The organism is uncultured Shewanella sp. (assembly GCF_947495455.1).
GTDB lineage: Bacteria > Pseudomonadota > Gammaproteobacteria > Enterobacterales > Shewanellaceae > Shewanella.
Genome location: NZ_CANLZC010000002.1, coordinates 57,672 through 115,342 on the forward strand (window position 1 = coordinate 57,672; position 57,671 = coordinate 115,342).

A 57,671-nucleotide genomic window follows, 5' to 3' on the forward strand; every position below is an offset into this window, starting at 1 on the left:
ATCAATACAATCGTTGCAGTAGAGCGACATCGTAAAGTCAAAAATAAAACAACTATTGACACCAAGTTTTATATTTCATCCCATGAAGTTGTTCCCAAATTTATGTCAACAGCAGTCCGTGGTCACTGGCAAATAGAGAATAACTTACATTGGATATTAGATGTTGTTTTTAAAGAGGATAACTGTCGTATTCATGAAGCAAACAGTGTTGAGTCACTGCTTATTTTTGGTCATGTTAAAGGACAATAACAAAGTATGCTCTTGCCCTAACTTCACAATAAGTATTCATTGTTTATGAGCCAGAAAAGTGGGGAGCCCTCAGTCATGGGTATATATTGTTTCAGCCTAACTGACGTCAATTAAACAGAATACTCACTGGCATACCTTCTACCCAAGTATCCACTGCAGGTTCTTCTACAAAAGACATGGTCACTTTAAGCAATGCTGGCTGCCCTTCAAAAGGCTTGGCTAATTGAGTCGGTAGCTTACTGGCTAACACCGTCGGCAATGCGATTTTAGCACTGTATTTTTTTCCATTTGGAAAAATAATCGTCACAGAATTCCCTAACTTCACTCTATCAACATATTCAGACTTTAAATAACCAATAATTTGAGGAATATCATTTTTTGCTATTTTAATAATGGGTTCACCTTGTAGAACTCGATGCTCTTCCAATACTAATGTCTCAATGACCAGTCCATCAAATGGGCTAGTAATATTTAAATTATTTAAATGACTATTCTTAAGCGCGAGCTCCTTTTCAAAATCGAGTACTAATTTTGCAAAGGATCCCGATATTTTATTTTCTTGATAATCAACCAATGCCTGATTGTACCTTATTTTTTCGTTAAATAATAAGATTTCAGATGAATACACTAAGTTAACTATATTAATATAATCTAATTCTGATACTAGGCTATTATTCCTATATTTATCATAGTCTGATTTAATCTTTGATATCCCTCCCATATTGTCTTTAGCATTAGAAATAGCTTTTTCGTAAAAGGAAAAATCAACCTGAGTGGTGCTTGAATGCTCTTTCTTCAAATTGGATAATGATTTTTTAATAAATTCTATCTCAGCAGTTAATGAACTATTACTCATTCTAACTAAATGTTGACCCGATGATATTTTTTGACCATTTATGACATTTATTTTATTAACTATTGCATCCTCTGAAGCCCTGATCACAATAGGGTTTACTGTTAATATACCAGGTGCCACAATTAAAATATAATTATAATAAATAAAGTATAAGACTATAAAAACAGGGCTTAAAACAATAAACAATAATAAATACCACCTTAGTTTATAACCGTTTCTCTTTGAAGAACCATAGGATACTTTTTTATCATTTAAAGGGTGACTTGTTTTTTCATGAGGAAATTGTACTTCCATAATTAAAACCGCTTACCCCGTTTTATCACCCACCAAGGTGCCATATTAGACTCTTCATGGCTACGTCTAAAAATCTCATTAGACATTGCAAATGCAGAGAGTAACTTCATAATAAATTGATAAATTGGAAATAAAGGTAACCATAAACACAAATATATATCAATATTTTTCTTTTCTGAAACTAATAACAAATAGGTACAAAAGTATATACTGCATGTAAATAGATAAATAAGATATAAAAATAGCGTCAAAGATAAAACAACAACAAATGGATATGTTACTAGTAAAAATAACAGATAAAAAATAATCATAAATGGTAAAGCAACATTTTGAAAAATACCATATATATATAGAAAAATCAGGTTACCCCATCCTAATAGTTTTACTGTTAACCCTATTTTATGCTTTCTTAAATATAGAAATAATAAATCACCATCCCATCGTAGCCTCTGCTTTATTAAACTCATCACAGTATCAGGTACATCTGTGTGACCAATTGAGTTCGAAGAAAAACACAATTTATAGAATGGATATCGCCTTTTATATTGTTTTAACCTTACCGTTAAATCTAAATCTTCAGCTGTATGTGTATCCCATCCTCCAATGGTTTTAAGCATTTCTCTACGAAAAGCACCAAATGCCCCTGAAATATTATTTATCACCCCCCATTCTGACATTCCTATTTTTCCAAGCCTCATAGATAACATATACTCTATAGACTGTAATTTAGTTAGAAAATTCTTATTTTCATTTCTAACTCTCAATGCACCACCCGAAGCAATGACATTCTGATCACTAAATGCCAAAGCCATTTCATAAGCCATATTATTATCAAAGGAAGTATCAGCATCGACATTAATAACGAGTTGATTTTTAGCCTCAAACAATCCAGCATTTAAAGCTGAAACTCTTCCTCCTCGATACCATTTAGGTAACACTTTAATCTTCCTCATACTTCTATTCTTATATTTTTTCTTATAAAATAATGCTGTTTTATAAGTTTCTATGTTTTGTTTTACTCCATCAATCACCAATATAATTTCAATATCATTAGGGTAATATTGCTCAACAAGGGTATCGATTGTCGTTCTGATTGCATCACCTTCAGAATAACAAGTCACAATCACACTGATCGTTGGAAAGTCATCGCCATCGTTTTTATGACTCAACTTAAACCACTTTAATACTCCAATAAAAATCAATATCAAAAAAGGTAATTCAATGAGAATAAATAAAGGGAAAGCCATAACTAATAATTCAAAATTATTCACAGGCACATAAATCCACATTGAAATAAAATAGTAAATATCATTCATAATGTTCACTTGACAATTTACAATCTAACCAGATATCAGTATTGATTAAACTAGGATCAGGCAGGCTAAAATAGTAAACCTCAATAAAAAAACTATCCTCCTTTATTTTTTCTGATAGTGTTTTCACCTTGTTTTCAATTAACTGCATATCGTCCTTAATCGGCATATTAATAAAAACTAAAATTAAATCAGTTCGATAATGACAACAGATATCCGTATCCTTAATCATACGACAAACATTTTTTGATAACTCTTCTACCAATATCATCAATGTACCATTAGATTCCTCTATCGGATTTTCCTTCACCGAATTAAGCTGTAATGCCATGACATAATGTTCTTGTTTATGCTGAATTGCGATCTTATTTAACCAAGGTAAAATACTTGAAAAATAATGAGGAGCAATTATCTCATCAAAATCTAATGAGGGAGCCAAAATAACACTCTCATTACGTAAATAATATTCAGATAAATAACCTAATTTATAAGTAAATATCTTGTTTACTAACAAACTCGAAATTGAAGATAAACTATCACAATTAAAACATCTCACCATAGTATTCGCTTCAATAAATGTAGAGTCACAAGCATTACAAAAAAAAGTTTCTAATGGCCTATCATAATCCACACCAATATGCCTCATTTGTGTAAAGCATTTAGGGCATTCTAATTTACCTTTTCGAGTAAACAGCGACTCATTTTCGACGTATCCACAAGTAAAACAATGTAGCGACACTCTTTCTATGACATCAATACTGTGACAATGTGGACAGGTTTCAATATAATTGAGTAAACTGCTTTGACATGTAGAACATAAACGTATTTTATCAAGCAGTTTATCTTTATCTAATAAGGCTTTTTTTTCTAACTCGTGAAAAAAAGGCTGAGGATCATCAATGTGCTGATGATAACACTCTAAAACAGGATAAGTGTAAATACTTTGATTATTCAAACGCTTGATTGGGCTTACTCGACGATGAGGCGCGAGCCACAACCATTCCATAAAACGGTTTTTCCCCGTTAACGGAAATCCAGTTTTACGTTTTAAGAAAGCCTCTTGCATTGACTGCCATGTTGACAACGCCCAAATACCATCAGTTAGAACCTCTGATAAAAAACTCGATTGAATGACAAATAAAAGCCATCCACAATAATTTGGATGACGATGGATTGCCATTAAAAGTACATCTTGTTCAACGGGCGCGAAATCAATAATACAACACCCTAAAAAGTCTTTAGGTAATTCATCAATATGTGAGATCTGCTTCACAACAACACCTTTTACTGATGGTTGCGAATGCTGTCCAATGTATACAAGTTCAACACTGATATTCACACTCCCCAATAAAGAAACAATTAAAAACAAAATCACAAGATGAACAAATTATAGCCTAAATGACTGACTTCAACCTGCTCATAGCCCAAACGAATTAAAACTTATACGTATTTTTTATTTATATAAATCTAATACCAATCTAAGTGAATATTTCGGCATTAGCTTGTCAAGGCGATATACAAACTCAATGACAAAAGATAAGTAAACCCGATAAAAACATGACAAAGTGATGGTTTCACACATTCAACATATACAGTAACTTTGTATGCAACCTTGTATGCAAAAGACAAGATTTGGTGTTTTCTGTCAAAATCAGATAAAGTAACCAACTTAAAACAAAAAAAACACATCATCACTCAAACGTTAACACTTATTCAATCACAGCCTGTTATCAGGCCGAAAGAGTGAACCCGTTTTGAGATAATTTGGGGTAAGACAGCATGAGTCAAAGTATTTCCCACTCAGGTAATGATCTGCGTGAAGTAAAACAACTGGGCATGTGGGCGTCCATTGCCAGTTTAAGCTATATATTTTGGATGGTCGGCGGCATGGAGCTCATTGAGCGTATCGCATATTACGGCGTGAAAGCCAGTGCCGGCCTGTATGCCCAATCACCCAGCTCTGCAGGCGGTCTTGGGATCAGTTTAAGTGATTATGGTGTGATCATATCAATCTGGGCCTTAATGCAAACCTTTATCCCTGTTTTCACGGGTGGCATATCCGATAGAGTCGGCTATAAAGAAACCATTTTTATCTCTACTTTGGTAAAAATTGCAGGGTATTTGGTCATGGCCTTTTTCCCCAGTTTTTGGGGGTTTTTAATCGGTGCCATGTTACTTGCAGGGGGAACCGGCATTTTTAAGCCCGGCATTCAGGGCACTCTTGTTCTCTCCACGAACCGAAATAACTCCTCCATGGCTTGGGGAATTTTTTACCAAGTAGTGAACATAGGTGGCTTTTTAGGCCCCTTAGTGGCCGTGCACATGCGCCAATTGTCATGGGAAAATGTCTTTTTTGCTTGTGCGGCCATCATTTCATGTAACCTTTTATTATTACTGGCTTATAAAGAACCTGGTAAGGCCGAGCGACTCGCCCGCAACGCCAAAATTAAATCTGGCGAAATCAAGCAAGAAGTACTCTGGAAAGATGCATTGCATGAGCTCAAAAAACCTGTGGTGATTTACTACATGTTAGTATTTGCTGGTTTTTGGTTTATGTTTAATGCCTTATTTGATGTGCTTCCCATTCACATTGCTGAATGGGTGGATACCAGTGTGATTGTCACTAGCTTGTTTGGCGAAGCGGGCACCAGTAATGGCATGCTTCAGTTTTGGTTAGGCCTGAATAATGCTGGTACCAAAGTGATGCCCGAGGGCATGCTCAATCTCAATGCTGGCATGATCATGACCAGCTGTTTTCTCATTGCTGCCTTAACGGCGAAGTATCGTATCACCAGCGCCATGTTAATGGGCTGTTTATTCAGTATTCTCGCCTTTGTCTTTATTGGTGCGACCAATGCTGCGTGGATGATAGTACTCGCCATCGCTTTATTTTCCATTGGCGAAATGATGATAAGCCCAAAGAAAAACGAATTCATGGGCAATATTGCACCAGAAGGTAAAAAAGCCATGTACTTAGGCTTTGTCATGTTACCCCAAGGTATTGGCTGGGGATTAGAAGGTTATTTTGGCCCTAAACTGTACGAGCATTTTGCCTCAAAAGAGCGTTTTTCAAGGGAGCTGTTAGCCGAGCGAGGAATGAGTGAAAGTGCCATTACCGCCATTCCACAAGGTGAAGCCTTTGATACCTTAGTGGCCTATACAGGTGAAAGCGCTAAGCAATTAACTCAGTTACTTTATCATACTCATGATATCGGTATGGCTTGGTACATCATCGGCGCTATTGGAGCCATTTCCGCCGTTGGGATCTTCTTATACGGTCAATGGTTGTATCGTTTACAAAAACAACAAGCCTAATTCAAAATCAGTCTAAAGCTAGCGCTCCTTATTCCGGGAGCGCAATTTCTGTGTTTGTCAGGCTTCGATAATACCCCGTAGGTAAGTCGCTATCTAAAACGATTTTTCCAACGGATATTCTGTGTAATGCAACCACAGGATTGCGAAAGCGACCAAACATCCGCTTAATTTGATGATAGCGTCCTTCCATTAACGTCACTATCGCCACATATTCACTGAGGATCTCAAGCTTTACGGGTAAAGTAGTAATATCTTCATAGGCAAAATACATACCCGCGGCAAACGCATCGATATAATCTGACGTTAAAGGATTTTGTAGTGTCACTCGATAGACTTTTTCAACTTTATTTTTGGGTGACATCAAGGCGCTAGACCAACGACCATCATTAGTTAACAATAATAAGCCTGAGGTGTTGAGATCTAATCGCCCCACAATATGAAGATCGGTAATATTTATATTATTTGTGATTAACTCAGAAGCCGTTAAACAATCAATCACAGTCCTATGTTGCCTATCCCGTGTTGCACTCACCACGCCAACGGGCTTATGTAACATGATATAGCTCGGCAAATTCTGTTGCAGGGCGCATCCATCCACACAAATATGAGAAAATTCATCAATGGGTAAATCCCTCGCGGTAACCACTTGACCGTCGACCCAAACCCGCTTTTTAGCCAACATAACCTGAACTTGTTTGATGCTAATTTGTAGCATTTTACCAAGAAACCTGTCTAAGCGACCCCGTTTTGATTGCATAATAACCTCGCCTTCCTAAAGAGGCACAATCTTATAAGCACAGCGCCTCGCGCCTTCAATAATATGTTCTTCTCGGCTCACGATAGCACAAGCTTCAAATAAGCGTTGAAAAAGCTGTAATTCAGAACGACAAAAGTTTAAACATTGGCTCGCCGCAGCACATATAGGGCAATGGTTTTCTAACAACCATAAAATATCCCCTTCTTGTTCAATGCTAGCCATATAGCCTTCATCAGTCCTCAACTGTTTAAGCACCTGTAATTTTTCAATCAATTCTGTTTTACCACTCATGGCGTTCAGGTACAAATCCAAGGACGTAGATTCTCTATGCTCAATCAATTGATTAAGCCCCTGATCACCAAAAACGGTTTTAACCGAATCAATTAATTGCACCGTCAACTCACTGTGACGATCGGTAAAGTGGCTATTGCTTTGGCTCGTCAATGACCAAAAACGTGTCGGCCGCCCTCTTGCCGCTTTTTTGTCTTCGAAAATCACATCACCACTGTCTTCTAACCCCTGTAAATGCTGACGCACTCCCATGGTCGTTAATGCTAAGGCTTCTGCTAATACTTTTGCTGTTAACGGTCCTTGGGTTTTTAACATTTGTATTATTTTCTCACTGGTTTTCACTTCCCCCTCCTTTATCACTTTGTCCATCAACAGCCCTTATTAAAAAGATCCCGCTATTATTACTGATCTGCCAATTAAGTAAACTTTTTTCTTTACTTTATTATATAAAGCATTTACTTTATATAATAGAAACCCATTAAAGGAATAACGAAAAATGAAATTACTCATTGTCAGTAGCAGCCAAAGGGAAGGCTCACAAAGTGCCAAAGTTGCGCAATACTTATATGATAATAATAAAGACTTCAATGAAGTTAATCACTTAGAACTGTGCCGTTATGCACTCCCTTTTTGGAATGGCGATAGCCATACAAAGTCACAAGATAGCAGTACTTGGCCTTTCATTAGCCAGCAAGTTAAACAAGCCGATGCTCTGATTTTAATTACACCAGAATGGGGCGGTATGGCATCACCACTGCTGAAAAACTTTCTCCTCATGTGTGACAACCAAGATACTGCACATAAGCCGGCTTTATTAATGTCGGTAGTGAGTGGAATAAGTGGTGCCTACCCTATTGCAGAGCTGCGCATGAACGCATTAAAAAACAACAAACTGGTGGCCACACCTGATCACTTAATCATTCGCAACGTCACTGAGGTGTTAAATACTCAGGCAATCGCAAGCGAAAGAGATAAATCAATAAAAGAAAGAATCGATTACAGTACGCATATGCTACACCAATATGCCAAAGCGCTGTTCTCAATTAGGCAACAACACAGCGCGACACCTTATCCTAAACAGCAAGAATATGCCTACGGTATGTGAGACACATTTAACCAACTATATCAATTAGTAAAATAGATTTTAAGGAGAAAATCATGATCCAACTTGAACACATTAATCTTGTCGTTAAAGACATTTCAAGATCACTGCACTTTTATCAAGCCATTTTTCCACATTGGCGTATACGTGGCGGTGATAAAGGCAGTTGGTATGGTAAACCAAGGAATTGGGTCCACTTTGGCGATGATTATCAATATTTAAGCCTCAATGATAGTGGTGAAGGTGAAAACCGTGACCTCAGTGGACATCAAGTAGGCCTTGCTCACTTTGCATTTGTCACTCACGATTTACAAGGGATCATCAATCGGTTAAAAGCCATTGGTTATGATGTCGATAAAGAAGGGGCTGACAGCCGTCATAGAGAAAACGTTTATTACATAGATCCCGATGGCTATGAAGTGGAATTTGTGCAATATAAAAGTGATGTGCCTAGTGAACGAAACTTATATGACTAATACATCACTAGCCGTATCCATCTTCGTTGAGCCTAAAGCCAACTAACACAGTATCTTTGCTAATTGAGCCCCCCTAGGATGAATACCTGTACCATTAGAGAATGGCGATCACCCAGAAAGGACAATAATACCCATTCAAATATATAAGTGATCACCTGAAATGAGAACAGGTGATCGGCACCCATGGGAATATATAAGAATATTACATGGATGTATGGTGATGAGATCACTTACCTAACGTGGCTCCGCCATCAATCACAATGTCTTGCAATGTTATATGACTAGCTTGTGAGGAGCTTAAGAAAACCACTGTGTTGGCGATATCTTCTGGGGAGGCTAATTTTCCTAATGGAATACCTGGTTTAAATTGTTCAGGAAATCCTTCAATGGTTTTTTCTTCCCCGTTTTTATCTTGCCAAAGAGACCATTGCATAGGGGTTTGTGTTGAGCCAGGAGAAACAATATTGCAACGAATGCCGTACTTCGCCAATTCGAGTCCAGCAACTAAAGACAGGTTAGTCAGTGCTGATTTAGAGGCACTGTATGCCGCCATAGACATACGAGGCATATGATTAGCATTTGAAGAGACACTGATTATTGCCCCACCTTGGTTTGCTTTCATTAAAGGGATAACTTGGCGCATAAGGTGAAAAGCACCTGAAACATTAACATTAAATGACGACATCCATTGTTCGGTTGTCAGCTCCATGATGCTGCCCATATGCAGTATGCCTGCAATATTAATTAACGCATCTACAGTGCCATGCTCTTCAATAACTTGCTTACATGTATTTATTACGTCATTTTCATTACTAATATCTAAAACAACTTGAGTAATATTGTTGTCGGATCCCGTAAAATTTAGGTCAAAGCCAATGACATTGGCACCTAACTGTTGAAATTTTTTAGCCGTAGCAGCTCCAATACCTTGGTTGGCACCTGTTACCCAAATGGTTTTATTTGCCCATTCTTCCTCATTATTTAATGTCGAGTTCATTCTAATCACTCTATTTATAATGCATTAGCTTGTGACACTGTGTGCCAAAAACCATTGATAGTCGGTGCCTTTGCTAGTTCAACAAATGTTACATTGAGACCTTGTTTTTGCCATAAAGAAAGTAAAGTCATGACTGCTACCGAATCTAAGCCAAAATCCATTAAATTATCATCATCATCCAGTTCATCGGCATCTTCAATTAACGGAAGGATCTGGGCCCTCATTTCGCTTTTTGATAACTTGTTAGCCTGATTTTTAGCATCAAGAGTGACAATATCGTCTACACAGACCACTCTGCCAGCATTGTTTGCAATGTAATTCAATGCAGTGAGGTGATCTTTTAATGTGAAATCAGCAATAGCATCAGCCACTAAAAAGGGCTTAATATCATGCATAAAAGCATCTACGGCTGTTTGCATTACACCTATATGGGCATAGATCCCACAAATAATCAGTTGATCCTTAGCTTGAGATGTCATTTGCTCTTTTAATGAAGAACGATAAAAAGCACTATATCGCCATTTTGTGAATACAATATCATCTTCATCTGGCGTTAATTCACTTATTATTGGCTTTTTTTCAGGGTGTTGGGGTAAACCTTTCCCCCACATATCGTTAAGTAGCGCTCGATCCTCATCGGATTGTTCCTGAGGCTGAGCGGTATAGTAAACGGGTATGCCTTGAGCCTTACAAAATGCTTTAAGTGCCGCAATATGACTTATAACTTGTTTAATCAAGTCATTATTTTCACCGTAAAAATCGACAAAATATTCTTGCATGTCATGAATAAGCAACGCAGCTCTACTCGGATCAAACTGCCAAGACACCTTATTTTTAGGGATGTCAACTGATGATGGCAATGTATAAGCGGCTAATGATTTGATAGACATAATAATCCTATTTACAAGTAAATTCTGGCGTGTTTTTTTTGTTCATGTTTGTGGTCAATGATCTACGCAAGTAGCGTTTGTCTGTTTTACCCACAGCCGTTTTCGGTAAATCATCCACAAAGACCACGTGATCGGGTATCTTATAGCTCGAAACACCTTGCTCTCTTAAATAACGACGAATATCTCGCGCTTTTATTTCAGTATTCTTTACAACAACAGCGCAACTCGATTCACCTAAAATGTCATCCGCTAATGCGACGAGTGCAATATCTGTTATAGCGGGTATATGAAGCAAGAGCTCTTCAATTTCCAGCGCATCAATTTTTTCACCACCCCGATTAATTTGGTCTTTGTTCCTCCCCATGACAATAAGATGCCCTGAAGGGGTGAGTTTGACTAAATCCCCCGTGCAATAAAAGCCATGGTGATCGAAGGCTAGTTTGTTGATAGCCGGAGACTTATAATACCCCCTAAATGTATAGGGTCCTCTTGTCCATAATTCGCCAACCTCGCCAATGGCTACCGGCAAGCCTGCTTCATTCAATACTTTTATCTCATCACAAGGAGACATTGGCTTACCTTGCGTATTGTTGATATGCCATTGACTATCAGAATAGAGAGTGTAATTGACTAAACCTTCTGCCATTCCAAAGACTTGTTGTAACTGGCAATTGAGAACATTGTTGACTTGTTCCGCAATGACACAACTCAGTTTCGCCCCCCCCACCTGTATGGTTTTAAGAGAACAGAGTAATGACTTCACTGTACAGTTTGTATCAACATTGTTACTTTGATTGGCTTCTTTAAGCCAAAGATGTAATGCAGGAGGGACTAATGCAGTAAATGTAACACCATGTTGCTTAATTAATGGAAAACATGTAGTAGGACTCGGATCTGAAGCCGTTACAACTGTTCCTCCCGCATAGAATACCCCTAGGGCACCCGGTGAACTAAGGGTAAAGTTGTGGGGTGCAGGTAATGCACATAAATAAACGGTATTATGTGAAAGCTCACAGATCAGGGCGCTTTGCCTAATACTGTAATAATAATCATTATGGGTTCTAGGAATAAGCTTAGGTGTGCCCGTACTGCCACCGGATAATTGAAAAAAAGCCACTTGTTCAGCAGCGGTTTCACAATTAACTATGTCGACACTGTCGCTATCGTTAAATGATAATTTGGAAGGATTATTGATCCAATACATAGGGGCTAATTCCTTGCTTCCCTCTATTGTACCGCCGACAATAAGAGTATTGTCTAAATTGATGCAATGTGGGCCAAGTTTTGTTAATAACTGAGCGGTCACATAGTCATTATTTACCAATGTATGTTGTGTAGACAAAATAACCAAGGCGGGTTTTATTTGTTTACTAAAGGCGATGAGTTCATGTGAACTGTGGCTAAATAATGCATTTACCGGTGTAATGCCACATTTTAATAAGGCAAAAAACACAATGTAAAATTCTGCGCTATTGGGCAGATGTACAAGAGCCGTTGCATCATCTGGAAGTTTTCGCGCTAATAAATGAGATGCAAGTTGATTACTTAACGAATCAATATCACGATAAGTAAAGGTTCTTCCCTGACAAATTAATGCAAGTTTATTCCCGTTATTCTGCAGTTGATTATGAATAATATGGGTTAGAGGTTCGTTGCTCCAATAACCCTTGTTAATATAATCAGTGGCGATGTCTTCAGGCCAGGGAGTAAATTGAATACTCATATTGTTGCTACCGATTGACGAGTCTGAATGGGCGTTGACGGAAACTGTAATCCAAGTGCTGTAAGCATGGTATTGAGCTTTGCTTCTGTTTCGTTAAATTCTGCAATGGGATCTGAACCTTTAACAATACCCGCTCCAGCATAAAGACGAATACTCTTTTGTTTTATGATCCCACATCGAATTGTAACGACCCATTCACCATTTCCTTCTGCATCCATCCAACCAACAGCCCCACAAAATTGTGCTCTGTCGTAACCTTCTAAGTGTTGAATCGTTACTTTGGCTAATGCTGACGGTGTACCACAAATAGCGGGGGTAGGATGTAAAGCATAGGCAAGATCTAAAGCCGATGTGCTTTTAGAGGCGAGTTTCCCTTCAATTTTAGTTGATAGATGTAGCATTGTTGAGGTTTCAATGATCGAAGGGGTATCAGGTGCATTCAATGTATTACAAAAAGGGCTGAGGTGGTTAGAGACGGCATCAGCAACCAATTTGTGTTCGTATCTATCTTTTTCACATTGCCATAACTCATCAGATATTTGTTGATTATCTGTTATTGAATTTGTCCGTTTTCTTGAGCCTGCCAGTGGGTTACTAATAACATGATCGTCTTGTTTACTCACTAATAATTCAGGACTAGCGCCAATCAAAGTTGTTCCATTAGATTGAGGAATTGAAAAAATAAACGCGCTGGGATTTTGTTGATATAAAGTGCTGGCCATGTCATTGGCATTCAGTCTAGTCGTCGTCTCTACATCAACGGCTCTAGATAATACCACTTTGTCTAAATGCGTATGTTCTGACAACAAAAGCGCTTTATTGACTGCAGCTTTAAAATGGTTTTCATCTGTTACTTGAGAGAGTGATGCACACTGAGCAGTCTTATTATGCCTGACATGATTTGTTACTAGTGTTTCAGAAAACGTGCTGGATTCTGGAATAATGAATTCTGTTTCTGCTGAGGTATCAAATGGAATGGCTCCAATGACGATAGGTTTTTTTTCTCCATCGGCTTTTAGTTTATTTAATTGTAATTTTATTGCTTCAATAAATTCATCTTGATTAAGACCTTTATTCGATATTCGACAAGCAATACCTGAGGCAACTAACGAGCGATATTGAGAAGTAAAAATAAACTGTGGATTTAGCTCTGTTTCAGTATCTTCAAATTGAAGATCGTTTTTGACGTTGCTAAAACGTTCCATTTGACGTTCCTTTTGTAAATTGAAGCCCCGTTTATTCACTATTTATTATGTAAAAAACAATAACGAATACTTGGCTAGCCGTAACTAATAAGTCGCTGAGCGTGCTCACAATGAAACGTTCAATCTTGATAAGTCAAAGTGAGTGGCGGGATGTTCGCATGTCAATGACACTCCTGTCAACGCTATTACGAATGACAATGATTATCATTCGTAATTGTGTTAAATTAATGTATACAATGACTCAATTGTGTTTCAAAATGTCCTTATCTGTCTCTTATTTATTTTTTCATTAACATCTAAGGACAAGCATATGAACTTGCCAGAAAAGCATGCTCTACACCAAATAACCTCTTAATCAGACTATAATTTTTAATCAATATAATATCTCTTGGTGGTTTTATGATGGTCGTTCCGTTAGGCCCAGACTTGACTAAAAGCATTGTGTTTAATCCCGCACGCATTGGTTACTTGATTGATGGAACAATGCTGGCTTCAGCAGTAATGACATAGCTACTGGCTGGTTATCTTGATAGATTCGATCGAAAATTAGGGCCTGTGGATTAGCAACCTCACTTCGTTTAGAGATTGAAGCTAAAATAAAAACAAAACGACACATAATGATGAGTCGTTTTTTATATTTAGAATCATTGTTAAATAATAAGGTTACGTTTTTAACAAGTTAATTATCCTGAAATGACTTTATCCTCGCTGTCATCCAACTTTACTTGGATCTTTTTGGAAGCTAATCTGACCTGATAACTCTGAAATGACCAAACACTATCGGGTGCGCCATTTAATGCACGAAACTTGGCTTTTTGTGCTAATAGTAACATGATGACCCCCGCTATCAGAGCTGTCATATCCACACCTAATGTTGCCATTGATTGTGATGACCATATGGGGAAGATATCAAACCAAGCGATCACAGAGGTGACAGGAATAGCAAAAGCAGCAATGGCCGTTAGATAAAGTAATTCTATCGCTGAACGCGCTGCACCACGCCAAAATGCCCAACACACTAAACTGATAAAAATACTGTAATACAAGGGGTAATAATAGTGATTAATGTTGGAAACATGAAGATATAACCATTTTCCAATCACCATAGTGAATAACACCGCAGCTATTGAGCCTATGCATATACCGACGGTTGCGCTGGCAATGCTATAACAACTGGCTGACTGTGGTTGTGCTGGCCTGTCTTTTTTCAATTTAACTCGTCGTTTTTCTAGCCATAATAAGTTACCAGAATAAAATAGAAACGCGCCCCCAAGTCCGAGGAAAAAATACAACCAACGCACTAAATCTCCGCCATAGCTGCCAAAATGTAAGGCAAAAAAGGAGGCTACAATCCTATTCCAAATGCCTTCTGAACCCGGCTGCAATGTGCTGTTGAGTAATATGCCACTATATGGATTAAAAAAGAGGTAATCGGTTATCGGGCCACGCATAATATGCTCTGGATTGTAAACACCTAACCGCACAGAAGGCCACTGACCTTGTAAGTTAGAAAATACCATATTGGTAACAGTAAACTCTGGCGCAATTGCTTTTGCTTTTTCAAGTAACTCTTCAACTGTTAATAAGTTATCAATAGTAGCCGGGGCCGATAGTGTGGACTCTGGGCGAGTAAAAAGGGGCTTATCATCGTATACTATTGCTTGTAATCCTCCATAAAGGACATCATGAAAAGCAAACACTACAACAGTCACACTGATCACAATATGAAAAGGTAAGCTGGTTAATCCAAGAATATTATGTGAATCCAGCCAGAAACGACTGGTTGATTTCCCTTTTCTCAAGGCTAAAAATGTTTTCGTTAAGGTAGGCAATAAGAATATAATGCCTGATACTAGCGCAATAAAATACAATACAGCAGCAACACCTAGCACTAACACTCCCACCTGCTCATGCCCTGCCATTCCAGGTATTCCAGCCGTGCGGTGTAACATATCAATTAATTCTGCTAGTGCTGATGGGGTCACTTGCTGTGTCACTAATTTATCTTGTTCATTCAGTGTCGCATGCCATTGTGTGGTATTTAAAGACAGCTCCCTATCTTGAGGTTTGTCGTACCAGATCAGTGGGGATTGATTGAGCTCTTTAGCATTTAAAAAGAGCGTGAAACCTTGTTGAGAGGTCGGCATATTATGTAAAACAGTATCAACTAATTGCTGTGTTTTATCTTGTGAGATAGGCGCTAGGACTTGATTTGGCGGGGCTATCCAGCGATCAATAGCAGATTTGAACATGGTTAATGAACCTGCATAAAACCCAATAAACAAAACTAACCCAGTGATTATCCCTGTCCAAATATGTATTGATTGATAAATACGAAGAATGTCGCTACGTACTTTCATTATTTTTCCTCAACCTAAATGGTATTTAGTGTTTTACCCAACTGAGTATTAGCCATGCAATGATATTACAAGCTAACAACCAAAAAAATGCTGATTTTCCAGATTGAAATAAATAGACAAAGCTTAAGACTAACAACCAAATAGGGGAAATAATCCACATGTTAAACTGTACCTTAGCTGGTGCATCTATGCCCCCATAGCCAGCCCAGGCAAAAATGCCGCTCAACAATATTGCTAATGTAAATCCCAATATGGCTCCAGATAGACTCTTGCTCCACCAATCGGCTTGTATTTTTGTTTTTTCTTGCATGTTATTCTTGATTCCCCTTAGGTTTTATTAACGTTAAAAACGGTAAAATGCCAAAAATAACCATCAAAAGCACAAACCAGACAAATAAAGCAGCCCCTGTTGAATAAACAGACAAAAAACCACATAAAGAAATAAACAATGTAATAAAACCAAGAATACGCCATGGTTTTTTTGCTAGCGATTTTCGTCGCCAATTTTGATGTTTCTGTGTAAGATACAGCAGACAACAAGCTGTAATAAATATAAGTATAAATACCATCTTAATCATAATGTTGACTTAACCTAAAGTGAGCTATAAAAATAAGAAGATGTAAAGCTTTCTCCATTCCAAGCTTCAACTGTGATCAGCTCTTTAACTGTGTTGTTGAACAAGGTTAATGAAATTGACCAATCTTCTTTGTTGACTGGCACCAACACGTCATTATTAACACTTATTTCTTCTTTTAAATCAGGATTACCTGAAATCTGGCAGACACCACTGCAGCTAACGGAGCTAAACGATCTTGAGGGTTCAAATAATATCGGTACGCTAAAAGCTGTACCAAAAGTAACGTCATGGAAATTAAAAGGCAAAAATACGGTGGCTCTAGCGATCGTCAACGTTTCTTTTATATCTCTGCTTAATGGTGCTTGAAGAGAATAACGTGAATTATAATCATATAAATCAGCTGCAGAGGAATTAAATAGTGTCTTTGTTCCACCCCAATCACATTCTGCCTCATGTGTCAGACCCAAAGTTAGTCGGTCAATTGACTGCTCGCGTGTTGCTTCACCATAATTCGTTAATGAGACGTCATCTTCATCTTTTAAAAATGACATAGAAACAGGGGCAGTTGTTGCATTTTGCCTATAAAAAGTTGCAGATATATATTCAATTTGTTGCACTTCATTAGCTAATGCATTAAATGATTCAATACCACAGCTCACTGCTACAAGTGCCGAAATTGCATTATAGACACATTTTCGACTGTGACCTTGTAGAAATTTCATGAGAATCCCTTTCTTATTATATAGATAAATATTTATAACAAATACCTTAAATGATAACAATAATGATTCTTATTTACAATCTATTAGGATTCTATTATATTGAGCTGGATCAATAATTCGCTATTGATTTTTCAAGTTAAAAAATTAAACAGCAATGATATTGGCTAGGAGATAATTTGTTACTAACAGGCAATGTAGGCCATGCTGATTGGTGGTCAAAGGTCAAACAGATGGGAACACCACTCGTTCAATACATGGACGACACTTGTGAAGTGACCTTTATTTGGCGTGATCCCCAGGGTAATGAATTTTACTCTTCAGTGTGCACAGTGTATATCGAAATCAATTGTCTTACTGATCACCATCAAGATAACCCCCAGCAATTAACAAGGATCTCTGGAACGGATGTGTGGTTTTGGAAAACAATCATCCCCTCAGACTGGCACGGTACTTATTTTTTTATTCCTGTCGATTCTGACAATTTAGCGCCGATTCATTATTTAAAAAGCTCAACCAGTGGTGAAGTTGATATCACGAGCAATCACAGAAAAGCACATAGTCAATGGTGGCGATCCATTTTACATTTAGCCATTTCAGATCCATTGAATCAATCTAGCCCTATATATTGTATTTGGGGACAATCTCGTTCCTTATTATATTTACCTAATGCTAAACGCCAACCTATTTGGCAAGCATGGGATAAATCAGAAAATTATCAATGCAATTTACCCAATAAATCCATTGAAACGTTACAACAATTCACTTGGCAAAGCACATTACTGCAAAATAGTCGTTCAGTGTGGTTATTAGAAACTCAAAAGGCTAGTGACTCCTGTGTAGACAAACCTTTTATTCTGATGTTAGACGGTGAAAACTGGGCGGAGTTAATGCCACTCTTTTCAGTCCTACAAAGGCTAACGGATGATGGATATTTAGCACCTGCAATTTATGCATTTGTTGGCAATGTTTCTCTACAGCAGCGCCCTCAAGATTTAGGTTGTAATCCATTATTTTGGCAAGCCGTCAATGATGAGCTATTTGTCGATATTGAATGTAAAATTAACCGTGATATTGCCTCATGTCAACGTGGCGTTATTGGTCAAAGTTTAGGCGGATTGGCGGCAATGTTTGTTGGATTAAGCCGCCCTGGTATGTTCGATTATGTTTTATGTCAATCAGGTTCGTTCTGGTGGCCTACGCCAAGGTTAATGCATCAATGGATGAATAAAGAACTTAGCCCTAAAGAAAGAGAAAATGCTTGGTTAACAACACAAGTACAAAATAAGAATATAGCAAACCATAATATAAAATTAGTGATGCAAATAGGCAGTAAAGAAAAGCGTTTAAGTGCCCTGAATCATCATTTCTATCGTTCACTGATGAGTACTGGTCATCAAGTTACTATGACAGAATATTGTGGAGGTCATGACCAAGTTTGTTGGCGTGAAGGACTGATCACGAGTCTTATACAATGGTTAAAGTCAACAACTACATGTCTCGATAATTCCCCCTCTTACCTCACCAATCACGACATCGCCCATTGTGGCCGTTAAGGATAAATAATGCAAAGCGAGTACCTAAATCCATTTGATAACACGCAATATCAATTTTTCGTATTAATAAATGATAAGAAGCAGCAAAGTCTCTGGCCAAACTTTACCGATATTCCTCCTGGTTGGCAAATTGTATATGGTCCAGACGATCGTGAAAACTGTATCACCTTCTTAACTGATGCCTAATAGTTTACAGCTAACTTTTAACTAGATTTATTTTAACGTCATTAAATTGAAGGACTTTACTGTGCCAAATACTATTCTGATTTCTCCCTCGATAGCAGAATCATTTCCTATTGTAGGACCTCAGCTGGGGATCTGGTTGGCCGATCAGTTAGCAACAAAAAATAATACATTTGCGGTCGCTCAATACATTGAGTTTTTTGGTGATATCGACGTTGGCGTATTAAATAAAGCGATTAAGCTAGGGTTAATGGAAGCCGATACTGTCCATAGCGTGTATGAAAATATGCCTGATGGTGTAGTGCAAACTATTTTTCCGTTACCGACATTTGAGCAATTAGATGATATCAGTTTTATTGATTTATCTATGACCTCTGAAGCCGAAGAGCAAGCTATGTCTTTAATGCAACATGACATTGAGCAAGCACCAAGAGCGGATGTTGTAAACCATTCATACCATCATAAAATCATTCAGCTACCCACTAAAAATGGCAAAGACCGATGGTTCTGGTATCAACGTTACCATCATTTAATGTTGGATGGATTTAGCTTTACCGCGCTAACACAACGCATTACTGATATTTATTCAGCATTAATCGCAAAAAGTGAAATAGGTAAAAGCCCTTTTACATCTTATAAGTCTGTGATTAATGAGTATATTGCCTACGACACTTCGGCCAAAAAAGGCAAAGATCAACAATTTTGGCAAGACTATTGTAGTAAGATACCACCACAAGCTTCATTATCCTATCAAGCATCAACAAATGTAGATGGCTTAAATACTCAGGTTATTCGGCATAAATTTACCTTGCCTGTAGCAGTCTCAAAACAAATACAACAAGGTGCCTGTTTTTCTATTGCAGATATTGCCAGTGCTGCAATCTTGATATATTTATCCAAAATGACACACCAAGAAACAATATGCATTGGCTATCCATTAATGAGAAGGATGGGGTCTCAAGCATTAACAGCACTTGGTACGGCAGTGAATGTATTGCCATTAATAGTGACAGTATTACCTGAGTATAGCTTTAATAACATTGTTGATATCTTGATTAAAGAAGTCAAAAAAATACGCCGCCATCAAAAATATGAAGCTGAACAAATACAAAGGGATATAGGTCTTGCTGGTGGACAAAAACGTATGTACAGTGCCACATTAAACTGTAAATTATTTGATTATAGATTAGATTTAGCAGGTATCAGCGGACATACACATCAACTAGCAACGGGCCCGATAGAGGATATCGAGTTTGGGGTTTATGTACATCAAGGGGCATTATCTATTGAATTTGCTGCTAATGCATCACGATATACGCAAAAAGAATTACAGTTACATGGTCAACGTTTAATCCATATATTGTCTCAATATGGACTTGATATCGAAAAGAAGGTCGACAGAACTATTGCAGCATTATCGATAGTTACACCTGCTGAAACGAATCATCTTACCCAATGGTCGATGGGAAAAAAAATAAGTTTAGATCAATACGGAAATTCAATTGTAACGCTTTTGTCTAAACACATTAGCAGACATGACAGCCATACAGCAATTGTCTTTGGTGATCAACAAATAAGCTTTAATCAACTTGCTAAGAGAGTGAATCAGCTAAGTCGTTTACTATTGTCAAATCATGTTAAACATGGTGATTTAGTTGCAGTTGCGTTACCTCGAAGTACAGAATCAATTATCTCAATATTTGCAATTATGAGCATAGGCGCTGTCTATTTACCTTTAGATTTAAGTCACCCAGCTGAACGCTTAGCCATGATGTGTGAAGATAAAGTTCCCTGTTTAATCTTGACAACCAAAGCACAACAAACATTATTACCGAGCAATATTGAAGCATTACGCCTTGATGATAAATCAACCTTGGAATTACTAACTGCTTGTTATAATTCACCATTACCTGCAGATGTAAGCGTTGTAAATAAACAAGATCTGGCCTATGTGTTTTATACATCAGGTTCAACCGGTCGCCCTAAAGGAGTCATGGTTTCACATGGTGCATTAATTAATTTAGTTGCTGCGTTAGAAGATAAAGTTTATTCCTGCATTCCTTCTACCCAAGGTTCACAGAAGACACACCAAAGTCATAACCACAAGATAAATAATCCATTGCACGTTGCATTAACCGGCTCACTTTCTTTTGATACTTCATGGGATCCTATCTTACTGATGACATTGGGGCATACATTGTATTTGTATGAGGATGATATAAAGAAAGATGTATTCGCCCTATTAGATTTAATTGATAGAGACAAAATTGATACCTTAGCAGTTGCACCTTCATTAGCCACTCAACTTGTTCAAGCAGGATTATGCGAAGCTGATCATCAACCGCAATTAATGACAATTTGTGGGGAACCTGTTCCTCCTTCTTTATGGCAAGCATTACAATATTCATCCATATCAGCGCATAATATTTATGGACCCACAGAGTTTACTGTTTATGCCACAAGTCAAGAAATCAGTCCACAAAGCCCGAATGTACTGATTGGACGTCCCTTTGCAAATACTAGGGTCTATGTGCTTGATGAAAATTTAGCACCTGTACCCGTTGGCGTTAATGGTGAATTATATTTAGCCGGTGAGAACATGTCTGCAGGTTATCTCAATAGACCCGAAATAACGGCAACACGCTTTGTTGCTGATCCGTTTACTAACGGTGATGTAATGTATGTTACAGGTGACATAGTACGATGGTCAATGGAGGGAGAATTAATTTTTGTAGGACGATGTGACAACCAAGTTAAAGTAAGAGGATTCCGTATTGAATTAGGTGATGTTGAATCAGCATTATCGTTTCTTGAAGATACTAAAGAAGTGGCTGTTATTGTCGAGAAAACCGAAAACGGTAATCGATTGCTTGCGTACTGCACTGTGGTAAGTGACACTTCGATGTATGAGCAGATGGCTGAATCCATTCAAGAACAACTTAGTCAAGTATTACCTCATTACATGGTGCCTGCTGCCGTAACGATTTTACCTGAAATGCCATTAACAGTAAGTGGTAAAATTAATAAGAAAGCATTACCTAAACCCTTTATTGCAAGCCAGACTAGTATTTTGCCTTCAACGAAAAAAGAAATCATGATATGTGATGAAATTTCGACAATACTAGCTCTCGATAGCGTTGGTCTTGAAGATGATTTTTTCAAAATGGCAGGTGATAGCATTAGTGCAATGAGATTAAGCATTATGCTACGTAAAAAAGGTTTCGAACTGAAACCTCAGGATATTTTCACAGATAGAACGCCAGCTAAAATGGCCATGTCTATGACTGAATTATTACTTCCCAACAACCATCTCCAACAAGCGAACGAAATCAGTACCAATGCGGCAATAACAATGCCATCAGATCTTCACCAGGCTCAATTAGCAATGCCAGCCATCCTGCCTGCATTCATGCCCACTCCAGATGAAGTAAATTTACTTGTTGAGCGTTATGGTGAGCAGTCCATCATCTTACCGACACTTCCATTGCAATCAGGTTTGCTGTTTCATGCTCAAGTCGCCGATGAAGAGAGTCAATATAGCTTTACGAGCAGACTGACACTCAAGGGAGAAATTAACCTTCCACAACTGCAAGAGGCGGTTGCACATATACTAGTAAAATATCCTCAATTAGCGGCTCAATTTGATATTGAATTAACGGGTAAGCCACTACAACTGATCCCGACAATGACGCTAGAACAAGCCCGTTGCTATTGCCCTATTTCCACAAAGGATTTTAGTGCAATAAGTGATGAGTCAAAACAACAAGCTTTGCTTTCTTTTACCATGGCTGAAGCTTATCGAAACTTTGGCTTAGGCTCAGATAACAATGTCAAAGCTGCCAATGAAGGTAGGTTGTTTTTTATCACCTTGATAAAAATGTATGATGAAGAGTATGAGCTTGTCATCACGGCTCATCATCTTATTATTGATGGTTGGTCAACACCTATTTTGTTGCGCGATTTATTTAATACCTATCAGGATATTGAAAGTCTGAGTTTAAACACAAATACATACCAAGATGTTGTCTACCAAATGGCAAATAGAGCCACTCAAGAGGCTAAAGCACAATGGAAATCAGCACTTGAAAATGTCTCTCCTACGATTCTTTACTCAAATACTAATCAAGAGTCATTTAAAGTGGCTGAATTACATGAGTCGTTAGGTACAGAGTTAACTGCAGCAGTGAATCAATTTTGTCAACAACATGGTGTAACGTTAAACACATTAATTCAAGGGGTGTGGGGCGCTCATTTAGGGGCTATGACTGGCCGTAATAATGTGGTTTTTGGAAGTCCAGTATCAGGCCGGTTCTCTGACATAAGTGGAGTCGATGAACAAGTAGGGCTATTTAGTAATACGCTACCCGTTAATATTAACTTTAATGCTGATGACACTTTTTTGGCACAGTTAATGAAGTTGCAAGCACAACAAATTACTCTAATGCCCTATGACTGTTTGGGTCTAGGAGAGATTCAACGGCTCATTGATGTGGATAACCTCTTTGATACCTTATTGGTTGTTGAAAATTATCCCGTACAAGAAACACTACTCACACAATCATTTAAAGGTGTGAGTATTGAGCATGTGGAAAACAAAGGTTATACCCATTATCCATTAACCATTTTGGTACTGCCTGGAAATGATATTCGCGTGTTATTTGAATATAGAGGCAAAGTGCACGAAGCTGAACGTTTAGCTAAGCGCTTTATTCAAATCATAAAACAAGTTGTTAGCGATCCATCCATAACCTTAGCGCAACTCTCGATGCAAACTGAAGCAGATATTAGCCTTATTAAGACGGCAAATAATACGGATATTGCATTACCCAATAATTCATTACGCGGCTTATTACGTAAACAAGCAGAAAAATCACCATTATCCATTGCATTAAAAGACCGTCACCAAACCCTGACTTATCAAGAAGTACGCAATCTAGTCGAGAAGGTCTCCTTGGGTCTATTGTCATGTAGAGCTAATTCCCCCCATAACAATAGAAGCGATAACAAACACGATGACACTATCCCAGCTGGCATTGTTGGTGTTGCCATTCCACGAAGTTGCGAACTGAGTATTGCATTGCAGTCTGTGATTGAAATTGGCGCGGCGTATTTACCTTTGGATAGTAGCTATCCGAATGAAAGATTAGCAATGATGTTATCTGATGCCAATATTGATACCTTAATAATCACCCAAGAGCAGTTTTCAAGATTCTCAGAAAAAGCGTTTAGTCAATTACCAATGAATGTCATTTCGATAGAGCAGTTAATGCAAACGACAACTATCAATAACTCATTTATTACTGAGCACAAATTGAGAGAAGTCGCGCCAAGTGATGCTGCCTATGTCATTTATACGTCGGGCTCAACAGGTCGCCCCAAAGGCGTCGTGGTATCGAACCAAGCAATTGTTAATCGTTTGTTGTGGATGCAAGACGAATATTGTTTATCGAGTAGTGATGTAGTGTTACAAAAGACGCCATCCAGTTTTGATGTATCAGTATGGGAATTTTTCTGGCCACTTATTCAAGGAGCATGCTTATATATGGCTCCACCAGAAGTGCATCGTGATCCTGAGGCATTATTAAATATTATCGTATCAGAACATATAACAACATTACATTTTGTGCCTTCTATGTTAGCTGCATTCTTAGATAATGTTAAAGATTCAGACTACTTACCTCAAATAAATTCGTCAATTAAAAACGTTTTTTGCAGTGGAGAAGCATTATCAATCGCCTTAACCGAACAGTTTCAATCCCTTTGCTTAGCCCCTTTACATAACCTTTATGGGCCAACTGAGGCTGCGGTTGATGTGACTTATTACGAAGCTAAAAAAGCAATAGGAAAAGATCTGCAAGGTGTGCCGATTGGCGCTCCAGTATGGAATACTCAATTACGGATCTTAGATCACCAACTTCGGGCCGTTGGGGTCGAGTGTGTAGGCGAACTTTATTTAACCGGCTGCCAGTTAGCAAGTGGTTACTTAAATAGACCTGAGCTAACAGCAGATCGCTTTGTTGCGGATCCCTTTGCACACGGACAGAGAATGTATCGAACGGGTGATATCGCTAAGTGGTTACCCGATGGAAACCTTCTATATTTAGGACGGACAGATGATCAGTTAAAAATTCGTGGATTACGCGTTGAAATCGGTGAAATTGAACAAGCTTTATTACAACTTAAACCCATAAAACACGCGGCAGTACATGCACGAGCATTATCCCATTCATTGCGAACAAATCAACTGGAAGATAATCGTCAACTCGTTGGTTATTATATAAAAGAAATAGGTCAACAAGATGAAGAGTATCAGATAAATCATGAGCAAATGCTCGCTGAATTGTCACTTTCATTGCCTGCCCATATGGTGCCTGTAGCATTAGTCGAAGTGTCCTCATTCCCCTTAAGTGCTAATGGAAAGTTAGATAAAAAATCATTACCTGATCCTAAATTAGAAACAGATCCATCAAATAGAGAACCATCAGCAGGAGCTGAAACCATTATTGCGCAAACCTTTAAAAGATTATTAAATGTAGAACATGTGTCTGCACAAGATAGCTTTTTCAATTTAGGAGGTCACTCTTTGATGGCAATGAAACTCGCTGCTGAGTTAAGGTCAAAATTGGAACTACCTGTTTCTGTCGGACAAATAATGGTATCGCCAACGGTTGAAGGATTAGCAGAAGTATTGGTTGATGAAACCTTACGTCACGATCCTGAAAAAGCGGGCTTTGGGCATATATTGCCTATTCGACAAGGGCAAGGCTTACCCTTGATATGTATTAATCCTGGTTCAGGATTTTCATGGCAATATACAGGGATCCCCAAATACCTCAACGGTGATTACCCTATCATAGGTTTACAATCACCACGACCAAATGGTGCTGTTGCTGTCAGTGTTGATATGAATGCTGCTATTGAACATTATTATGCGCTACTCAAACGGGTGCAGCCAGAGGGGCCCTATCGTTTCTTAGGTTACTCATTTGGAGGGACAGTTGCTATGGCATTAGCAGCAAAATTAGAAAGCCAAGCAGAGCAAGTATCCTTTGTTGGTTTACTTGATACTTACCCACCAGAAGGACAAGAATGGAAACGCCCTACTGAAGCCGAAGCCAAAGAAGAAGTAGAACGTGAAAAACGTCAGTTTCTAGCAGCTGTTGAGAATGACATTGCGGACGAGGTTGCGTTAACAGAACAAAATAAAATGTTTACTGATATTGTTGCAAATTATGATGATACTGTACGTTTGCTATCTAAAGCGTCAACGCAAGCTTATCAAGGCACCGTGCATCTTTTTGTTGCTGAAAAAACACTCCCTGAAGGTTGGAATGTTAAAAGATCATGGGCCCCCTTTGTTCAAGATCTCTTACAGTTTAGGTTACCCTTTTCCCATGACAATATTTTATCACCAGATTCATTAACGACTATAGGTCCTATGTTATGTAAGCTATTGATTGACGCTAAAGATAAGCAGTAAGCATTATCCCTTATACTAGGTCCGATTGTGACTCTTACAAGATTATACGAACAATGCTGTGAATAAATAGTAATGTTAATATGTTTTTGTTGAAGTCTACAATCAGACTTCAACAAATGCTGGCGGCCGCTGAAATTGGGTGATAATTTCTGCAACAGTGCAAACAGTGCAAGTTGTCTTTAGACAAAACAGTGCCTATGCTGTGTCGTTATACCCATTCCATTATATTGGTGATCTTTCAGCGGAAGCTAAACATACTTTAAGCAAGGTCGTTAATTGCTCCTGCATTAACAGACATTCATGGGGTCTCGTATGTTTGAAGCGAATCGTTATTCTCGGCTTTGGTTCAAACATCGCCCTATCTTCCCCATCCTTGGGGTCGTCGGCTTTGGTTCAAACGTCGCCCTATCTTCCCCATCCTTGGGGTCGTATATCGAAAATATTCAACGTAGAATAAAGAATGTTGACATCCTCACTGTGTGAGCCTTCCAAGCTTTCCACTTAAATATTGCATTCATTATAAAGGAAATAACCATATGAAATTAAATAAATGCTTAATAAGTGTTAGTTATCCACATTACAATTTTCCACACATATAGGTGTAATGATTAACACTTAATCTAAAATAGCTTGGCAATTTTAGTAATTAAAAAAGACAGTGGCAACAATTGTTGCGGACAAGTTTAAATAAAGAGTTAAATTGAAAAATAAATAATCATAATAAAAACAAAAAATACACCACAAACAACCCTGACAACATAAAAACAACGTATTTCATTTTTCTATTATCGGGCCTTGATATTCTTCTAACCAAAAAGGATAATGCAAACGATTATCATTTCCCTATAAACTTTCATGGCTATCGGAAGATCAGATGTATACTTCAAGATGCAATATGTTTAAACCTCATTTAATCTCTTGTTTCGTTTTTTCTGCACTATCAGCAAGTGCCATAGCTGAAGCAACAGATGACACCACTGACACTCAAAAGATAGATGAAGTCATTACCGTCACAACAAGATTACAAGACAGCAAATCGGCTCCAGCATCGATTACCACCCTTTCGGCAGAAGAACTCGCACTTAAACCTAGTAATGATTTAACCGATCTGTTAAATCAACAGGTTGGTATTAATGCTGTTAGTGGTGCTAGTGGACGCGCCAACATTAGCATACGAGGCATGAACGACGATCAAACCTTGATCTTAGTCAATGGAAAACGTATTTCATCATCTCAAGCCCTGTGGCGTGGAGGTAATTTCGACAACCTACCCGTGCCAATGAATAGTATTGAACGCGTTGAAATTATCCGTGGACCTATGTCTGCGCTTTATGGTTCTGAAGCCATGGGCGGTGTGGTCAATATCATCACTAAAGCGCCCACCGATGAATGGAGTGGTAATTTATATACCGACTATCAAGTCACAGAAGGTAATGACGGCGGCGCGCAAACAAGAACCAATCTTGGCGTATCAGGCCCACTGAGCCAGAATGTGTCCATGCAATCTTATCTTGATGTCTATCATATGGATGCTTGGAGCCCAGTTGATGACAATACTTATCCTGAGATAGAAGAAAAACAAACCGTCAATTTTGCCACGACATTAAACTGGGTACTTACTGATAATCAGTCTCTTGAATTTGATTATTATTATAATAAAGATCATCGGCCACTCGATTATTACTCCAGTACTGGCATTCGCGAACAAGAAATAAAACGAAATATGTTCGGGCTTTCTCATTTCGGACAATTCGGCAATATCGACACCACGACTTTACTCAACTATGAGCAAGTCGATATCTATGATTATAACAATAATTACAGTGCGGGTGAGCAACATAGAAACTTACAAGAAAACACCTTTACGCTAAAGTCCTTTGCCAATATCGATTTTGACTGGAATACTTTAACCAGTGGTTTTGAAGTCAAAAATTCTGAGGTAAAAGACCCTTATTCTTATACTACAGGAGGGGATACGAGAAACTCCTATGCTCTTTTTTCTCAAGATGAGTTATACCTAAACGCTGATGTTACCCTCACGCTTGGCTTAAGGTACGATAATGATAATGTCTTTGGCGGTCATACTAGCCCTCGTGCTTATGCGACCTATACGATCAATGACATCTTCACAGTCAAAGGCGGCGTTAGCTCGGCCTATAAAGCCCCATCAACCTATCAAAACAGTGCCAATTATGCTGACGTTAGTTGCATTGGTAGCTGTTATATTTATGGTAATCCAGATTTAAAACCCGAAACCAGTATCAATTATGAAATCGCCCTATTAGCCAGTGATAACGTTTGGAGTACGAGCCTAACGGCCTATCAAACTACGGCGAAAAATTATATCAGTGCAGTGTTCCAGACTGATGATGCGGCTGATGGCACTTATAGCGCAGGTGATAAACTGTGGGAGAATACCGACAACGTTGATATTTGGGGCTTAGAATACGAAATCAGCTTAGAAATCAGCGATAATGTGAATGTTAAAGCCAATTATAATTACATGGAAACAGAGGATAAGAGCACAGGAGCTGAGTTAACCGAAAAGCCTAAAAATATCGCTTTTGCCCAAGTAAACTGGATCCCCACAGAGTTATTAACCTTTAGCGCCTCGACGCAATATACGGGCAGCCAATGGTATGGTAGCACGCCAGTTAAACTGAAACCTTACACAACTTATGATTTAACCAGTACTATCAGTGCCAGCGATGATTTAAGCTTTAATGTGGGAATAAAAAACCTCAGCGATGTTCGCATCTATGAAGATGATGAAGCCAGCCCCGTAGTATTGTTGGGAAGAAGCTACTTCGCTAGCGTCAACTGGCTATACTGAGCCTATTTTAGCCACACATCATTTTTTGCGAGTCACTTAACCGTGACTCGCTTATCTTTATAAGTGAAAAATCATGAATCCCTCAACACAAAAAAAAACGCTGTATCTTGCTTTTCTTATTAATCTCATTTCCATTGGCGGCTTTATGATGGTCATTCCATTGGGGGCCGACTTAGTCAAAAGCATTCATTTTAATCCTGCTCATATCGGCTATCTCGCCGGCGGCGCCGCCCTGTTTTCTGCCATTAGCTGCTTCTTGTTTGCCAATAAACTCGACAGCTATAATCGAAAGCCCTTAATCACACTCCTGCTCACCGCACGGGCCATTTGCTTACTTATTTGTGGGTTAAGTCAAACCCCTTTAATGCTCATGGTATTTTTTGTCCTCACAGGACTTTTTTCTGGCCCCGCAGCAGCGGTTGTCTCTGCAATGGTCATTGATATTACTGAGCCCAAAAATCGTGGAAAAGCCATGGCTTTTTTAGGCAGCGCCGTCTCTATTGCCGCCATCATTATCGTCCCTTTTACCCTTCAAATTTCATACTATGCGAGCTGGCAAATTAACTTTTTTATCTTTGCAGCCCTAGGCGGATCACTCGCATTGCTGGCTTGGTGCATGCTCCCCGACTTAACTCAGCATTTAAATAAACAGAGCAAACCACCCTCGCTATGGTCAACGCTCTTTAATACTGTTCCTGCCAAGGCCGCATTAATCGTCACCTTCTTACAAGTCTTTAGCCATTTTCTCATCATCACCAACTTTGCCAACTTTTTTCAATTTAACTTAAGTTTTCCTCGAGAATTAATGGGATTATTATATTTGGCGGGAGGCGTCACAAGCTTATTAATTTTGCGAATAACAGGTAAATTATTTGACCATGGCTGGCGCCATCAATTGCATTTGATCAGTAGCGCTTTCATTATTGGCTGCCTGTTTATGACTTATATCGCCACAACCAATAATATCAACCTACTCTTTATTCTGTTTGCTGCCTTTATGTCTGCCAGTACCGTACGATACAGTGTCAGTGGCGGAATCATGTCTATGATCCCTAAACCCCAACAACGAGCGGGCTTTATGTCAATCCTCACCATGATGACCAATCTGGCAACGGGGATCGCAGGCTTTGTCGCGTCATGGTTACTCACAACAAACGCGCAATACCAGCTGATTGCAATGGATAAGGTGGCCTACCTATCCATATTCTGCATTAGTCTCTCTGTGCTTATATTATGGCGTTTTGCCAACGTCGATAAACTCATGACACAGCAAACCGCCTGATCTTCCCCCCGTGCACTATCACATGCACGGGGTTTTTCATGCGAACAAGCCCCCACCAACACACTAATTCAGCATTATATTTTCTATATCATCAATCACTTGCAATGCAGCCAATGGACCACCTATGGATGTCCAATAAGAACCATCCACAATACTGACATGATGATTTTTATAAGCGTTTAAGCGTTGAAACATAGGTTGCTGAGTCGTAGACTCCATGGCGGTATAGGCCTTACCTTTTGAATTTAACGTACCCAGTAACAACCAATCTGCATCGATAATATCCAGTGCCTCTAAACTTAACACTTGAGAGTGGGAATAACCCGTTTGTTGCTATAATTTTGACGAATGAAAACCTATTTCCTTCATCACTTGATTGGAAAAAGACTCGCCAAACATATAAATAGGCCCTTTAGGGCTTCAACGCACAATGATAACTGATTGCCCTTTGTAGGGCGCTAATTTCGTTTTAGCTTGCGTAACCAACTGCTAATACTCAAGCATGAATGCTTTAGCTTGTGCCTGACAATTTAATGCTACCGCTAACAAAACCAATACATCTTGCCACCGATCACCGAGCTTTTGTGTCACCACAAGACAACTCCCCCGTAATTGTCCCCAGAAGGCGGCAAGCCTAAGGGCTATCGCTAAATCAATATAAAACAGTATAGTCAGCTAAAATTAAAGGTGATTAAGCAATGTATCCGTGATGACCTGCAGCGTCAAGAGTATTGGAGTCAACTCATGTGTTTTAAGTACCTTGCAGGCATGATACGAACCAGCCAGTGTATCCAAGCCCAAGGCCAGTTAGGTGCGAAACAAGTGGCCTTTTCAGCTTCTATCCCTTTCACTATTGCACGGCATCCTGCTTCTGTATCAACAATAAAAGGCACTTTTTTGACTTTCTCATTCATTTCACTGCGAATGAAACCCGGATGCACACAGGTCACATTAATGGGCGTGCCCAAGCAATCAATGCGGATCCCCTCCGTTAAAGAAGATAACGCGGCTTTCGTCGCTGCATAAACAGTAAGAGCTCGCCTAAAACCCCTTAAAGCACTAAATGATGAAATCGTCACTAAATGGCCTGCATTTTGCTGTCTAAATATTGCCATCGCCGCTTCAGCTTGAGCCAATGCCGCAATGAAATTAGTTTGAGCTGTTTGCACATTAATATTAAAAGACCCCGTCCCTATGGTCACTCCTTTACCTATTCCAGCATTAACAATAATACGATCAAGCCCGAGTAATGCTTCATTGCACTCATTAAAAACATCAAAAACCTGACTGTGTTCATTTACATCAAGTTGCTTCACTACAACCTTAATATTAGGATTCAACTTCAGTAGAGTGTGTTTTAACTCCTCTAGTTTATCGACACGTCTGGCACATAATGCGAGATTCCGCCCTTTTCTGGCAAATTCAATTGCCATTCCTCTTCCCAAGCCTGAGCTTGCTCCCGTGATCAAAATATTTTGTCGCATGCTGATATCCCTGTGCTCACTAATAAATAAGCAGACTAATAATAATGAGATTGAATGTAAATCAACTGTAATAATTGGTTTATCCAGTCTCCTTCGTTACACTACTCCCTTCAACAACAATGAAGGGTAAAGTATGACGTCTGTAACTGAATTCACCTGCCAATATAAACTGGATAAAGAATATTTTATTGAATGTTATGAACAATCCACCACAACACCAAGATCAATGATAATTTACACTAAGTCTTTATGTTTTATCACGATTGGTAGTGCAATGTTACTCACTCAATTAAATCCATATGCATCATGGTTTTTGATTGCTCTAGGGATACTTGAAGCATTTAGCGTCAAATTTAAAAAGTCTTGGTGGCTGATGAGACAAATGCTCAGCAAAGCGGCTAATAGCGATATTCAACTAACAATCAATGAAGAGCACATAAGAATCCATTCTTATTATGTCAACAAGACCCTCCTCTGGAGTGAAATAAACCAAATCACAAAAACAGAAAAAGGCTTCCTTGTAACCCATGATAAAACACGCCATTATCTGGCGAGTAAACACCTTAATAGTGCTATCATTGAATTTATCAATAATAAGATAAAACAATAAGCAACGTAAATTCATATTGATAGGCGGTTCAATACCTTTTTGCTACTGACCTTTATTTCTTTTGAAATTAACATTAAAAAAACATGCAAATAAGCAGGCATATGTCGAGCAAAAACCTGTGGTGTCTCATGAGCCCTCCATGTTTAAAACAATGAACCTCATAGGTATAAAATTTGAATAATCAGTCACCACTTCAGTATTTAAAGATTCAATTTAACTGTCTATCCCACATCAAAAATTCATTCGGAACATTTTCAGACAAGCTGTATCACTTTGCAACAATGCCCATATAAATACTACTGAATAGCCCTATAAATGGTATTCTATTGCCTCAGAGACATGAGTTTTATGGTAGAGGAAAAACAAAAAATGATTGATACCCCCTTATTTACTTGCCAAATAAAAAAAATAAATAACCCAATAAAATAAAGGCTTATTCAATTATTTTTTCAAAAAATTCATTTTAATGTTGCGTTCATTCCAAACTGAATGGCAATAAAAAAAGGTGGAATAGGTAAAATATGTGAGTCAAATCAAACAGGCCTGATTAAATAGCGAACAAATGATAGTAAGTTTTCCCCCTCGTCAAGGCATATGTTATATCAAAGATACACGATCTTTATTTCCCAAGTCCTTTTTGATCCGCTTTCTTTCTATCAATGACAATTTTCGATTAAGGACTAAACTAAAAGAATGACATTTTAACATGAATACATTGAACATATAAATCTTGCCATAAACAAGCATGATTATTTTATTTAAACACTGTTAGAAATAGGTTTTACAATTAGTGCAACGATCTATCATTAAATTAATATATATCACTTTTATCACTCATGTTCTAATGTGTGGAAAAGCCAATGGGACTAAAAACAAAGAAAAATCAAAATTTCAACCATTTTTCAAACCTTATGTGACCTTTTCGAAGCAACTTGTTTGCCATTTGATGGTCAAATTAAAATGGACACATAACATTTTTAAACCAATAGATCTTTTATCCAGCTATCATGAGCTCATTAAGTGGTGTAAAGCATCACTAAAAACAAAGTCAATCATACTCGATGACAAAGAAAAAAAAGATATTGTATTCATAGTAATAGAAAAAGAAACAAGTAAAACACTAGTAGGAAGCGAGCATAGAGTCAATCCTACTTCTCCGTCACATTTAAGGCAACAATTTCGCAACGCATGGAGTCTGTTCTAATGGCCCTCCCCCAATCTAACCAAAGAGTTCTATTAGTAGAAGACGATATCCGTCTCGCTAACTTAATTGTGGATTATTTAAAATCACACGGCATGCACGTTGAAGTTGAACGTAGAGGTGATACCGTTCTCAAGCGCTTAATCCATTACAAGCCCGATATCATCATTCTCGATATTATGTTGCCAGGAATGGATGGATTAACCTTATGTGAAAAGTTACCTGATTATTTTTCTGGCCCTATTTTATTAATGAGTGCGCTAGCATCCAATGAAGACCAAATTAAAGGCCTAGAAATGGGTGCTGATGATTATGTCGTCAAACCTATCGATCCAGCACTATTATTAGCACGAATAAACAACTTACTAAAAAGAAAACTTCAACCGCCAAAAACGGAATCTCACTGCCTAAGCTTTGGTAAGTTAAGTATTGACCCCCATACCCAAGTCATACGTCTAGGGCAAACAGAAATCGATCTGACTAACCATGAATTTGAACTCTTATGGTTACTCGCTTCTCAAGCGGGTCAAGTATTAAGCAGACAATATATATATCAATATTTGTTAAATATTGATTTTGATGGTAAAGATAGAAAAATTGATGTCAGAATTTCACGTTTAAGGAAAAAACTGGGGGATAATATTGAAACCCCTTTCAGAATTAAAACGGTTTGGGGGCAAGGCTATTTGTTCGCTCCAGAAGCTTGGAATAACTAACATTAGGTTAATGGAGTGAAACGTCTTTTTGTTAGCCTTTATCTATTGCTCAGCCTAAGCTTTCTTGGCATAGGCTGGGCATTAGATAGCCTTTGGCGATATCAGACAAACCCAAATCCCATTGAAAATGCTTCTCTTATAGCATTCGCACAGCTTCTATCACAACTACCTGAAAATAAACGTATTTCCTATCTGAGCAATATTACCCAATTTGCTGATTTTCCATTGGTTCTAGTCGATATTGATGAATTCAGTTTGGCCAATGAAGAGCAATTAAAAAGTGATGCTGTCACGAGTATTCCCATTAGTACCGACAGTGAACTGCATTACATCGCCGTAGGCAACCAAGTACTTGTCAACGGTCCCCTAACCTTAAATAATAATATAAAACTGATTTATATTATTGGCTTATCTTTATTCCTATTAATCATTCTCATTCTTCTCATTGTCATTTTGCCTTTATCAAAAGACTTAGCAACACTTAATACAACGGCAAAACAACTCAATATGGCAAAATGGGATACTCGCACTTCATTATCAGCTCACTCTCCAGTGATTAATTTAAGTGAAACCTTTAACAGGATGGCCAATAATATTGCCCAACTTGTTGATAACCAATCCCATTTACTGAATGCAGTCTCTCATGAAATTCGAACACCTTTATCTCGACTAAAATTTGCCCTTGCACTCATATTGCAATATGCAAAGCCTTATCTTCCAAACCAAAAGCAACTGGTTGAAAATACCAATCAAGATATTGATGAAATTGAAGCATTATTAGCTGAATTATTGAGCTATACAAGCCTTGATCCTCAATATCAACAACCCAAATTTGAATCAGTTGAACTGAATCAACTGGTGGAAAAAACCATTAAGAGGTTACAAACCCATCAGAGAAATATCATCACTTTTATGCCTTGCAAAAAACCAGTCATTGCCACTGCCAATGCCATATTAATTGATAGAGCTTTGCAAAATTTAATCACTAATGCTCAAAAGTTTGGTCATCATTCTGTGACCGTCGAAATTAATCAAAATGAAAAAGAGATTGAAATATCAGTTACTGATGATGGTGAAGGGATCCCTGTCACTGAACGAGAAAAAATATTTGAACCTTTTTATCGAAGCCAAGCAAAAGAAAAACAAGGACCTAGGGGGTATGGTCTAGGACTGGCTATTGTTAAACGTATCATGGATAAACACCATGGTAATGCCACATTAAAAAGCGGCCAAGGCAACACGACGTTTAGCTTACACTTACCTCACTCTATTGAGTCAAAATCAAATTCCCCATTAAGTTGATCGTTTTTACCGCTAGCCTTCATTTTTCTCGCTTTTAGCACTGATAACTGTCGACGGCGCTTCCTCTGCTGACACAATCTTAAAATTAATTGTTTCTGATTATTTGAGTAACTTAACCAATTGAAACGTTCATCACGACTTCGAAAACAACCCAAACAATAACCTCGAGCATCACTTTGACACACGTTGATACAAGGACTGGGTATGGGAAAAAACTCTAACTGCTCCATAATGTAAGAATAACCGAGATCAAAATAAAAAGTTAAATGATTTAAAATTCACCTGCTATTACTTTTAAATATAAAAATAAAATAAATACAAAACAATTAGTTACGTTAAAAAATTGACTAAGTCTGCCCCCTATCCTATAGTTAAAGATTACAGTAATTAAAGTATATCGATACCTGTACTACTTTAAAATATAGGTATGTATCGCGATATCAGTAATTTTTCTGCGGAAGTTCAAACATTGTTGGCAATGTCAATAATTTAAGCGAGTTAAGTATTTGTAAGCTCTCATTAAAACATCGCCAACCTTTTAAAACTATCAAGGAGAAGTAATGAGTGTTGATCATGATATACAGGCCGCAAGGTTAACTTCACAAGAGATAAAAAATAACTTTACCGATATTCACCCTCCTCTAACAATGAAGCAAGCCTTAGTCGCTAGCGAGCGTTGTTTATTTTGCTACGATGCCCCTTGCATTCAAGCTTGCCCAACACAAATCGATATTCCTTTATTCATCAAAGAAATCAATACCAATAATGCTCATGGTGCAGCAAAAGAAATTCTCTCAGCCAATATTTTAGGTGGCAGTTGCGCCAAAGTCTGCCCGACTGAAACCTTATGTGAACAAGCATGTGTCAGAAACTCAAAAGAAGAGGCCCCTGTTGATATCGCATTATTGCAACGATATGCCATTGATCATTTAGACACTACACAAGCCTATCCCTTTTCAAGAGAGCAGCCCACAGGTAAACATATCGCCATTGTCGGAGCTGGGCCAGCAGGCTTAGCATGTGCCCATAGACTCGCTCAGAAAGGACATAAGATCACTATTTATGAAGCCGCGAAAAAAAGCGGAGGCCTTAACGAATATGGCATAGCCCAATATAAATTAGTGAATAATTATGCACAAGAAGAAATCGATTTTGTATTAAAAATAGGAGGAATAAAAATACAATATGAAACGGCTTTGGGCACAGACATCAGTTTAGCATCACTGCGAAGTACCCATGATGCCGTCTTTATCGCCATTGGCTTAAATACAACAAATTCACTCAATATACCCGGAGAGGATCTAAAAGGTGTCGAAGATGCTATCGATTACATTAGTGAATTAAGGCAATCGAAAGACATGACACAATTACCAGTGGGCCGGCGAGTGGTCATTATCGGTGCAGGCATGACTGCCATCGATATTGCAGTACAAAGTAAAAAGCTAGGCGCTGAAGAGGTCAGCATAGTATACCGACGCGAGCAACAAAGCATGGGTGCATCAATGTATGAACAAGAACTTGCTTTAACAAACGGTATACGCTTTATTTTTAATGCTCAACCCTATCAAATACGTGGCAATAAACAAGGCGCAACACATATACAGTTTAAAGAAACCACCCAAGATAGATCTGGGAAAATAAGCACCACAGACAAAATAATAGAATTACCTTGTGATGTTATTTTTAAAGCCATAGGACAAAGACTAAATACATCAATATTTACCCATAACGCCGATCCCATTCCTGAATTCGATAAACGAGGAAGGCTAAAAGTGGATGAGCAGTTTCAAACATCCATAGAAAAGGTTTATGCAGGAGGTGATGCCATTAATGGGTTAGATCTTGTCGTTGAAGCCGTTTCTCATGGCAACCAAGCAGCCGCCGCTATTCATCAACAACTCAAAGACTAAAAGGCAATATTATGGCAAATTTAGCATGTGAGTTTATAGGTATCAAATCCATTAACCCTTTTTGGCTGGCTTCTGCTCCTCCAACCGATAAGGCTTATAATGTTGTTCGCGCTTTTGAAGCGGGTTGGGGAGGAGTGGTTTGGAAAACATTAGGCGAAGATCCTAGCGCCATTAATGTTTCCTCTCGTTATGGCGTCCACTACGGACAGAATAGGCAAGTCATTGGTTTTAACAACATAGAATTAATCACCGATCGCCCATTACAAGTTAATCTCGATGAAATCACTCAAGTCAAAAAAGACTGGCCTGATAGAGTCATTATCGTGTCTTTAATGGTGCCATGTGAAGAAGCTCCTTGGAAACGCATTCTTAAAAAAGTTGAAGCAACAGGTGCTGATGGTATCGAACTTAACTTTGGCTGTCCTCACGGTATGCCAGAAAGAGGCATGGGCTCAGCTGTAGGCCAAGTTCCCGAATACATTGAAATGGTCACTCGCTGGTGTAAACAACATTCAAATCTGCCGGTCATTGTTAAACTCACTCCTAACATCACCGATATTCGTGCTCCTGCAGAAGCAGCAATAAGAGGAGGTGCCGATGCGGTAAGCTTAATCAATACGATTAACTCTATCACCTCGGTAAACCTAGATACCATGTCTCCTGAACCTAGCGTCGATGGAAAAAGTACCCACGGAGGTTATTGCGGGCCCGCAGTAAAACCCATTGCACTTAACATGGTTTCAGAAATTGCTCGCCACCCAGCAAGCAACAAGATCCCGATTTCAGGGATTGGCGGTATATCAAATTGGCGTGATGCAGCTGAATTCATTGCCCTCGGCGCAATGAACGTACAAGTTTGCACAGCAGCTATGCTATTTGGTTTTAAAATTATCAAAGAGCTGTGTGCAGGGCTCAGTGATTGGATGGACAAAAAAGGCTATTTAACGATTAAGGATTTCAGTGGGGCTGCCATCAAAAACACCACTGACTGGAAGTACTTAAATATGAATTATAAGCGTATCGCGCTTATCAATCAGGATCATTGTATCCAATGTGGACGCTGCTATGCGGCATGTGAAGACACATCACATCAATCTATTGCTGTTACTGAAAAAGCAGGCAAAAAACAATATACTATCATAGAAGAAGAATGTGTAGGCTGTAATTTATGCCAAGTCACTTGCCCAGAACCACAAGCCATTTCGATGATCGATATCGATACCGACCAACCTTACCTTAATTGGACTCAAGATCCTCGAAACCCCCTTCGAGAAGAATCACAATAGGAATGCTTCCCCCCTTTTTTGCCAAGATACAAAGGGGGATTAAGCAACTTGATTATGCAACTTGATTATGCAAAGTGCCACCCTCAATATAAGCCGTCAAATTAGCCACTGTAATCGCTAACAGCTCCTGACGCGCTTCCAGTGTAGCCCAAGCATTATGAGGGGACAGCGCAATATTGTTGAGTGCAAAAAAAGGATGATCATTTGCAGGAGGCTCTATTGATAGCACATCAAGACCCGCAAACGCTAATGTCCCATTAGAAAGTGCAGCAGCTAAGGCCATTTCATCAATCAGTTCTCCCCTTGCAGTATTAATCAATACTGCACTGGGTTTCATTTTCGCTAAACACTGAGCATCAATCAATCGCTCCGTCTGCAATGTTAAAGGGCAATGCAAAGATAAAAAGTCCGCGCCTGCTATGACCTCATCAAAACTCTGCCATATCACGCCATCTAGATCATGGGTTTTTTGACGACGGGAATACACTCTCACCTGCATATCAAATGCAAGTCCTATCTTAGCCACTTTTTGAGCTATATGACCAAACCCTATGAGCCCAAGCACCTTATTTTTAAGGGAATGCAACGGAGACAGAGTCAATGAAAAATCTAAAGATCCTCTCCAAGCTCCAGCTTTAACCGCTTGATCGTGCTTTGCGACTTGTTGACTAAAATGTAATATATGAGCAAAAACCATTTGAGCAACAGAATCTGAGGCATAATTAGGCGCATTGGTCACAACAATGCCTTGAGCAGAAGCGGCTGCCAAATCGATAACATTGACTCCCGTCGCCAGCACACCTATGTAGCGTAATCTAGGCAATTTGATAAGTATGTCAGCACTTAACTTAACTTTATTCGTTAAAATAACATCAACCTCTTTGGCTCGAGAGAGAACTTCATGACTTGCGGTTCTGTCATAACAAGTTAACTCCCCTAATGCCGTTAACCCCTGCCAACTCAAATCACCTTTATTCAAAGTATAAGCATCTAAAATCACAATCTTCATTGGGGCTCCATCAGAAATGACATTATCGCATACCACGTTCACTTTTCACTTTATCATAAGCGGTTTGAATATCTTGTGCTTTATTCTTAGCGAGCTCCATCATCTCTGGCGGTAAACCTTTCGCCACAAGCTTATCAGGATGATGTTCATTCATCAGTTTACGGTATGCCCGTTTCACATCTTGATTAGACGCACTTTGCGATAAACCAAGAATGGAGTATGCATCTTTGAGGCTTGTCTTATTAGTACTGCCCCCATTCTGATGGAACTTGAACTCAGCTTGCCATCGCGACAATAAGGCATCCAATTGCACACGTGAGCAGCCGAGCTCTTGTGCAATAACCAACAAGACAGCATGCTCACTGTCTTCTAATTTACCGTCAGACAAGGCCGTTTGAATTTGAATTTCCAAAAACATTTGTACCAATTCACGCCGTCCCATGGCTATCATTCTAAATGTTTTTAGTTTATCTTTTATATTAAAATCATCCGCTTTACCTTCACGAAAAGCCGCTTGTGCTTCTTTCCTCGCCTCTCCTTGTAACTGCATTTGATCCATGAGGGCTGTAGCCACACGAATATCATTTTGAGTCACTTGGCCCGACGCCTTGGCAACATGTCCCATAACGGCAAAAGTGGTATTAAAAAAAAGCCGCTGACGATTTGCAGCGTTTGCAAACATTGAGCCTCCCCCCTGACTGCGATCATAAGCATGGCCTAACCACAAGCCCAGTAGACCGCCAACAAGACGCCCCAACATAAATCCAATAATAAAACCAAAAACTTTACCAAAAATCCGCATTAAATTGCCTTTGAAATATAAAATGACTTATCAAGATACTCATCACCATGACGGTATCTTTTCCAATCAACCTGCTAACCTTTTCTCTAATTCAGTCAGTCTTTCTATTGTGCCCACATCGCACCAAAATGTCGTCATATGCTCACCAGAAACAACGCCCTGTTCCATCTTTTCCCTCAATAAAGGCCCTAGCGGGAATGCGTTATCTTCGCACTGTGCAAATAATGAAGGAGAATATAAACCGATCCCCGAAAAAGTCAGTTTACTGTTCCCGCTTGCCTTCACTTTATCGTGAATTAAACAAAAATCTCCTTTTGGATGATGAAAAGGATTGTCCACTAACCACACATAGGCTTGTTGATCTTGTTGTAGCACAGGCAAAGTCGGCAACACATCGATAAATATATCACCGTTAATCACCAAAAAAGGCTCATCTCCTAACAAAGGTAAGGCTTGCTTAATGCCCCCTCCCGTCTCTAATGCCACTTCTTCTCGGCTATAATGAAATCTCACCCCCCATCGCTCTCCAAAGCCTAACCTATGAATGATGCGATCCCCTAACCAAGCAATATTGATGACAATATCTTTTATACCAATATCGACAAGTTTTTCAATATGATACTCAATTAATGCTTTATTGTTTATTTTGACCAAAGGCTTAGGCACGCTATCCGTTAATGGCCTCAACCTTTCCCCTCTGCCAGCAGCTAAAATCATTGCTTTCATATTGCCTTCTCAACCTTCTCCATAAACTGAGGAATAAGCGTCAAGTCCACCCAAGACCCAAAAGCGACTAATTCAGAATAAGATAACGCAATATCACGGATATAACCTAAGGTTAATGGAATATCGGCCAAATACGCCGATTTTTTGTCTCTATGATGCAATCGTGAAAAAATCCCCACCGCTTTGATATGCCGTTGCAGTCCCATTAAGTCAAACCAACGTCGATACTGCGTCAATGTAATATCACTGGCAATTTCACCGCGCTGTTTTATCGCCTCAAAATGCTCACTCATCAAATCTTCAACCAACTTCTCAGGCCAACGTAAATAACAATCTCTCAACAACGAAACCACATCATATGTTAGAGGGCCAATGACTGCATCTTGAAAATCAATAATGTATAAGTCGTCATTTTTCAGCATAATATTTCGACAATGGTAATCTCTATGCATACCGACTTGCGGCTGTTCAAGGGCACTGTCTATTAAATACTCAAAGGTTGTCGACAACATATCATGCTCTTCATTACTCAATGTAATAGAAAGATGACACTTTAATAACCAGTCTGTGAATATATCAAGTTCTCGCTGAACAAAGGCCCTATCATATAAAGGTAATCCCCCCTTATCTGTTCTCTTTACTTTTGTAATATCATCGAGTAAAGCAAGCGCAGCTGTATAATAAAATTTAACATTATCAATATTTAACAATGAAAAGAGTGAAGTATCTCCTAAATCGGTTAGCAGCAAAAATCCATTTTGCGTGTCTTTCGCAATCACCTCTGGTACATTAATACCTTTCTGAGCATAGGCATTTGCAATATCAATAAATTGTTGCAAAACTATTTGTTTAGGCGGTGAATCGACTACTATATAAGAAACATTATTGATCAATACTCGAAAATAGCGCCTCACACTGGCATCACCAGACAGCAGTACGGGCGATAAATCTAAAGAGAAATGGTCATTTAGCCACGCAGTAAGCTGCATAAATCTACGATCTGACAAAGGATGCCTCATGGCTCTTAAATAAAAATTGCTTTATTATAACGAAAAAAATGAAATTGCTAGAAAAATAGACATAAATTATTTAGTAAAGTTGCCTCATGAAGAACGGTATCTTTACCCTCTTTCAACCGATTTGATAAAAGCAAAGTAACTAACTTAAGATGCAGATCCGTTATTTTCTGGCCATGAGCCTATTTCCAACACTCGTTTTAGCTGATAATTCGACAGCAGAGCCTTCTTCTAGTTCGGTATGCATTATCGAACCTAAGCTGCCACGCCAAATACCTACGTCACCTTCTTCAGCTATCCAAGATCCATCAGAAGTCACTATTACCTCCAATGACTCTCAGGCTCAACTGGGCCAAAAAGCCATTTTTAACGGTGACGTTTCATTTATTCAAGGCTCACGTAGTATTGCTGCCGATGAAGCGGTTGTTGATCAACAACAACAGAGTTTATCTGCCAACGGGGACTTAGTGTTTTCCGATAGCAGCTTTATCGTCACCGCCGATTCACTCGTCGCTCAAATGCGAAGCAACACCGCTACACTTCAAGGCACCAGTTATTGGTTAAAGAACCAGCAAGCCCATGGAACGGCAGGAACATTACAAATCACTAAAGACAATAACCTCATATTATCTCAAGCCACTATCACCACTTGTCCTGATCCTCAACCTGATTGGGTGCTTGAAGCCAATGAAATAAAAATCGACAGCACTGATGAGTGGGGAGAAATTTGGGGTGCCAAATTAAGAGTCGCCGATATCCCTGTATTTTACTTACCTTATATGACTATTCCTGTATCAAATAAGCGAAAGTCTGGGTTTCTTTTCCCTTCATTTAGCTCAAGCACAAAAAATGGTGTGGAATTAACGGTTCCCTATTATTGGAATATCGCCCCTGAATATGACTTAACCCTAACTCCCAATTACATGTCAAATCGTGGCCTCTTCACTAAAAGTGAATTTCGCTATCTTGCAGGCAGTGACAGTTCTCCACAATCAGGTCAAATTAATTTAGAATATTTAGGAGACGATCAATATGAAAATGACCATGCTGATCGCTACCTTTATCATTGGCAACAACAAGGCAGTATAGGGCAACATTGGCGTGTCATGGCGGACTATACGGATGTCTCCGATGATAACTACTTTAATGATCTGAGTTCTGATATCAGCACATCCAGCAATAACCAGCTCATTCGAATCGGTGAAGCAAGTTACTTAGAAGAAAACTGGGATTTAACCACTAAAGTTCAAGATATCAAAGTATTAGGAGAAAGTGATCAGCCTTATCAAGTCATGCCTCAGTTAGATTACAATTACCGTGCACCGGATATACTCAAAGGTATCGATTTTAATCTCTTCAGTGAAGCCACCCAATTTAAAGATCAAAATTCAGGCAATTATTCCTCAGCCACTCGCGTGCATTTAGAGCCAAGCCTATCTTATCCAATTCAAGGGCCTGCAGGCTCGCTCACAACGGAATTAAAACTCCTGCAAACAAACTATTCACAACAGGATAATACCAACTCAGGCCTCTCAGATAGTGTCAACCGTACCTTACCCGAGGCCCGTATTTCGGGACAAATTAATTTTGAGCGCTATACTAATTACTTTAATCAAAACTACAGACAAACACTGACCCCACAATTCCAATATCTTTACATTGGCTATCAAGATCAATCTGATATCGGTATTTATGACACGGCAGAATTACAAAATGATTATTATGGCTTATTTAGGGATAGGCGCTATTCAGGTTTAGACAGAATCGCCGATGCGAATCAAATGACTGTCGGGTTCACGACGAAACTTTTTAATACCCAAAACAAAGAAGTCTTTAAATTTAGTCTAGGACAAATCATTTATTTTCAAGACAGTCGTGTTATCTCAGAATATAGCAATACGACCAACACAGCCACAACCAGTTCCACATTAGCATCGGATCTTTCGGTTAAACTTTATAATGACTGGTTTGTTAGCGGCTCTGTTCAGTACAATACTCAAGATAATTCCAACACAAAAAATGAAGTGTCATTAGATTACCGTCCCGCAAAAAATAAATTACTGCAAGTCAATTATCGATATGTACCTGATCTTGTAAATACAAACACGGGAGTCACCTCTGATATTTCTCAAACAGGCTTTCGAGGGGCATGGCCAATCACAGACAATATCACTCTTGTCGGTAATTGGTATTATGACTTAAGTGAAAAGCAAAGCGTTGAAACCTATGCAGGCTTTCAATATGATACCTGCTGTTGGGCCGTTAGGGTAACTTACCATGACCGTATTAAAACCTCTTATAGCAACGATACTTCAACAGCCTATTTCGATGATGGTGTTTACGTAAACTTCATTATCAATGGGTTAGGTGGCTCTCAAACGTCAAACAGCTCAAGCTCCTCAGGAAGCACTAGCGGCGGCTCATTGAATGCGTCAAGTATGCTAAATGATGGATTATTTAATTATCGAAGTCCGATATATTTAAATAATTAACCTAAACCAAACGCGTTCATAATGAACCTCAGCATGAACGTGTAGTCCAAACTGGATAGAGAAGATCATTTCAACGATAAAATGTATCGAAAATGACATTAACAAATGCCAAGGATTTTTGTGGATGAACACTTGTAAACGAGTAATTTTAACTTTTTTTGCACTCATGATATTGAGTCAACATGTGATCGCAGCACCAACACCACTAGATAGAATCGCTGTACAGGTCAATCAAGGCGTGATTTTAGAAAGTGAAATCACAGACATGATGCACACAGTGAAAGAGAATGCGAAACAAAACAATCAATCGCTTCCTTCAGATAAAGCCTTACGTACTCAAATTATTGAAAGATTGATTTTAACACGGCTGCAAATGCAAATGGCAGAGCGTATTGGATTACATATTGGTGATCTGCAATTAGATCAAACCATTGCCAATATCGCTAAAGAGCAAAATATAACCGTAGAGCAAATGAAGCAACAATTGGAAAGCGAAGGCACGCCTTTTGCCGAATATCGCGAGCAATTACGTCAAGAAATCACTATAGGTGAAATTCAACGTATTCAAGTACAACGCCGCATTCAAGTGTCTCCACAAGAAATTAGTGGCCTAGTTGAGCTGATTAAACAACAAGGACTCAAAAATGTCGAGTTTCAAATCGGCCATATCTTAATAGATGTCCCCACTAATCCAACAAGTGAACAATTAGAAGAAGCCAGTAACCGTGCCACAATCGTATTAAAGCGTCTTAAAGATGGTGCCGACTTCAAACGCACCGCCATCGCCTCTTCGTCAGGCCCTAAGGCCTTAGAAGGTGGTGTATGGGATTACATGAATATCAATGAGATGCCTACCTTATTTGCAGAAGTGGTCAAAGATGCCAAAAAAGGTGATATCATAGGCCCCATTAAAAGCCCATCTGGTTTCCATATTATTAAAGTTATGGATGTCAGAGGCATGGAAACAAAGGAGCTGGATGAAGTTAAGTCACGCCATATTCTCATCAAACCTTCGCCGATTTTATCGGAAGAAAGAGCCAAAGCGATGTTGGAAAAATTCCTTATCGAAATACGCTCAGGAAAAGCAAAGTTTGAAGATCTGGCAAGACAATATTCTGAAGATCCAGGTTCAAGTGCCAAAGGGGGAGAGTTAGGTTGGGCTGACCCTAACATTTATGTTCCAGCTTTTGCTCAAGAGCTTGCACATTTAAAAGTGGGTGAAATAAGCGAACCCTTCCGCTCCAGCCATGGCTGGCATATTGTTCAATTAGAAAAACGACGGAAAACTGATGCAACTGAGCAATTTAATACCAATCGCGCTCATCAACTTATTTTCCGCCGTAAATTTAACGAAGAGTTACAAAACTGGTTAGATGAAATGCGAGCTGAAGCTTACATTGAAGTCTTTGAACCTAAAAATAATCGAGGTTAATCATATTGACGATTAAGCGAATTGCTATCACCCCCGGTGAACCTGCCGGGGTTGGACCAGAACTCGTTATTCAACTCGCTCAACAGCCATGGCCTGCTGAGCTGGTTGTTTGTGCCGATCCCGAATTATTACTCAGTCGCGCTAAGCAAATTGGTCTTCCCCTTCAGTTAAGACCTTATCAGCCTAAGCAGGCACCTAAAGCACAAGAAGCTGGCACACTCACCATATCGCCTTTTTCACTCAATGAAGCGTCACACTGTGGTCTGCTCAATGAAGCAAACAGCCACTATGTGATTGACACTTTAAGCTTCGCTGGTGAAAAAAATATGAGTGGTGAATTTGATGCCATTGTCACAGGCCCTGTTCATAAAGGTATTATTAATCAATCAGGTATATCATTTAGTGGCCACACTGAGTTTTTCGCTCATCAAGCGAACTGCCAAGATGTCGTGATGATGCTTTCTGCGCCAGGATTACATGTGGCTTTAGTCACCACGCATATTCCATTAGCCTATGTCGCCAAGGCCATTACAAGGGATCGTTTACATCAGATTATTAAAATATTACACCATGATCTCATTAAGAAATTTGCCTTAAGCAGCCCTAGAATTTATGTTTGTGGCCTCAATCCTCATGCAGGTGAAGACGGTCATTTAGGCAGAGAAGAAATAGACACTATCATACCCGCCTTGAATGAACTGAGGAAAGAAGGTATCGATATTGTTGGGCCACTGCCTGCTGACACGCTATTTCAAGCCAAATACTTAGATGATGCTGACGTGGTATTAGCCATGTATCATGATCAAGGATTACCCGTGTTAAAATCCATGGGATTTGGTAATTCAGTGAATATTACTTTAGGGCTTCCATACATTCGTACCTCTGTTGATCATGGTACCGCCCTTGAACTTGCAGGAACAGGAAAAGCCGATACAGGCAGTTTTATCTGCGCCCTTAACACCGCCATAGAGTTGGCAACAAAAACAAGTAAATAACAAAATACATGAGTAATAAAGTACATTTAGGTCATACCGCTCGAAAGCGTTTTGGACAAAACTTTTTAACCGATCACAATATTATTAACAGCATTGTCGGCGCTATAGCACCAGATAATGAACATGTTATGATTGAAATAGGCCCAGGGCTTGGTGCGTTAACTGAACCTGTTGCAGAGAGTATTGACAAGCTTACTGTCGTTGAATTAGATAAAGATCTCGTCGAACGCTTACAAGTGCACCCAAGTCTTAAAGATAAACTCGACATTCATCAAGGTGACGCACTAAAGTTTGATTTTAGTCAACTAGTACAAAAGGATAAGCAGTTAAAGGTCTTTGGAAACTTACCTTATAATATCTCAACCCCTCTGATGTTTCATTTATTTGAATTTTCACAATACATCAAAAACATGCACTTTATGCTGCAAAAAGAAGTGGTTCTGAGATTATCAGCCAGTCCTGGAACAAAAGCCTATGGACGTCTTAGCGTCATGGCACAGTATTTTTGCCAAGTCATGCCTGTGCTTGAAGTCCCTCCAGGATGCTTTACGCCTGCCCCTAAAGTCGATTCAGCTGTCGTTAGATTAGTCCCCTTTAAGACAAAACCTTACCCTTGTAAAAATGTCGAAGTGCTTCGTCACCTCACTATGACAGCTTTTAATATGCGCAGAAAAACCTTAAGAAATAACTTAAAGCAACTCATTTCTGATGAGGATTTTGCCCTATTAGGGATCGATCCTACACGTCGACCAGAACAAATCAGTGTTCAAGAATACGTTGCGCTCGCCAATTTACTTTGCGATAAAAAGTAAGTGTTCTGAGGCGGTCACTCGCCTCATTTTATAAGCTGTATGTTTGGGGGTATTGATGAGCACACTAGGCTCCTCTGTCAAAATAGAAGTGACAACACAATATATCGAAGAGCAGTCTTCTCCTAGCGAAGACAAGTACTTATTCAGTTATACGATTAAAATTACCAATTTGGGCAATACACCTGCCACCTTAAAAAGTCGCTATTGGCATATCACTGATGGCAATGGACAAATTCATGAGGTCAAAGGGGAAGGTGTTGTTGGTAAAACGCCAATGATTAAACCTCAAACCTCATATCAATACACCAGCGGCACAATGCTCAAAACGCCAATGGGATTGATGAAAGGCCACTATACAATGCAAACAGATAATAATGTTGAGTTTAATGCTGATATCCCTATTTTTCGTTTAGCCATTCCCGGAGTCATTCATTAGTCATGGCAAACTATTATGTTGGAGATATTCAGGGGTGTTTTGATGAATTAACTCTGTTGTTAAACAAAGTCAATTTCAATCCTTCCAAAGATACACTCTGGTTAGTTGGTGATTTAATCGCTAGAGGACCAAAGTCCTTAGCTGTACTAGAATATATAAAATCATTATCAGGCTCCGCTCAGTTCGTATTAGGAAACCATGAACTGCATTTATTCGCGCTTCACGCAGGTTTTCACCAGCCCCCCCCAAAAGATCGTCTTAACGCTCTACTTGCTGCTGACAACATTAATATCCTAATCGACTGGTTACGAGAGCAACCCTTAAGTCATATCAATAGACAACAACGAGTTGTCATGACTCATGCTGGCGTGCCGCCCATGTGGTCAATAGACACTTTAGCCGCTCAAGCCAATGCCGTTAGCAAACAATTGACTTCACCGAATTACCTAAAACTAATAAAAAGTATGTACCGTAATGACATTAATCAATGGCATGACAAACTCACCTTAAATGAACAAGCCATTTACACCATTAATGCCCTCACTCGAATGCGATATCTCGAGCCAGATTTACGGCTCAACTTCAGCGAAAAATCATCGCCTCAACATAATAAGCACTCAAGATTAACACCCTGGTTTACCCATGAATCGGCTTTACCACAAGACTACACCTTAATCTTTGGTCACTGGGCCTCTCTCATGGGCGCTGTTTCCAACAAACAATTTCAAGCACTCGACACAGGTTGCTGTTGGGGAAATTATTTAACCCTATGGCATCAAGAAAGTGGTGAGAAAATCATACAAGAAATGATAAATTAAGTCATATTGATAGCCTCAAAATAGGCATTTTATGGGCTCCCATCCCGTCCGTTTTTCCTATTATGCTAAAAGTCACTCAAAATGTTCTACTCAAATTAACATTCAATATCAACAGCATATTATACCAATTCTATTATATAGATGATCAATTCAGAGCTTCCCAGGCTTTTCAATTCAAGGCGCATTCTTTGTAGAAGGGTTATTCCCTTTAAAATGAATGCAACGCTGAAGTGGAATGCCTGAGAAACTCACTTTGTGCGGGTTTCAACATGCTTTATGCTACGTTAGCTGCTTTCGATATACGACTTCATGGATGAAGGAGGTAGGGCGACGTTTGAACCTAAGCCGAGAATGACTATTAGCTTCAATCATCTGCGACCGCCATGGATAGTGGGACTGTCTGTTAATGCAGGAGCAATTAACGACCTTGCCTACAGCATGTTGAACTCCCGCTGAAAGATCACTTATATAATAGAACTGGTATTACAATATCTTTATGCATCAATCGTTTTTTTACCTGTTCATCAACAACACTATAGCGGTATTACGGCTCTTCAACATCATCCGCCGATCATCACAGTCGCACTACCTGATACAATACTGCCACCATGAGAAGTCGAATCTCCCATTCTAGCGGCTGGCATATTACCAATCAATACTGTGGTGCTGCCAGCAGCAATCGTACTGGTTACTCCCACACAAACACAGCTTTGACCCACAACCGCTGCCGGAAGACACTCAATGAGCACATCTGTCACACTCCCAGACATAATCACGCCACCAACATGGGGGACAGCGCCCGTTGTCATTGAACAAACTTGTGTATCCCCAACTCTTGCCGCCAGTGTCATTTACCTTTCTCCAGTCAAGTAAGTTAATTAAAATATTTTTTATAAACTTGCTGCCAAATACTCTCGCTAGATTGGGATACAGACGATTTATTTCTGCCAAAATCATCATAAATACATATTGATGTTAGACTTAATGCGTCATGTTCTAATTTTGTTATCGTTATCGAATAAACCTTGTTGGCTACATTAGCTCTTATTTTGTCGACTAACTTTTCAATCGTCGGTAAATAAGGACGAGCGCCAAATACATTGGTGCTTACAAATTTAAACCAATCAGGAGTCATTATCGTCAATACTTTTTCTAATACAGCCTGACCCGTAACACTATAAGGAGTATCACCGGTATAACCTTTTGGTGCCTGGCGGGTGATATTATAAAGAATATGTCCCTTCTTTTTTGCCGCCAGCATAGACTCTGTGTTTAATTGTAATTCGGCTATCATTCCACAGGGCATTTTTAAAAAGAAACTTAAATCCTTATAACCATCTGCAACTTCATTATATCCCTTATTAGCACCTTTGCAGGTACCATATCGATCTTTTAACGCTTTTTGGCTGAATTTAGTGCCATCAAACTCTTTGGTTTGCATCACGATATCCTTCGCCATCGTCATATCATCCATATTTTTAAATGCAATGGTCATTCGACAGGCATCCCTTATGTCACCAAAGTCTCTTTCTCTTGAGTCGTCGTTTCTTGTTGTCATTTTATAAATAATAGCGTGGAAAGTTTTTATGCCTCCAAAAGCGGAGGGCGGACACTTAACCTCACCGTTACAGCTAATAGCAATCGCCTGAGCATAATCCAATAATTCAGATTGGCAGGCCACATATTCAGAATGCATGATAAATGCTTGTTTACACTTAAACTTTGTATTTGCAACCTGTCTACTTTGTTCAGGAGTTAATTGCCCGCCCTGCTTATAGATATCCCCCGTTGCTTTATCTAAATACTTGGCAAGGGTGTCTTTGTCTTTCATTATATTGTAGATTTGTTGCAATTCTTCTTTCTCAGCTGCTGGTAGATTTTGATCTCTAAACTTTTCCATAAATACTTTCCAAGTCTCATCCAGCCGATCTTGATTAATAAGATTGAAACCTTGGGATAAATAAGTTTGTTGATTCAAACGTTTCATAACTTTAGCTCTAGACTCGGCTATTTGCTCAGTTGTTGGGATAATTGTAATTTCTTCAGGCATCACAAACTCCAAATCAATTAACGGCTCAATATCAATTAATAGTAGTCAAAGAGCCACTGATTTCCACTATTCCACTAGAGGTCACTTTTGCTGTGGCTGAACCATTAAGCTCAGCAGTTACACCTTTTACCGTTACCGTCCCTTCCCCCTCAACAGTCACACTGGCGCCCGTTAACTCAGCAGTACCCGTCGCCGCAATTGAAATAGAAGGTGAACTAATACTGATACTTGAAGTCGACATGCTTATTTCACTACTGCCACAGGTCAATTTAATAGAGCTCGAGCCGTCAAGCGTGATATTTGTCGCCGTGTTTTCGATATCACTCGAAGCATTTAAACTAATATTATCTGACGCCGTCACGCCAACAGCAGCCGCTGAGACTATAGAAAAATCTTCAGTTGAATCCAATTTCATTGTTTTTGTCGCGGAGATAGAGTAAGCATCTTCTGTTGTTAAAGCCACAGCGCCTGTCACCGATTGAGTGAAGGACTTGTCGACTTGCTGAGTTTCATCGCCTTGCACTTGTGAAGCACAATTATTTTTCACAAGTACATTAAAATCTTTCTCACTTTGCAAATAAATTTCTTCACTGTCTTTAGCATCATCAAAACGAAGAATATGCGCATTGCTGGTACTTCCACTAGGAGTCGAACGTGACATCAAGCCAAATTGTGTACTGGATGAAAAAGGCGGGGTATTTTTTTCATGATGCACAGAGCCCAGCACAATAGGTTTATCAGGATCACCATCAATAAATCCCACCAAAACCTCATCACCAATTCGAGGAGTAAACATCATGCCAAAACCTTGTCCAGCCATCACCTGTGACACTCTAATCCAAGCACTGGAATTTTCATTAGACTCACCTTCTAAATCCCAGTGAAATTGAACTTTTATTCGATTTTGACTATCCCGATAAACTTCATCACCACTCGGTCCAACAACAATAGCACTTTGTAAACTATGAATTTGTTTTCTATCCAATGGAAAATTTTTAAATTCTATACTTGCTGGTAGTACTTCCATTTCGTTACTAAAACTAACGCCATCAACCATAGAATCCACAATAGTATGAATCGATTTTAAAATAACATAGGTTTGATTAAAGCTCTCATCGTCATGTGCTGACAATGTAAACTGTTTAGCGCCAGTTAAATAAGTTAAACTAGACTTGGCGATATATTTAACTGATTGACAATCAGATGATTGCACTAGTAGTTTCGCTGTGGCAGTGCTTTGCACTGTTGTGGAAGATTTTGCAGGATAGGTATAAAAATGTTGAGAAGATTGAATCGTCTCACTTGTAGCCGTTTGCTCACTACTATCTAAGTTAGAGACTAAACTCGAGGAATAATCATTCGTTCGAGCCTTTCCCATACTTGCTTGATAATAAGGTAACCATGAAGTAATGCTATCATACTGATCCTCACTTCCAGAGATATAAGCAGCAGTATCGGGTGAGCAAGAAGCGAAGCTTTGATTATTATCACCAATAATAAGCTTTTGCACATCAGACTCATCATAAAAATGGAAATGCCAGCCTAATTCTGAAATGATTCGACAGATAAAATCATAATCAGATTCATTAAATTGTACACAATACTCTCGAGATTCATCACTTCCAACTAACTTAAATTCATAACATCCAGAAAACCCCAATTCACTAAAAATAGATGAAATAATACTTTGTGTTGTTAAATTTTGAAAAATTCGACAATTGGAAGATTCTTTTAATAATTCAAACCAAGGCTTAGCTTCCAAATAAAAGTAATATAGATCACTCATTGGAACATGTTCTTTCAGCTGATATGAATATAAAGTTCCTAAATATGAAGTGGTATTACCACTTTCTAAAGTATAAGTGACTTTAACATCTGTTCCTATTTTATCTGGTGTCAAAGGTTCACTCGTCAGCAATACACCTTTAATATAATTGCTTCCACCTATTTTTTGAATAATATCAACACAATCTAGGACATAAACATCCGATTTATCTAAGGTTAATAATAAGCGACGGCCAGAAGTCTCCATATCGTTAGCCATAATATCCCCTTTAGTTTAATTATACCCGTGATACTTGAAGATGCAGGATTCAGCTGGAATGAAAAGCCTTTTAGGCAAGGCTTTGAACAGCGTGCCTAGTCATTCTAAGCTGATGTTCAATAACGCAGTATAAAAGGCTTTTAAACCAGCCCTTTGAGAGTCTGTAAAAGCACCGACTTCTGCGTTGTATCATCTTAAAAAGCAATAAGCATTCTTGCAATAATACGCCTTGAACTAGGCGCTTTTACAGGCTCTGAAAACATGCATCTTCAAGTATCACGGGTATAGATAAAAATAGCTACAACTCTACTCTTGTAATGCCATCTCACTCATACCCAGTTCTTCTTTATTGATATTCAATTCACTGGGCAGACTAAACCCATCAATGAGATTGAAAATCAGGTGAAGACGTTCCTTACCTTTAATTTCTATATCAATCCTATACTTATCCAATTGATAATTTAATAAATAATTTTTTGTAAATGGATTATAACTAATGATGGAATCATTAAAAAATCGAAATAATGCCCAATCGCCCTCATAATTTCTTTCCGCTAATTTCATGCCATTAAAAAAGAAATTAGCTGACAAAGGAAAATTATCCATATCCATAGGCCATGTTAGTTTATTCCATAAACGCGGGCCTTGCTGGTAATTGAGTAAAATACTTTCCGTGACTAAATCAAAGCGTGTGGCCGAAGAAGACAAATTACGAGGCTTGATACTTAAAATCAGTTCCAATTGATTATCAGGATTATCAAATAACTCATCCTTTATCTGCAAGCCACGATTAACCTCCTTTAAAAACAGATTATTAAATGGAAAACGAATACCGTCTGAGACAATTGGAGTGACTCTATCTCCTTCTCCAACTATAAATGGAGATAAATAAAATTGATAAAAAGTGTCCAATACGCCATCAAATTTAAAGAAATCAGCAAAACGCGCCAAAGTCACATCTTCTGAACTGTTCACATTGAAGGGATAATATTGCCCCAATTCACGTTTGAAATTTTTTCCAATTTCAATGGCCCACTGACGTTGAATATATTTATGTGCCTGATTAAATAACAAGGAAACAGATTGAGTTGAAATGGACTCGCCCCAGTGTGCAACTGACTTAGGTAAAGAAGCCGCTTGTAATCTCAATAATGCCATGGGATCAGGCTCATTATCAATATGCGCTTTCGCGGATTCAAGCCAAGCAGCTCCTGGAACAGGAGCTTGTTCATTTTTCACTATATAATCATTTAATCCAATCAATAATGATTGAAACTCAGCAAGTGACCCTGCAACCACAGACTTTTCATTAAATGTGTGAATAACATCTGAAAAGGCATTATTGACGACACGTTCTGGTTGATTATGATCATCATATTCATCATCTTCAGTTGCATCGCGAGCGAGTTTAGTATTCTCTCTCACTTGCTCAAGAAAAAGAATCAATGGGCTTTGAACAGGATCCTTTAATAAGGATAACGCATCCCTAAACGCGCTGCTATTTGAAAAGTGATTAATTGAAACATTCATCAATAAATCATTCCAATAATAGATATATTCACTGAAATAGAGTTCCCTAATTTTATTACTCAAACTAATAAGCTCAGTTCTTGTTGTTTCAGATTTATCTCCATTAATATTCTTTATTTCATCTAATCTTTTTCTGATAGTTTCAGAACCTTCTGACAAACTCTCTCGAGATCCCTCAAAACCTTTTTTTGTATAGAAGTAGGGAATATGTGTAACCTTAGATTCGCTTGGCAACCTAAAGATGGTATAAAAGCCTTGACCTACCGCATCGGCAATATCAACTATCTTTTTATTTTGTACTTCACTTTTAATACTATTGTAAATTAACCTATAATAAGGCACACCACGTAAATGATTATCGGCCATTTCAATTAATTCTGTATCTACAGCCAGCCCCGTATAATCAAAACTAAATAATTCCTCCATTTGCATCTTAAGCTGTCGACTTTGATGAGGTGTGAGGTCAACATAATTATGAGATGCAGACATTAAGTACATAATAAGTTTATTTTTTTCTAATTTAGAGTAATCGAAAAACATCATATAATAATGCAACAGCTCAAAAATTTCACCTGAGTTATTTAATGCTATTTCAATACGCAAATCATTAGCAGTAAACTCGATAAATAAAGGCAATAACATAAGCTCTAGCTGAATATCATATGCATGTTTCAAGTCTTTTTCAATATCATTATTTCCTAAGAAATAAAGCATGCCTTTTGAAAAATTCTCCTTATGTGAACCTTCATACATCAATCTTAATTCATCAAGATTTGAAAGGATAATATGGAAGTTATCAAGGGTTGGAACAATTTCTGACATTTTCTCAGAATAAATTTCAATATTACTTGACATATTATCTGTAAAGTCATCTTGTAAATTCATATTCCTATATTGAAAGTAAATACTACCAAAAGCTACGACTCCCAAAAAAACAAACAAAAAAATACGATAATATTGATATCGCCTCTCTCTTTTCTTATTAACACCAACGAGCTGTGATTCAGGCAAAATAATCTTACCTACTAGATGCATTGAAAATAAACTACGACCTTGAGTTTGTGAAAGCTTATGTTCATTAGACTTAAAACCTAATGCCTCTCCAACGTCTTTTAATAGTATATCCATTTTACGTTTAGCATCACCCGCAGAAAACATATAATATCCACGATAGAAAAAAATATCGCGTAAACGGCTTTCAGCAAGCAAAACGGAATAAAATCGTTGAATAGAAAGTTTAAGCAATTTAAGCTGAAAAGTCACAGCGACAATGGATGGCCAATTTTCTGTTTTTTTACTATCATTTAACTCTTTAGACTGTAACAAACTAATTTCATGAACTGTACGGCTAAACTCTTCATCAAACCACTGTGCATCAAATTGACTCTTCCCCTCTTTTTCTAAAGGAATTAAAGCCCCAAAAGGCTGCTCAGCTTCTATTCCCGAAAAGTTAGAAAAATATTCACTAATATCACTCACTTCATCTAATGCATCAAATAAAGTATAAACAGGTAAAATTAATCCTGTTTCAACATTAAAGTGATTAATTGATCTTTGTAACCCTCTCGCTAATACATCACCATCACTGTCGACCTCTTTATCATCTAAAATAGTTTTACATCTCGCAATAGTAATTATACCATTAGCCGCTTGCCGTGGTCGATATTTATACAACAATTGAGCAAGATAAATCAATAATGCTTCTTTTTCTTTATCAGTATTAAAAATGTCTTCTGTCAATTGAAAAATTAATAGTTCATCATTCCCCCAAACTCTAAATAGCCTATCTGCCTCTGTATCATCTGAGTTAACATTATTTAAATTATTAAGATAAAGAAAGCGTTTAGCATCCACTCTTTTACCTGCAAGCAATATATACCAAGGTAAAGAGTGAAGTGACTTTGCATGTTTATATTTTCGGCCATATATTTTTTTCAATGCCCCAATAAATTGCCTTTCTATGAGCATTTTACCTCTTTTTATTTCTAGCTCTAATGGGGTTAACTCCTCCTTTTCTTTATTTGAATTAAGATAATAACCAATAATAGCTGCTGAAATGGTAACAATAGCACCACCTAATGCTAATAACACTTCATCGCCTATTTCTACTCGATATAGGTAAGCAATAATGACAATAATAACAACAATCAATAACCAGGCAGCGAAGGCCCACCTCCATTTACTTGGCATGAATAAAACTCTCCTTTTTATAATATCTGACTTTACCAGATTGAGAATACCTTAAGTAAAGAAGATCATTTAAATGTTCACCTTGCTGATAAATTTTTCCTGCAAATAAGTTAATAAATGCCTCAACACCTTTAACTTGCAATTGCACATCAAAACCAGCAAGAACTAAATGCTTCATCAAATTTTTCGCTTTATTTAATTCCATAGGTTCTGGTAATTGAACATACCAGCCAGTTTGAGGTGACTTTAAGGTAATATTGCTATCAATGAAGTCATCATCTGAAAAATGTTGATACCAGCTTTCCGCTTTTTCAGTATCAACCAAATGTACAAATTGCTTCGAAACACTTT

At 38.5% G+C, this 57,671-nt stretch carries 45 protein-coding genes and 1 pseudogene (2 of these 46 cut by a window edge); 21 read left to right on the plus strand and 25 right to left on the minus strand.

Annotation, left to right across the window (positions count from 1 at the left end; genetic code table 11):
- Positions 1 to 249: pseudogene (locus Q0791_RS01255) on the plus strand (ISAs1 family transposase); it begins 750 nt to the left of the window's first position.
- A 106-nt stretch (positions 250 to 355) separates the two neighbouring features.
- Here Q0791_RS01255 and Q0791_RS01260 read toward each other — a convergent pair.
- The 3 genes from Q0791_RS01260 to Q0791_RS01270 are packed head-to-tail and all read right to left on the minus strand — an operon-like array spanning position 356 to position 3,985.
- Positions 356 to 1,399 carry an HlyD family efflux transporter periplasmic adaptor subunit gene (locus Q0791_RS01260; RefSeq protein ID WP_299002017.1) on the minus strand — a complete coding sequence of 348 codons (1,044 nt, stop codon included), beginning with the start codon at positions 1,397 to 1,399 and terminating at the stop codon, positions 356 to 358.
- Positions 1,400 to 1,401: 2 nt separating this feature from the next.
- On the minus strand, positions 1,402 to 2,715 hold the full coding sequence (locus Q0791_RS01265) for a glycosyltransferase (RefSeq protein ID WP_299002018.1): 1,314 nt from the start codon (positions 2,713 to 2,715) through the stop codon (positions 1,402 to 1,404).
- Positions 2,708 to 3,985 carry a hypothetical protein gene (locus tag Q0791_RS01270; RefSeq protein WP_299002020.1) on the minus strand — a complete coding sequence of 426 codons (1,278 nt, stop codon included), beginning with the start codon at positions 3,983 to 3,985 and terminating at the stop codon, positions 2,708 to 2,710. Before Q0791_RS01270 ends, Q0791_RS01265 begins: the two co-directional genes overlap by 8 nt.
- 506 nt (positions 3,986 to 4,491) lie before the next feature.
- On the opposite strand from Q0791_RS01270, the gene Q0791_RS01275 reads away from it, so the two are divergent.
- Positions 4,492 to 6,027 carry an MFS transporter gene (locus tag Q0791_RS01275; protein WP_299002022.1) on the plus strand — a complete coding sequence of 512 codons (1,536 nt, stop codon included), beginning with the start codon at positions 4,492 to 4,494 and terminating at the stop codon, positions 6,025 to 6,027.
- Between the two features lie 28 nt (positions 6,028 to 6,055).
- Here Q0791_RS01275 and Q0791_RS01280 read toward each other — a convergent pair whose 3' ends face one another.
- Complete coding sequence (locus Q0791_RS01280; protein ID WP_299002023.1) at positions 6,056 to 6,784, minus strand: 16S rRNA pseudouridine(516) synthase; 729 nt, start codon at positions 6,782 to 6,784, stop codon at positions 6,056 to 6,058.
- Between the two features lie 15 nt (positions 6,785 to 6,799).
- The gene (locus tag Q0791_RS01285; RefSeq protein ID WP_299002108.1) at positions 6,800 to 7,417 is read right to left on the minus strand and encodes a metalloregulator ArsR/SmtB family transcription factor; all 618 of its coding nucleotides are present in this window, start codon (positions 7,415 to 7,417) and stop codon (positions 6,800 to 6,802) included.
- A gap of 154 nt (positions 7,418 to 7,571) precedes the next feature.
- Between Q0791_RS01285 and Q0791_RS01290 the strand changes: the two genes are divergently transcribed.
- Both Q0791_RS01290 and Q0791_RS01295 read left to right on the plus strand, forming a co-directional pair.
- Entirely contained in the window at positions 7,572 to 8,180 is a 609-nt protein-coding gene (locus Q0791_RS01290; protein WP_299002024.1) for an NAD(P)H-dependent oxidoreductase, read from the plus strand.
- Positions 8,181 to 8,233: 53 nt separating this feature from the next.
- Positions 8,234 to 8,653 (plus strand): VOC family protein, encoded by a 420-nt coding sequence (locus Q0791_RS01295; RefSeq protein ID WP_299002026.1) that lies wholly within the window; start codon positions 8,234 to 8,236, stop codon positions 8,651 to 8,653.
- Positions 8,654 to 8,879: 226 nt separating this feature from the next.
- Here Q0791_RS01295 and dhbA read toward each other — a convergent pair whose 3' ends face one another.
- From dhbA to Q0791_RS01335, 8 genes are all read right to left on the minus strand, one after another.
- Positions 8,880 to 9,650, minus strand: coding sequence for a 2,3-dihydro-2,3-dihydroxybenzoate dehydrogenase (gene dhbA, locus Q0791_RS01300; RefSeq protein WP_299002027.1), 771 nt, complete (start codon positions 9,648 to 9,650; stop codon positions 8,880 to 8,882).
- A gap of 14 nt (positions 9,651 to 9,664) precedes the next feature.
- Positions 9,665 to 10,540 (minus strand): isochorismatase family protein, encoded by an 876-nt coding sequence (locus Q0791_RS01305; RefSeq protein WP_299002029.1) that lies wholly within the window; start codon positions 10,538 to 10,540, stop codon positions 9,665 to 9,667.
- Positions 10,541 to 10,547: 7 nt separating this feature from the next.
- Positions 10,548 to 12,263, minus strand: coding sequence for an AMP-binding protein (locus tag Q0791_RS01310; RefSeq protein WP_299002031.1), 1,716 nt, complete (start codon positions 12,261 to 12,263; stop codon positions 10,548 to 10,550).
- Positions 12,260 to 13,468, minus strand: a complete 1,209-nt coding sequence (locus Q0791_RS01315; RefSeq protein ID WP_299002032.1) for an isochorismate synthase MenF — start codon at positions 13,466 to 13,468, stop codon at positions 12,260 to 12,262. Before Q0791_RS01315 ends, Q0791_RS01310 begins: the two co-directional genes overlap by 4 nt.
- A 683-nt stretch (positions 13,469 to 14,151) precedes the next feature.
- A complete protein-coding gene (locus tag Q0791_RS01320) occupies positions 14,152 to 15,828 on the minus strand; it encodes a PepSY domain-containing protein (protein ID WP_299002033.1) in 1,677 nt (558 codons plus the stop codon).
- 25 nt (positions 15,829 to 15,853) lie between these two features.
- Positions 15,854 to 16,138, minus strand: a complete 285-nt coding sequence (locus Q0791_RS01325; protein ID WP_299002035.1) for a hypothetical protein — start codon at positions 16,136 to 16,138, stop codon at positions 15,854 to 15,856.
- Position 16,139: 1 nt separating this feature from the next.
- On the minus strand, positions 16,140 to 16,406 hold the full coding sequence (locus Q0791_RS01330) for a hypothetical protein (RefSeq protein ID WP_299002037.1): 267 nt from the start codon (positions 16,404 to 16,406) through the stop codon (positions 16,140 to 16,142).
- A gap of 14 nt (positions 16,407 to 16,420) precedes the next feature.
- Positions 16,421 to 17,128, minus strand: coding sequence for a TonB-dependent receptor (locus Q0791_RS01335; RefSeq protein ID WP_299002039.1), 708 nt, complete (start codon positions 17,126 to 17,128; stop codon positions 16,421 to 16,423).
- Positions 17,129 to 17,304: 176 nt separating this feature from the next.
- On the opposite strand from Q0791_RS01335, the gene fes reads away from it, so the two are divergent.
- The 5 genes from fes (at position 17,305) to Q0791_RS01360 (ending at position 30,459) form a co-directional block, all read left to right on the plus strand.
- Positions 17,305 to 18,681 carry an enterochelin esterase gene (fes, locus tag Q0791_RS01340; protein ID WP_299002041.1) on the plus strand — a complete coding sequence of 459 codons (1,377 nt, stop codon included), beginning with the start codon at positions 17,305 to 17,307 and terminating at the stop codon, positions 18,679 to 18,681.
- A 9-nt stretch (positions 18,682 to 18,690) separates the two neighbouring features.
- The gene (locus Q0791_RS01345) at positions 18,691 to 18,867 is read left to right on the plus strand and encodes an MbtH family protein (RefSeq protein ID WP_299002043.1); all 177 of its coding nucleotides are present in this window, start codon (positions 18,691 to 18,693) and stop codon (positions 18,865 to 18,867) included.
- A gap of 61 nt (positions 18,868 to 18,928) precedes the next feature.
- Entirely contained in the window at positions 18,929 to 26,344 is a 7,416-nt protein-coding gene (locus Q0791_RS01350) for a non-ribosomal peptide synthetase (protein WP_299002045.1), read from the plus strand.
- Between the two features lie 895 nt (positions 26,345 to 27,239).
- Entirely contained in the window at positions 27,240 to 29,177 is a 1,938-nt protein-coding gene (locus Q0791_RS01355) for a TonB-dependent siderophore receptor (RefSeq protein ID WP_299002047.1), read from the plus strand.
- Between the two features lie 73 nt (positions 29,178 to 29,250).
- Positions 29,251 to 30,459: an MFS transporter gene (locus Q0791_RS01360; RefSeq protein ID WP_299002049.1), complete on the plus strand. Its 1,209-nt coding sequence runs from the start codon at positions 29,251 to 29,253 to the stop codon at positions 30,457 to 30,459.
- A 63-nt stretch (positions 30,460 to 30,522) separates the two neighbouring features.
- Here Q0791_RS01360 and Q0791_RS01365 read toward each other — a convergent pair whose 3' ends face one another.
- Both Q0791_RS01365 and Q0791_RS01370 read right to left on the minus strand, forming a co-directional pair.
- Positions 30,523 to 30,765 carry a hypothetical protein gene (locus Q0791_RS01365; RefSeq protein ID WP_299002051.1) on the minus strand — a complete coding sequence of 81 codons (243 nt, stop codon included), beginning with the start codon at positions 30,763 to 30,765 and terminating at the stop codon, positions 30,523 to 30,525.
- Positions 30,766 to 31,196: 431 nt separating this feature from the next.
- Entirely contained in the window at positions 31,197 to 31,943 is a 747-nt protein-coding gene (locus Q0791_RS01370; RefSeq protein ID WP_299002052.1) for an SDR family oxidoreductase, read from the minus strand.
- Positions 31,944 to 32,076: 133 nt separating this feature from the next.
- Here Q0791_RS01370 and Q0791_RS01375 point away from each other — a divergent pair, with 133 nt between their 5' ends.
- The 4 genes from Q0791_RS01375 to Q0791_RS01385 all read left to right on the plus strand — a co-directional run bounded on the left by Q0791_RS01375 (position 32,077) and on the right by Q0791_RS01385 (position 35,772).
- Positions 32,077 to 32,553, plus strand: a complete 477-nt coding sequence (locus tag Q0791_RS01375) for a YcxB family protein (RefSeq protein ID WP_299002054.1) — start codon at positions 32,077 to 32,079, stop codon at positions 32,551 to 32,553.
- An 844-nt stretch (positions 32,554 to 33,397) separates the two neighbouring features.
- Positions 33,398 to 33,757: a DUF3019 domain-containing protein gene (locus tag Q0791_RS25265; protein WP_366942480.1), complete on the plus strand. Its 360-nt coding sequence runs from the start codon at positions 33,398 to 33,400 to the stop codon at positions 33,755 to 33,757.
- Positions 33,757 to 34,470, plus strand: a complete 714-nt coding sequence (locus tag Q0791_RS01380; RefSeq protein ID WP_299002056.1) for a response regulator — start codon at positions 33,757 to 33,759, stop codon at positions 34,468 to 34,470. The genes Q0791_RS25265 and Q0791_RS01380 overlap by 1 nt, the downstream gene beginning before the upstream one ends.
- 15 nt (positions 34,471 to 34,485) lie before the next feature.
- On the plus strand, positions 34,486 to 35,772 hold the full coding sequence (locus Q0791_RS01385; protein WP_299002057.1) for an ATP-binding protein: 1,287 nt from the start codon (positions 34,486 to 34,488) through the stop codon (positions 35,770 to 35,772).
- Here the strand turns inward: Q0791_RS01385 and Q0791_RS01390 are convergent.
- Positions 35,733 to 36,002 (minus strand): DUF1289 domain-containing protein, encoded by a 270-nt coding sequence (locus Q0791_RS01390; protein WP_299002058.1) that lies wholly within the window; start codon positions 36,000 to 36,002, stop codon positions 35,733 to 35,735. The genes Q0791_RS01385 and Q0791_RS01390 overlap by 40 nt on opposite strands.
- 330 nt (positions 36,003 to 36,332) lie before the next feature.
- On the opposite strand from Q0791_RS01390, the gene Q0791_RS01395 reads away from it, so the two are divergent.
- A complete protein-coding gene (locus Q0791_RS01395) occupies positions 36,333 to 37,682 on the plus strand; it encodes an NAD(P)-dependent oxidoreductase (RefSeq protein WP_299002059.1) in 1,350 nt (449 codons plus the stop codon).
- An 11-nt stretch (positions 37,683 to 37,693) separates the two neighbouring features.
- Positions 37,694 to 38,968: an NAD-dependent dihydropyrimidine dehydrogenase subunit PreA gene (gene preA / locus Q0791_RS01400; protein ID WP_299002061.1), complete on the plus strand. Its 1,275-nt coding sequence runs from the start codon at positions 37,694 to 37,696 to the stop codon at positions 38,966 to 38,968.
- A gap of 52 nt (positions 38,969 to 39,020) precedes the next feature.
- Here the strand turns inward: preA and Q0791_RS01405 are convergent, their stop codons facing one another.
- The 4 genes from Q0791_RS01405 to Q0791_RS01420 all read right to left on the minus strand — a co-directional run bounded on the left by Q0791_RS01405 (position 39,021) and on the right by Q0791_RS01420 (position 42,512).
- Positions 39,021 to 39,977, minus strand: a complete 957-nt coding sequence (locus tag Q0791_RS01405) for a D-2-hydroxyacid dehydrogenase (protein WP_299002062.1) — start codon at positions 39,975 to 39,977, stop codon at positions 39,021 to 39,023.
- A gap of 22 nt (positions 39,978 to 39,999) precedes the next feature.
- Positions 40,000 to 40,779, minus strand: coding sequence for a co-chaperone DjlA (gene djlA, locus Q0791_RS01410; protein WP_299002063.1), 780 nt, complete (start codon positions 40,777 to 40,779; stop codon positions 40,000 to 40,002).
- 66 nt (positions 40,780 to 40,845) lie between these two features.
- The gene (gene murU / locus Q0791_RS01415; RefSeq protein ID WP_299002064.1) at positions 40,846 to 41,505 is read right to left on the minus strand and encodes an N-acetylmuramate alpha-1-phosphate uridylyltransferase MurU; all 660 of its coding nucleotides are present in this window, start codon (positions 41,503 to 41,505) and stop codon (positions 40,846 to 40,848) included.
- The gene (locus Q0791_RS01420) at positions 41,502 to 42,512 is read right to left on the minus strand and encodes a phosphotransferase (protein ID WP_299002065.1); all 1,011 of its coding nucleotides are present in this window, start codon (positions 42,510 to 42,512) and stop codon (positions 41,502 to 41,504) included. The genes murU and Q0791_RS01420 overlap by 4 nt, the downstream gene beginning before the upstream one ends.
- A gap of 161 nt (positions 42,513 to 42,673) precedes the next feature.
- Between Q0791_RS01420 and lptD the strand changes: the two genes are divergently transcribed.
- From lptD to Q0791_RS01450, 6 genes are all read left to right on the plus strand, one after another.
- Positions 42,674 to 45,013 carry an LPS assembly protein LptD gene (gene lptD / locus Q0791_RS01425; protein ID WP_299002066.1) on the plus strand — a complete coding sequence of 780 codons (2,340 nt, stop codon included), beginning with the start codon at positions 42,674 to 42,676 and terminating at the stop codon, positions 45,011 to 45,013.
- A gap of 124 nt (positions 45,014 to 45,137) precedes the next feature.
- Positions 45,138 to 46,445, plus strand: a complete 1,308-nt coding sequence (gene surA, locus Q0791_RS01430) for a peptidylprolyl isomerase SurA (RefSeq protein ID WP_299002067.1) — start codon at positions 45,138 to 45,140, stop codon at positions 46,443 to 46,445.
- Positions 46,446 to 46,450: 5 nt separating this feature from the next.
- The gene (pdxA, locus tag Q0791_RS01435; protein ID WP_299002068.1) at positions 46,451 to 47,440 is read left to right on the plus strand and encodes a 4-hydroxythreonine-4-phosphate dehydrogenase PdxA; all 990 of its coding nucleotides are present in this window, start codon (positions 46,451 to 46,453) and stop codon (positions 47,438 to 47,440) included.
- Positions 47,441 to 47,448: 8 nt separating this feature from the next.
- Positions 47,449 to 48,252: a 16S rRNA (adenine(1518)-N(6)/adenine(1519)-N(6))-dimethyltransferase RsmA gene (gene rsmA, locus Q0791_RS01440; protein WP_299002069.1), complete on the plus strand. Its 804-nt coding sequence runs from the start codon at positions 47,449 to 47,451 to the stop codon at positions 48,250 to 48,252.
- A gap of 55 nt (positions 48,253 to 48,307) precedes the next feature.
- The gene (apaG, locus tag Q0791_RS01445; protein WP_299002070.1) at positions 48,308 to 48,688 is read left to right on the plus strand and encodes a Co2+/Mg2+ efflux protein ApaG; all 381 of its coding nucleotides are present in this window, start codon (positions 48,308 to 48,310) and stop codon (positions 48,686 to 48,688) included.
- 2 nt (positions 48,689 to 48,690) lie between these two features.
- Complete coding sequence (locus Q0791_RS01450; protein WP_299002071.1) at positions 48,691 to 49,506, plus strand: symmetrical bis(5'-nucleosyl)-tetraphosphatase; 816 nt, start codon at positions 48,691 to 48,693, stop codon at positions 49,504 to 49,506.
- 560 nt (positions 49,507 to 50,066) lie between these two features.
- Here the strand turns inward: Q0791_RS01450 and Q0791_RS01455 are convergent.
- The 5 genes from Q0791_RS01455 to icmH all read right to left on the minus strand — a co-directional run.
- Complete coding sequence (locus Q0791_RS01455; protein ID WP_299002072.1) at positions 50,067 to 50,357, minus strand: PAAR domain-containing protein; 291 nt, start codon at positions 50,355 to 50,357, stop codon at positions 50,067 to 50,069.
- Between the two features lie 23 nt (positions 50,358 to 50,380).
- Positions 50,381 to 51,556, minus strand: a complete 1,176-nt coding sequence (locus Q0791_RS01460; RefSeq protein WP_299002074.1) for a hypothetical protein — start codon at positions 51,554 to 51,556, stop codon at positions 50,381 to 50,383.
- Positions 51,557 to 51,587: 31 nt separating this feature from the next.
- The gene (tssI, locus tag Q0791_RS01465; protein ID WP_299002075.1) at positions 51,588 to 53,600 is read right to left on the minus strand and encodes a type VI secretion system Vgr family protein; all 2,013 of its coding nucleotides are present in this window, start codon (positions 53,598 to 53,600) and stop codon (positions 51,588 to 51,590) included.
- A 306-nt stretch (positions 53,601 to 53,906) separates the two neighbouring features.
- The gene (gene tssM / locus Q0791_RS01470) at positions 53,907 to 57,320 is read right to left on the minus strand and encodes a type VI secretion system membrane subunit TssM (protein WP_299002077.1); all 3,414 of its coding nucleotides are present in this window, start codon (positions 57,318 to 57,320) and stop codon (positions 53,907 to 53,909) included.
- Positions 57,310 to 57,671: the 3' end of a type IVB secretion system protein IcmH/DotU gene (icmH, locus tag Q0791_RS01475; protein WP_299002078.1), read on the minus strand. The gene runs 709 nt beyond the window's last position; 362 of the gene's 1,071 nt are visible here — the last part of the coding sequence; the start codon falls outside the window, past its right edge; its stop codon occupies positions 57,310 to 57,312. Before icmH ends, tssM begins: the two co-directional genes overlap by 11 nt.

Excerpts from the sequence above, each read along its gene's own strand:
- dhbA (WP_299002027.1), bottom strand. The coding sequence starts at position 9,650 with ATGAACTCGACATTAAATAATGAGGAAGAATGGGCAAATAAAACCATT.
- Q0791_RS01405 (WP_299002062.1), bottom strand. The coding sequence starts at position 39,977 with ATGAAGATTGTGATTTTAGATGCTTATACTTTGAATAAAGGTGATTTG.
- Q0791_RS25265 (WP_366942480.1), top strand. The coding sequence starts at position 33,398 with ATGTGTGGAAAAGCCAATGGGACTAAAAACAAAGAAAAATCAAAATTT.
- Q0791_RS01390 (WP_299002058.1), bottom strand. The coding sequence starts at position 36,002 with ATGGAGCAGTTAGAGTTTTTTCCCATACCCAGTCCTTGTATCAACGTG.
- Q0791_RS01330 (WP_299002037.1), bottom strand. The coding sequence starts at position 16,406 with ATGATTAAGATGGTATTTATACTTATATTTATTACAGCTTGTTGTCTG.
- Q0791_RS01280 (WP_299002023.1), bottom strand. The coding sequence starts at position 6,784 with ATGCAATCAAAACGGGGTCGCTTAGACAGGTTTCTTGGTAAAATGCTA.
- Q0791_RS01325 (WP_299002035.1), bottom strand. The coding sequence starts at position 16,138 with ATGCAAGAAAAAACAAAAATACAAGCCGATTGGTGGAGCAAGAGTCTA.
- Q0791_RS01310 (WP_299002031.1), bottom strand. The coding sequence starts at position 12,263 with ATGAGTATTCAATTTACTCCCTGGCCTGAAGACATCGCCACTGATTAT.
- Q0791_RS01380 (WP_299002056.1), top strand. The coding sequence starts at position 33,757 with ATGGCCCTCCCCCAATCTAACCAAAGAGTTCTATTAGTAGAAGACGAT.
- surA (WP_299002067.1), top strand. The coding sequence starts at position 45,138 with ATGAACACTTGTAAACGAGTAATTTTAACTTTTTTTGCACTCATGATA.
- tssM (WP_299002077.1), bottom strand. The coding sequence starts at position 57,320 with ATGCCAAGTAAATGGAGGTGGGCCTTCGCTGCCTGGTTATTGATTGTT.
- Q0791_RS01355 (WP_299002047.1), top strand. The coding sequence starts at position 27,240 with ATGTTTAAACCTCATTTAATCTCTTGTTTCGTTTTTTCTGCACTATCA.
- Q0791_RS01275 (WP_299002022.1), top strand. The coding sequence starts at position 4,492 with ATGAGTCAAAGTATTTCCCACTCAGGTAATGATCTGCGTGAAGTAAAA.
- rsmA (WP_299002069.1), top strand. The coding sequence starts at position 47,449 with ATGAGTAATAAAGTACATTTAGGTCATACCGCTCGAAAGCGTTTTGGA.
- tssI (WP_299002075.1), bottom strand. The coding sequence starts at position 53,600 with ATGGCTAACGATATGGAGACTTCTGGCCGTCGCTTATTATTAACCTTA.
- Q0791_RS01335 (WP_299002039.1), bottom strand. The coding sequence starts at position 17,128 with ATGAAATTTCTACAAGGTCACAGTCGAAAATGTGTCTATAATGCAATT.
- Q0791_RS01460 (WP_299002074.1), bottom strand. The coding sequence starts at position 51,556 with ATGCCTGAAGAAATTACAATTATCCCAACAACTGAGCAAATAGCCGAG.
- Q0791_RS01265 (WP_299002018.1), bottom strand. The coding sequence starts at position 2,715 with ATGAATGATATTTACTATTTTATTTCAATGTGGATTTATGTGCCTGTG.
- murU (WP_299002064.1), bottom strand. The coding sequence starts at position 41,505 with ATGAAAGCAATGATTTTAGCTGCTGGCAGAGGGGAAAGGTTGAGGCCA.
- Q0791_RS01260 (WP_299002017.1), bottom strand. The coding sequence starts at position 1,399 with ATGGAAGTACAATTTCCTCATGAAAAAACAAGTCACCCTTTAAATGAT.
- Q0791_RS01395 (WP_299002059.1), top strand. The coding sequence starts at position 36,333 with ATGAGTGTTGATCATGATATACAGGCCGCAAGGTTAACTTCACAAGAG.
- apaG (WP_299002070.1), top strand. The coding sequence starts at position 48,308 with ATGAGCACACTAGGCTCCTCTGTCAAAATAGAAGTGACAACACAATAT.
- Q0791_RS01305 (WP_299002029.1), bottom strand. The coding sequence starts at position 10,540 with ATGTCTATCAAATCATTAGCCGCTTATACATTGCCATCATCAGTTGAC.
- Q0791_RS01290 (WP_299002024.1), top strand. The coding sequence starts at position 7,572 with ATGAAATTACTCATTGTCAGTAGCAGCCAAAGGGAAGGCTCACAAAGT.
- Q0791_RS01315 (WP_299002032.1), bottom strand. The coding sequence starts at position 13,468 with ATGGAACGTTTTAGCAACGTCAAAAACGATCTTCAATTTGAAGATACT.
- Q0791_RS01345 (WP_299002043.1), top strand. The coding sequence starts at position 18,691 with ATGCAAAGCGAGTACCTAAATCCATTTGATAACACGCAATATCAATTT.
- Q0791_RS01375 (WP_299002054.1), top strand. The coding sequence starts at position 32,077 with ATGACGTCTGTAACTGAATTCACCTGCCAATATAAACTGGATAAAGAA.
- lptD (WP_299002066.1), top strand. The coding sequence starts at position 42,674 with ATGCAGATCCGTTATTTTCTGGCCATGAGCCTATTTCCAACACTCGTT.
- djlA (WP_299002063.1), bottom strand. The coding sequence starts at position 40,779 with ATGCGGATTTTTGGTAAAGTTTTTGGTTTTATTATTGGATTTATGTTG.
- Q0791_RS01455 (WP_299002072.1), bottom strand. The coding sequence starts at position 50,357 with ATGACACTGGCGGCAAGAGTTGGGGATACACAAGTTTGTTCAATGACA.
- Q0791_RS01320 (WP_299002033.1), bottom strand. The coding sequence starts at position 15,828 with ATGAAAGTACGTAGCGACATTCTTCGTATTTATCAATCAATACATATT.
- preA (WP_299002061.1), top strand. The coding sequence starts at position 37,694 with ATGGCAAATTTAGCATGTGAGTTTATAGGTATCAAATCCATTAACCCT.
- Q0791_RS01370 (WP_299002052.1), bottom strand. The coding sequence starts at position 31,943 with ATGCGACAAAATATTTTGATCACGGGAGCAAGCTCAGGCTTGGGAAGA.
- Q0791_RS01450 (WP_299002071.1), top strand. The coding sequence starts at position 48,691 with ATGGCAAACTATTATGTTGGAGATATTCAGGGGTGTTTTGATGAATTA.
- Q0791_RS01360 (WP_299002049.1), top strand. The coding sequence starts at position 29,251 with ATGAATCCCTCAACACAAAAAAAAACGCTGTATCTTGCTTTTCTTATT.
- Q0791_RS01295 (WP_299002026.1), top strand. The coding sequence starts at position 8,234 with ATGATCCAACTTGAACACATTAATCTTGTCGTTAAAGACATTTCAAGA.